Source organism: Streptomyces sp. NPDC091292, assembly GCF_044757265.1.
Taxonomy (GTDB): Bacteria; Actinomycetota; Actinomycetes; order Streptomycetales; family Streptomycetaceae; genus Streptomyces.
Window position 1 is genome coordinate 396,306 of sequence record NZ_JBIVUQ010000005.1, and the last position, 55,862, is coordinate 452,167.

Consider the following 55,862-nt stretch of genomic DNA (forward strand, 5'->3'; position numbering starts at 1 on the left):
CCGCGGTCGCCCTGTGGATCCGCAGCGGCATCAGCGAGTCACCCGAGTTCAAGGCGGAGTCCGCGGACGGCGGGCCGGTCAAGTCGCCGCTGCGGGAACTGTTCCGCAAGCATCGGCGGGTGGCCCTGCTGGCAGGCGGTGTCGCCATTGCCGCCAACGGCACCAGCGGGCTCATCGCCTGGTTCTCCACCTACCTGGTCGGCACCCGTGACCTGCCGGAAGGCACCGTGTTCGCGGCGCTGGCGATCGGCTCGCTGATCGCCGCCCCGACCGTGCTGGTGTCCGGGCTGCTGACGGAACGTCACGGACAGCTCAGGGTGACCTCGGTGATCCTCGGGGCGCTGGTGCTCGGCGCGCTGCCGTTCCTGTGGCTGCTGGGTACGGCCACCGAACTCCCCGCACTGCTGGGCACCCTGGTCGTCTACAACATCCTGGGCGTCTGCCTGATGCCGCCCGCGTACACGCTGATCGCGCAGCTCTTCCCGGTCTCGGTGCGGTACACCGGCGCGACGTTCGGCCAGAACATCGGCAATGTCCTCGGTGCGGGTGTCGCCCCGTTCGTCGGCGCCCAGCTCGCGGTGGGCACCGGATCGGCTCTCGGGCCCGCGATCTGGATCGTCGGGGTGGCCGTGGTGGGCCTGGTAGCGCTCTCCGCCATCCGCACATCCGGTGCCTCGGCGCCTCAGGAGCGAGGTCCGGCGGCCCGGCAGGACAGCCGGGTCTGACGTCGCGGCTCCCTCCACTGATCCGCTGTTCATATCTGACTAAGATTGATACCTTGAGCGAAGGCTCCGGGTGAGCGAAAGGTGTTCCCATGCAGCTGCACGACTCATCGGTCCTGGTCACCGGCGGTGCCTCGGGCCTCGGGGCGGCCACAGCACGATTCCTCGCGGAGACCGAGCGCTGCCATGTCGTCGTGATGGACGTCCAGGACGACCTCGGCGAACAGGTGGCCAAGGAGATCGGCGCCACCTTCGTGCACACCGACATCACCGACCCCGACCAGGTCGTCCGCGCCGTCGAGACGGCCTTGTCACTGGCCCCGCTGCGCGCCGCGGTGAACTGCGCGGGCGGCGGCAGCAGCGCACGCACGATCGGACGCGACGGCGCGTACGACTCGGCCCATCCGCTCGACACCTTCGCCCGGATCATCACGCTGAACGTGGTCGGCACCTTCAACGTGACCCGCCTGGCCGCCACCGCCATGTCGCGCAACGAGCCCGGCGCGGACGGCGACCGCGGGGCCATCGTCAACACCGCGAGCGTGGCGGCGTTCGAGGGCCAGATCGGACAGGCGGCGTACGCGGCGGCCAAGGCCGGCATCGCGGGCATGACCCTGCCCATCGCACGGGACCTGTCGGCGGCCGGAATCCGGGTCAACACCATCGCCCCCGGCACCTTCGCCACCCCGCCCATGCTCGGCGTACCCGAGCAGGTGCTGACCTCGCTCGGCAAGAGCGTCCCCTTCCCGAAGCGGCTCGGCCGCCCCGCGGAGTTCGCCGCACTCGCCCACCACCTGCTGACCAATTCGTACGTGAACGGGGAGACCGTCCGCCTTGACGGCGGCATCCGGCTTCAGCCGAAGTAGCAGTGCGAGCCGCATCGGTGCGGCAGTGCGACCCGCACCGGTCAGGACGGTGCGGCACGACAGGAAGGACGGCGGCAGCCGATGAGCAACGACATGGACAGCCCCCAGGTACCCGGTGGCCCGGTCCAGCGCGACGAGACCGACGACGACTACGACCTCCTCACCTACAACGAGGCGGGCGCACGACTCGCGGAGGAGATCGAACGCGAGACACGGCGGCTCAAGGAGTACGAGAGCCGGCCCCCCGGCGAGGCCGACCCGCACGCCACCGAGACCAGCCGGTCCCGCGTGGCCGCGCTGCGCGAGGCCCAGCAGCGCATCGGCGCGCGCACGCTCAACGCGAGCAACTTCGAGCGCTTCTTCGGCTATCCGCCGCCCACCCCCGGCGACCGGCCCGCCTGACGGGACCGCGGCCCGGCAACGCGGACGGCATCGGAAGGAAAGGAGAATCCGATGACCGAGAGGATCATCAGCGGATTCCCGCCCACGGCGACCGCCGATGAGGTCATCGCCGGAATCGACATGACAGGCAGGAGAGTGGTGATCACCGGCGGTTCCTCCGGTATCGGACGCGAAACCGCGCGGGCACTCGCCGGTGCCGGAGCCGAGGTGACCCTCGCGGTGCGTCGGCGGGAATCCGGCCTGGCGGCGGCGGAAGAGATCGCTGCGAGCGTCGGGGGCGCCCGGGTGCACGTCGCCGACCTGGATCTGACGAAGATCGAGAGCGTCGAGGCGTTCGTGGGGGAGTGGCACGGGCCGCTCGACGTTCTCGTCAACAACGCGGGCATCATGGCGCCGCCGACCCGGCAGGTGACCGACCGCGGTGTCGAGTTGCAGTTCGCCACCAATCACCTCGGCCATTTCGCGCTGGCCCTCGGGCTGCACGACGCGCTGGCGGCCTCGGATGCCGCGCGGATCGTCGTGGTCTCCTCCGTCGCCCACCGGCGCGCCCCGGTCGACTTCGACGACGTCAACTTCGACCATCGCCCGTACGACCCGTGGGTTGCCTACGGACAGTCGAAGACCGCGACCATCCTCTTCGCCGTCGAGGCCGACCGGCGGTGGCACAGCGACGGCATCACCGCCAACGCCCTGCACCCCGGCGGTATCAACACCCGGCTGGACCGGTTCCAGGGCGACGACTACCACCGCCGACTCAACGCCCAGTTCGGGGGCGCCGCGCACGTGCCCTGGAAGACCGCCCGTCAGGGCGCCGCCACCTCCGTCCTCCTCGCGGCCTCGCCGCTGCTCGACGGCGTCGGCGGCCGGTACTTCGAGGACCTGAACGAATCAGCACCCACCAGTGAGCCGCTCTCCGCGCAGGGTGACAACTCCGGCGGTGTCGCACCGTACGCCGTCGACCCCGCCAACGCCTCCCGGCTGTGGGACCTTTCGCTGCGCCTCCTGTCGGTGGGCAGTTGTCCGGCGACCGGCGTGTCCACCGCTCCCGGCCGTGTGAAGTAGCCCCACGGGTCGTCTTCATGGGGCGGGTGGCGCGTCGGACGGCGCGCGGCGTTCGCGCGAAGGTGTGTCGGCGTTCGCGAGCGGCAGGACGACGCGGAAGGTGGCTCCCGCGCCGGGTGAGCTGTCCACGCTCACCGTGCCGCCGTGGGCGGCAGCCAGTGAAGCGACGATGGCGAGGCCGAGGCCGGAGCCGCCGGTGTTACGGGTGCGTGAGGTGTCTGTGCGGTAGAAGCGCTCGAAGACCCGCTCGGCCTGCTCCGGCGTGAGACCCGGACCCCGGTCCGCGACGTCCAGTACGAGGGCCGGCATCTCGCCGAGACGGCCGGGCCGGAGCGTGAGGGACACCGGGGTGCCGGGGGGTGTGTGGATGAGGGCATTGCCGGTGAGGTTGCTCAGTACCTGGCGCAGGCGGTCCTCGTCTCCGGTGACGACATGGACTGTGCGGTCGTCCGCAGTGAGCTGGATGTCACGGTCCGGGGCGAGCAGGCGGGCGTCGCGTGCCGCGTCGGCGGCCAGTGCGAGCATGTCGACCGGTCGCCGCCGCAACGGGCGTTGCTGGTCCAGCCGGGCGAGGAGCAGGAGGTCCTCCACGAGGGTGCCCATCCGGGTCGCCTCCGCTCCCACGACGGCCAGGATCCGCTCAAGTTCGGCGCGATCGGGGCGGGGGCCGCGACGGGAGTAGTCGGCCCAGGCGCGGATGACCGCCAGCGGCGTACGCAGGTCATGGCCGGCGTCCGACACGAACCTCCGCATGCGCTCCTCCGAGCGCCGGGCCGTCGACTCCGAGTCGGCCCGCGCCCGGAACGCTTCCTCGATCTGACCGAGCATCCCGTTCAGAGCGTGGCCGAGCCGGCCCAGCTCGGTGCGCGGCGGATGCTCCGGGACGCGCCGGGTCAGGTCCCCGGCGGCGATGGCGACCGCCGTCCTCTCCACCTTGGCGAGGGGACGCAGAGCCGCCCCTACGAGCACGACTCCGGCGGCGGCGACGGCGAGCAGGCCGAGTGCGCCCACGGTCACGTCGACGGTCACCAGTTCGGAAATGGTGGCGTCCTGGTCGCCGAGGGCCATCGCGATCAGGATCCACCCCGGTGACGACGTCTCCGGAAGCGGCCGGATCAGGATGCGCCAGCTGCCGTCACCCGGCTTCGACGCCATGGTCATCGGCCGGCCCGCGTGCTCCTTCAGCCAGGCCGCGTCCTCGGGGACGTCGAGAACCTGCGGTTGCGGCGACAACGAGTCCCTGGCCCCAGCCGCCGGCTCACGGGGGTCGTTCACCAACTTCCCGTCGGCGTCGTACTGCTGGACCCGGTAGAGCCCCACCGCCCCCACGGCATTCGTACGCGGTTTCTCGGGCACGTCACGGTCGGCCGCGTCGTCGCTGATCGGGGAGCCGGGATGCCCCAGGGCCGCGAGATCGAGCTGGGCGTCGGTCCGGTCCAGCAGTTGCCCGCGCAGGACCACCACCCCGGCGGTGCTGATGGCGGTGAGCGCAACGGCGACAAGCAGAAGGACCACGGTCACCAGCCGGAACCGCAGCGACAACCTTCCGAACACGCGCAGCGGCGACGGTCCGAACGCGCGCAGCGACAACTGTCCGAACGCGCGCCGGATCACGACGGGAGCCGCAGCACGTAGCCGACTCCGCGCACGGTGTGGATCAACCGGGCCTGCGGCTCGCCGATCTTGCGGCGCACGGAGTGGACGTACGTCTCGACGATGCCGCCATCCCCGCGGAAGTCGTAGTTCCACACGTGGTCGAGGATCTGTGCCTTGGACAGCACCCTGCCGGGGTTGGCCATGAAGTAGCGCAGCAGCTTGAACTCGGTGGGGGACAGGGCGATCCGCTCGCCGCCGCGCCGCACCTCGTACATCTCCTGATCCAGCTCCATGTCGGCGAAGGCCAGCCGGGTGGCCGGGAGATCGGGGGTCCGGCGCTGCCGGCGCATCACGGCATGGATCCGGGCGATCACCTCGTCCAGGCTGAACGGCTTCGTGATGTAGTCGTCGCCGCCGATCGTCAGACCGCGGACCTTGTCCTCGGTGGCGTCCCGGGCGGTGAGGAACAGCACCGGCACGGGCGTGTCCGCGCGCAACCGGCGCAGGACCTCGAAGCCGTCCATGTCGGGCAGCATCACATCGAGGACGACGACGTCGGGGCGATGCCGCCGAGCCGCGGCCAGCGCCTCCTGCCCGGTGGCCGCGGTGACCGGGTCGAATCCGGCGAAACGCAGACTGCCGGCCAGCACTTCGAGAAGGTTCGGCTCGTCCTCGACCAGCAGCAGCCGTGGCTTCGGCGCCGACCGGCGTTCCTCGTTCGCCTCATCCATCCGTGCCTCCCGTACCTGGAGTCGATGTGGCCGTGCCGGCATCGTGCCGCGCCGGTCTGAGAGCGGGCTGAGGATCCGCTGAGGATCAGCTCAGGGCCCGCTCAGGGATTGCTGAGACCCCCTCGGGCGGGCGTCGCTCCTTCAGGAAGCTCTGAGGTCGCGCTCAAGACCGGCTGATGCTGCCGCCCCACGATCAGTCCGTACGACCGATCGGCTCCGGAGCGGAAGCCGACGGGACGCAGGGACGAGGAGTGGCAACGATGGGACGAAAACTGAGTCGCACGCTGATGGCGGTCGCAGCGCCGGCGCTGGCCCTGGTGCTGGCCGGCTGCGGATCCGGCGGCGTGGGCGGCTCGGACAAGTCCGACTTCCAGAAGCAGGCACTGAAGCTCGCGAAGTGCCTGCGCGAGCAGGGGCTGGACGTGGAAGACCCGGTGAACGGCGCTCCCGCTCCGGTCAAGGACGTGGACCCGCAGAAGATGGACAAGGCCATGGAGGCGTGCCGCAAGTACCAACCGCCGAACACCGGTGACTCCGACGACCACAAGGAGGACGTGCAGAACGGGCTGACGATGGCCAAGTGCATGCGGGAGAACGGCGTGGAGGCTTGGCCCGACCCCAGGCCCGACGGCGGCTTCTCGCCCGTGCCGGAAGCCGTCGACGACCCCGACCGCGAGGCCGCGGAGAAGAAGTGCCAGGCCGAGCTGCCCAACCCGGAGGAGCAGTGAGGGGCGGGCCGGACGCCATGGGGCCGGCGGAGGAGACACCGTCCGAGCCTTCCGAGCCCTCCGAGCCGTCCGCATCGCCCCGGCGCCGTAGTGCGCGACGGGGCAGGAAGGTGCTGGTCACCGGCGTTGTCCTCGCTGCCGGCGGCGCACTCACCGCCGCCTGGTTCACGGTGGGAGGCGAGAGTTCGCAGGGTTCGCAGACAGGCGAGCTGCCGCCGAAGACCACCACGGTCACGAAGCAGACGCTCAAGGCCACGCGCACCGAGGACGGCGAGCTGGGCTACGGCCCGTCCACCACCGTGACCGGCCGACTGGCCGGCACCCTCACCGCGCTGTCCGCCGAGGGCAAGCCGATCGGCCGGGGCCAGATGCTCTACGAGCTGGACAACCAGCCGGTGGTGCTGATGTACGGCGCGAAACCCGCCTTCCGCGACCTGGCGACGGGGACCGAAGGGCCGGACGTCAAGCAGTTGGAGGCCAACCTGGCCGCGCTCGGGTACACCGGATTCACCGTTGACGAGGAATACAGCGACCTGACCGCCCAAGCGGTCGAGCAGTGGCAGGAGGACAGGGGCCTGACCGAGACCGGAAAGGTCGAGCTGGGACGGGTGGTGTTCACGGCCGGGCAGGTGCGCGTCGAGAGCCGCGAGGCCGCGAAGGGCGACCAGATCGGGCCGGGCGCCAAGATCCTGTCGTACACGGGCGTGGACAAGGCGGTCACCTTGGAACTGGACGCCGCCGACCGGCAACTGGCCAAGAAGGGCACCAAGGTCAGCGTCCGGCTCCCCGACGACAGCACGGTCACCGGCACGGTCACCGACGTCTCCACGAAGGTGCAGGCGGCCACCGAGAAGGAAGCCGCGAAGACGAAGCTCGACCTGGTCGTCGCACCCGACGGCAAGAAGGCGCCGAAGGCCGTGGCCGGTTACGAGCAGGCGGCGGTGCAAGTGGACTTCACCACCGGCACCCGCAAGGACGTGCTCACCGTGCCGGTGGCAGCGCTACTGGTACTGCCTCAGGGCGGCTTCGGCGTGGAGGTCGTCGACGAAGGGGCAGCCACGACACGTTATGTCCCCATCCGGGTCGGCCTGTTCGCCGACGGTCAGGTGGAGATCTCCGGTGCCGGCATCACCGAGGGCACCAAGGTGGGGATGCCCGAATGATCACCCTGACCGACGTCAGCAAGACCTATTCCGGTGGAGTCACCGCGCTCGACACCGTCCGTCTCGACATCGCCCGCGGCGAACTCCTCGCCATCGTCGGCCCGTCCGGCTCGGGAAAGTCCACCATGCTGCACATCCTGGGCACCCTCGACAAGCCCACCACCGGCACCGTGCACCTCGACGGGTGGGACACAGGCGCCCTCCCCGATGCCAGGCTCTCCGCGCTGCGGGCCCGTACGGTCGGGTTCGTCTTCCAGCAGTTCCACCTCGCCCCCGGCACCTCGGCCCGGGACAACGTGGCCGACGGGCTGCTCTATACGGGCCTGCGTCCGGTCGAGCGGCGCCGCCGCGCGGCCGAGGTGCTCGGCCGTGTCGGCCTGGGCCACCGGCTGGACCACGAGCCGCACGAGCTGTCCGGAGGCGAACGGCAGCGCGTCGCCATCGCCCGCGCGGTGGCCGGCCGGCCGGCGCTGCTGCTCGCCGACGAGCCGACCGGCGCACTGGACTCCGCCGCCGGCGCCGGAGTGATGCGGTTGCTGCGCGATCTGCACGCCGCCGGCACCACCGTCGTGATCATCACGCACGACCGGGAGCTGGCCGCCGGCCTGCCCCGCCAGGTACGGATGCGCGACGGCCGCATCGTCGAGGACACCGGCAGCCGCTCCGGGACCGCCCTGCCGGGGGTGGTCCGATGACCGCCGGCACGCACCGGCCGCCGACGGACGCCGATGACCTCCGCCCGGCCCGCCTACGACCACGCGATGTGGTCCGGGTCGGACTGGTCGGCCTGCGCACCCGTCCGATGCGCGCCTTCCTCTCCGCGCTCGGCATCGCGATCGGTATCGCCGCGATGGTCGCCGTGGTGGGAATCTCGTCGTCGTCGCGGGCCGAACTCGACCGCACCCTCGACGCACTGGGCACCAACCTGCTCACCGTCTCACCCGGCCAGACCCTGTCCGGAGGGAACGCCGCGCTGCCCGACACGGCGGAGAGGATGATCGGCCGCATCCGCCAGGTGGAATCGGTGTCCGCGATCGGCGAGATCAAGGACGCCGACGTCTACCGCAACGACAAGACGCCCAGGATCGAGACGAACGGACTCGCCGCCTACGCCGCCCGTACCGACCTGCGTGCCACCGTCGGCGTCAAGCTCCGCAGCGGCACCTGGCTCAACGACGCCGTGGGGAGATACCCGGCCACGGTGCTGGGCACGACCGCGGCCGAACGCCTCGGCATCGGACACGCCAAGATCGGTACCCAAGTACTCATCGGCAAGGGCTGGTTCACCGTGGTCGGCATTCTCGACGAGGCCCCGCTCGCCCCCGAGCTGGATTCCGGGGCCCTCGTCGGCTGGTCGGCCGCCCGGACCCAACTGGGTTTCGACGGCCGCCCGACCACCATCTTCAGCCGCACCCAGGACGCGCACGTCGAACAGGTCAGCGAGATGCTGGGCGCCACCGCCAACCCCGAGGCGCCCGGTGAGGTCCAGGTCTCCCGCCCCTCCGACGCGCTGGCCGCCAAGCAGGCCGCCGGGCAGGCCTTCACGGGCCTGCTGCTGGGCGTCGGCGCGGTCGCCCTGCTGGTCGGCGGGGTCGGCGTCGCCAACACCATGGTGATCTCGGTGCTGGAACGGCGGGCGGAGATCGGCCTGCGCCGCTCACTGGGCGCCACTCGTGGCCAGATCCGCACCCAGTTCCTCGCCGAGTCGCTGCTCCTGTCCGCACTCGGCGGCCTGGGCGGCGCCGTCCTCGGCGGCGCGGCGACCGCCGCCTTCGCCCGCTACCAGGGCTGGCCCATGGTCGTACCGGCATGGGCGGTGGCGGGCGGTATCACCGCCACACTGGCGATAGGAGCCCTGGCCGGCCTCTACCCCGCCATCCGCGCCGCCCGCCTCTCCCCAACGGAAGCGCTGGCCGCACCATGAGCCGGGCATCGAACCGATGCCGTAAGGAAGGCCCGTTTATCGATCTTCCAGTGATCGTTTACACCCCGGACCTACGTTCTTCGACAGCGGGAGCGAACGCCACCGCGAACCACCTCCCACCATTGAAGAAAGCACGGTCCACCATGAAACGCCGCCTCGCCGCCGCAGGTCTCGCCGCCGCCACCATGGCCGCCACCAGCATCATGCTCGGCCTGGCCACGAGCCCCGCTTACGCTTCCGGAGGAGCGCCCGGCGAGATCAAGATCGGCGGACTCTGCCTCGACGCCCAGAACAGCGGTCCGTACGACGGGGCGCCGGTCCAGCTCTACTCCTGCAACGGCACCAAGGCGCAGTACTGGTACGAGGAGATGTGGGGCACCGGCCTGAACACCAAGGTCCACCTCGTCAACAAGGCGTCCGGACGCTGTCTCGACATCCCGAACAACAACGCCCGCAGCGGCCAGGAACTTCAGGTGTGGACCTGCAACAAGTCCGACGCCCAGAGGTTCCGGTTCGAGGGCGGCAACCCCGACCTCTCGGGCGGCTGGAGAACCCTGGTCAACGACACCTCCGATCTCGTCCTCGACGCCCCCGGCGCCCTCTGGCACTCCGGCGCCCGCCCCTACCTGCACCCGCGCAACGGCACGGGCGCGCAGCGGTGGTGGTTCACGCCGGGGGAGGAGTACGGCAGCGGCGGCGACCCGTGCGGCCCCATGCCTTCCGTTTGCTGACTTCGGCCTCTCACGGTGAACGAGGACGGCGTCGATTCGGGTGGCGTCGATTCCGATGGCGATGCCGGGCAGGCCGGCCCGGCATCGCACACGGGACCTGGCGGCGTAGACAGCTGTAGGAGGAGTGCGTGTGAGCCGGCGGTGGGGGCGACGTCGTGGGGGCGACGTCGCCGGAGGTTTCGATTCACCCGGGGCCGAACCCCTGCTCCAGGGAAGGAGTTGCCAGGCTGTGTCGTGGTGGAGCACGTACAGGATGCCCTCAAGGCACAGCCGCTCTGTTACCGGCCGAGCCCCAGGTGAGCACTCCGGCCATTGCGGCAGCAGTAGCTTGATCAGCCTCCACAAGCCGGCATCCACGATCCACGGCCCAGCACTCACACCTCCTTCCCGAACGGCCGATCGTCATCAGGGTCGGCCAAGGCGTCGACCCAGTCGGCCCGTACCGCTTTCAGCGAATGCCGTTCTTGGCCAACTGGCCGAGCAGAGCGTCCACCAGAGGGGGCTTCAGGCCCATCGCCAGGAACGCCAGAGGCCTGAGGCCGCGCCGTGCGATCTCGATCCGGTGGAAGGTCATGAAGACCGACGCGCCGCTGAGCCGGTTCAGCAGGGTCACCTCGCTCCACGCCACCGCGTCCTGCACGCCGCCGAACAGATTGGTGACGACCAGGCCTTCCGTATAGAGGTAGCACCGCCTGAGTCCGAACCTGGCGGACATACGACGCCATGCGAGCATGAGGCCGAACAGGACGAACACCACCGCTGTCATGACGGCGCCCTTGGCGAACGCCGCTGGGGGCGCGATGGCCAGCAAGCAGACGATCAAGATGACGTACAGAACCACGCCGACCCGCCGCGCCATCTGCGTCAGGCCGCCTCCCACTCCCGCGATGGGATAACTACCGAGCTTCTTGCCGAGGCCGAGGCCAAGCCCGTCCACGCCACGTCGCATGATGAATCGTCTCCCCTGGAGAAAGTCCGAGCCGCGTTTCACGCAGAGCCATGCCGGTCACGGTCGGGCCGGTGCTGTGTCCGCATGATGAGTTGAGCGAGCAGACGGGTGCGGGGGACCATCCGCTCGACCTTGACGTGGTGCGGCGGGACAGTTCCCCCCGGCGAAGCCCCGCCGCGTGAACGACGTTAGGGCGGGCCAAAGCATTCCACCAGCGACTGGATTGCATAGAGCCCATGCATCTGGAGAATGGGTTGTGGGAGGACGGGCGATGTCCGGAGGATCGTGAAGGGGGAGGCGCATGTTCGAGGTCGACGCGCTGCGGCTGCTCGTGGCCGTGGCAGAGACCGGATCGTTCACCAAGGCGGCGGCCCGGCTCAACTACACACAGTCCGCGGTATCCCGGCGGATCGCCGCGCTGGAACAGCAGGCGGGCGGACCGCTGTTCGAACGGCTCCCTCGGGGCGTACGGCTCAATCCCGCCGGCCGTACACTGCACCGGCACGCCATGGATGTGCTCGACCGGCTGGCGCGGGCGGCGCGGGAACTGGCCGTGCTGAACGCGGGGAACGGCGGACTGCTGCACACGGGGGCCTTCGCCACCGCCAACATCTCGCTCGTGCCCACCGCCCTGCGGGCACTCCAGCACGCCAAGCCTGATGTCGAGGTCATCGCGGTCGAGGGCTCGACCGACACGCTGATGGAGCGCCTCGCGGACGGGGCGTTGGACCTTGCTGTCGTCAGCGACTACCCGTCCGGTCTGCCGTCGGCCGACGGTGTCACGACGACCGTGCTGTGCGAGGACGAACTGTTCGTGGCTCTCCCGCGCGCGCACCGCCTGGCCGGCGCCCAAACGGTCGACCTGCGTGAACTGCGGGACGAGGCATGGCTTCACAGCGCGTACGGTGACCGTCCTACGATGCTCGCCGATGCCTGCGCACGGGCGGGCTTCACCCCCAGGAAAGTCATCCGGATCGCTGAATGGACCGGGAAGTTCGGCTACGCGGCAGCCGGACTGGGGGTGGCGCTGGTCCCCTCGCTGGCCGCCCGCGCGGTCCCCGACGAACTCGCCCTGTGCCGCCTCACCGACCCGGCCCTGCGCCGGACCGTCCATGTGGCGCTGCCAGCAGCCCCGCTACCAGCGGCACTGACACTGAGGGATCTGCTGCAAGACGCCGTTGACTGAACCAACGGACGAAGTGCACTGGCGCCAGGCGAACTTGCTGAGACCCACGCCTCGGTCACGAGTGGAAGGTGATGTTCACCAGCACGGCGTTCGGGGACAATTGGTCGATGTACGTGTTGAAGAACTCGATGTATTCCCCGTACTCCTCGTACGCCAGGGACTCCGGGGTAATCCACTTGCCGTCGAGAGTCAGAAGGGCGTCACGGGTAAGGCTTTCGCATGACTTGCGGCGCAGGAAACGTTCCCGTCCGACACCGAATTCCCCCACCGCTCGCTGTCCGAAGCGGTCACACAGGACGTGGTCGGCTCCAGGGTGGCAGACAGACGGTCAGTGCTTCGCGGGCCAAGAGAACTCCCTTTCATTACGCGCTCCGATTACTCCGAAACACCACGGCTACATCTCACGGGGGAGGTCCGCAGCCACCGGCCGCCAACGGCACGCAGGCACCGTTGACGACCATATTCCAGTCTCTGGAGAACTGGTAAGGAGTTTCGCTCCGCCGCCGCTGCTCCGGGGCGTGCTGGGCGGAAAGGAATCGGCCCGAGGTGTGGTCGTACTCGCGAGCGCGCAAATGGACGAGGCTGGTGGCCGCGTCGTCGAGGCCGGAACCGTGTACGGCACCCTGGTCCCCACCCGCGACCACAAGGTCCCCGAGCAGTCGAAGAACTACCGGAATTCGACCCACCGCAGGTCGTCATCGGCACCGACACCCGGCTGGCCGTCGCGGGGCCGGCCGACCGCTGCCGGGCAACCGTATCGACAGCACACCCTGGCCCGGCCGAGCGCCCACACCGTTGCTGGCCTCGCGGTCCGGGTGGCTGCCTTGTCGGCCACCATCCGTCGTGTGGCCGGTGCGGTGTACCCGGGCGCTCTCGGAGACGGCAGCGGCCCGTCGCGCGGTATCTGTCAGGACACCAGGCCCCGTCCGTCCCGCAGCCTCCCGGCGAACGCCCGCGCGGCGGCCAGGTCCCCGATGTTCGGCCGCTGTTTGTTGATTCCGCCCACGAGCTTGAAGGGCGTCCAGGTGTCGAACGCCCGGCACGAGAAGCTCCCGTCCACCTCGAATCCCTTGCCTTCGAGGAGCTGGACCAGAGGGCGGGTGAAAGGCAGCAGCGGAATCTCGGGAAACCCGCTGGTGGCGAACACGAACGCCCGGCCCCGCCCGCTGGGAAGCGCCTTGACCAACTCGGTCAGGCGGGGGTGGAGCCTGCTGTAGAAGACGCCCGAGCCGAATCCCACGAGATCGGACTCGGCCAGCTCCGTCAGGTCGGCCTGTTCGGGCGAGACGACCTTCGCGCCCAGTACCTGGGCCATGCTGTCGGCGACACGACGCGTATTGCCGTGCGACACGGAGACGCACACGATGACGGCCTTCATCCTCACGATCCTTTCTCTCGCTTCCGTAGTCAGGACCACACAGCGGCGTCGGACGTGACACCACCCGAGCGTGATGGCCGCCACACCACATGGGGGTGCCACGCGTCCTGAACGCTGATGCTGTACGTGACGACGCGCGAGTACGTCGTCAAACCTCCCGGCTCCAGGGGAGAGTTCAGTCGTGGAAGTCACCTCGTAGGTGAATCCTCGTCAGGTCATCAGTAGGTATCGACGAAGAACGCATCCTTTTCGATGATGCGCTCAGTTCTGTAGAAGGAGCCCAGCTCGGACCCGCCCCGGCTGTTCTCTGTGGCATCGATCATGCACACGCTGTAGCCGACGGGCCCTGTTCCGCTGGGCTCGGTGATGTTGCACCAGCCGAAGGTGCGGGCAACGCCCACAGGGTTTGCGGTGCTGGCCCCTTGCCATGTGGAGGCAAAGGGATACTCGTCGCAACTCTTCCCGTCAGGCCGAGGGTACCTACTGGGGCACGACCGATTACGGTTGTCGTCCCGTTTATCAGTGTCCGTCAGCCTTTCCAGGGCGGTGTCCCCAGGTGCTCCCGGGAGTCCCGAATTCTGTGCGTCCCTGATATGCCCGGCGAGCTGCGGATAGAGGGCAAGGCTGTAGTTCAGGGTGGGGGTGTACTCAGGGAACACCACTCCGGGCCGGTAGACGCCCGGTAGGGCGTTGTCCCCCCGACTCGCCGGAGACTCCACTTCCATTTCATTGCTCAAACCGGCGTAAGTGCTGAGGATCCGGTACTCCCACGTCGTCCTGGCGAAACCAACCTGGCCGGACCCAGTGGCCGTAGTGGCGAAGAATGATTCCCCGTCCACATCCTCGCGATCATTCATACGGCCGCCGAGCACTCCGGCGTTCCTGACGGCGCAGTCGCCGGAGCAGCGTGCACTGCCCACTACGAAGAGCGTTCCCGTGCTCCCCCAAGTGGAGTAGCGGTAGAGCTCGATCTGATGCGCCCACTGCTCGGAGGCGGTGTCGCTGTAGGAGTAGTTGAACTCCAGGAAGCTCACACCCCCGACGGGGACGCCGTTCCTGGTGAAAACGCCTTGGACATCACGGGTCATGCATGCGTCGGTGCGCGTCTGCCACCATCCGTCAAAAACATGGTCGTTGCACCAGTCGGGCCTGTCTTCCGCCTGAAGTGCGGGACTCTTCTCTGTCGCCTGTTTGAGCTGCGGGGCATCGGCCCGGGGAGTCGTCTCGACGCACAGCGACAGCCCGTCGGGGACCTTCGAGCGCTTTGACTTGAGGCGCTTGTCGAGCGCGTCGCACGAGATGTGCTCACCGGCCGAGCGTGCGGCCTTCGCGGGGGCAGGGTGCTCCCCGGCCTGGGAGACGTCCCGGGCCCCGGCGACGCCCGGGGCCTCGGCGACATCCGTGGGCGACTGCGCGGATGCCACCGACTGTAAGGGCAGCAGCGCGAACAGCAGCGCCAGGACAGGCGCGAGGCGTTTGGTTCTCTTCCGCATGTTTCCTCCATCTGTCACCACGAGCAACCATGACGCGGGCATGCCAAACATGTGCAGTCGAGCATGTGCGGTCGAACAGGCCCTCGTGGCATGGGACATAGATAAGTGGACAAGGCCAGGCAGCGTGCTGGACCTGAGCCGGAGGCGGTACCTGACGACGCGCCGGCCTCAACCACTGTGGCGGAGGCCGGCGCCGATCCAAGCTCAGCTGTCGGTCCACCAGTAGCGCTTCTGGCCGTCGGAGGCGTTGGTGTTGCTCTTGTTGCCGATGTCGGCACACCAGGTGTAGCCCGAGGTCTTGGCGCAGGCCCGCATGTAGCGGTTCTTCACGTCGTCGCTGCTGTGTATGTACCGCTTGCTGGTGATCGTGTCCCCGTTCTTGCCCGAGGTCTCGGAGCCGCAGGTCTTCCAGGTCTTGCCCTTGTCGTGGCTGATGTTGACCCAGACCCTGTCGCCCTTCTTGGACTTCTCCAGCCGCCCGGCAGAGCGGTCGTAGAACTTCCCGGTCATCAGCTTGAGAACCCGGCCGTGCTTCTTGGTCACGCCGTCGTTGTACTTGTCGGTGTCCTTGCCCTTGTAGCTGACGATCTCGCCGACGCCGAAGGTCGAGTACGAGTTGTACGTGCACGACGACGCGGCGGCCATGGACGTCAGGCCGGCGGTGTCCGCGGCCCTGACCTCCTGCTGAACGGCCTTCGGCTTGCTGTCCTTCGCACCATCCGTCCCTGATGACGACGAACAGGCGGACAGCACCATGACGGACGCCACCGCCCCCGTGGTGAGCATGGGCAGGCGAAGCTTCATTCCCGATCCCCCGATGTGTGTGGCGGGCGCACCCTGTGCAGGTGAGTTCGGCAGGGCGCGGACCTGTGTGATGCCGACGTGTCATGTCGGCGAGACCAACTGTGCTGTTCCGCCCCGGTCGAGGGCCAGCGATCTCGCGTTCCACGTCGGCGTGGGACGCCCGCCGCCCCGCTGGCCTGGTGTGTTGCAGACGGATTGGGACACGCGTGGAATGCTGGGACGGGACTCGGAGGCAGGCGTCACGGGGGTGGAGGGCTTGGACGGGCCAGAGGGAGCCCAGGAGTTGGCCGGCGTTCTGGCGGGGCTGAGGGAGCGCAGTGGCCTCAGCTACCAGGAGCTGGGGCGGCGAGTTTTCGCGAGCAGTTCCACCCTTCACCGGTACTGCAACGGCAAGGGCACGCCGGGGGAGTACGACGTCGTCGTCCGCATCGCCAAGGAGTGCGGAGCCGACGCGGACGAACTCAACACACTCCTGCGATGCTGGAGGGCTGCGACAGGGCAAGGGCAAGATCCCGGTTCAGCGTCTGCCACGGTGGATCTCGACCCGTCTCCCGTCGTCAGTACCGCCGTCGCCCGGGTGCCCGTCAGCGCCGCTCCGGAAGATCCGGCGACGAGGCGGCGACCCCTGGTCGTGAGGTACGTTCTCGCCGCCGTCATGGCCCTCGCCGTTCTCTGCACCGCCGTCGCAAGCGCCCCGTACGAGGCCGCGACGGCGGCCATGGCGGCGCCGCTCGGGTCGACGAGCTGGGCGAAGACACCCACGCCCGTCGATCCGGAACTGTTCGGGGTGACCATGAACAGCTCCAGCGGGGCCATGCCTTCCTTCCGGACCGGCGCGCTGAGGCTGTGGGACAGCGAGACCCGCTGGGCCCAAGTGGAACCCACACGCGGGCAGTACGACTGGTCCACACTCGACCGGCTCCTCAACGGCGCCGAACGGGCGGGACTACCCACGTTGTTCGTCTTCGGTGGTACGCCTGCCTGGGCTGCGCCGAACGGCCGAAAGGCCGCGTATCCGGACGGTTCCCGGGCGGCGCCGCCGGACGATCTCGACGACTGGGACGCCTTCGTGCGCGCTCTGGTACGGCGTGCGGGTGCCCGTATCGACGCGTACGAACTATGGGTCATGGCGAACCACGACCACCACTACAACGGCAGCGTCACGACACTTGTCGAGATGACCCGGCGGGCAAGCCGCATCATCCGGGAGGAAGACACCGACGCGACCGTGGTGTGCCCCTCGATCACCGAGCTGTGGACGACCGAGGCGCACGAATACCTGCTGCGGTTCGCCGAATTGGGCGGCTACCAGTACTGCGATGCGGCGGGAATCAAGCTGTACCAGCGTCGGGTCACCGATCCACCGGAGACGATGCTCGAAGCAGTGCGCAATGTCGACCGGACGTTCCACCTGGCGGGGTATCACCTGCCACTGTGGAGCACCGGCACCACGCAGAACCTGCCACTGAACGATCCACTGGACGAAGAAACAGCAGCCGACCACGCGGTCCGCTTCTACCTGACGGGTCTGTACGCCCGGAACCGGGACCTGGAGCGTATGTACTTCTACGCATGGGGCAACGGCAAGATACCCCTCGTCCTCCAGGCCGAGGGCCAACCACCCACCAAGGCCGCCCTGTTCGTCGCCCGCCTCCAACAGTGGTTGGCCGACGCGGACCTCCGCTCCTGCGGCCACGGCCCCGAGATCGCCCTGCCCGAGAACGTCTGGCAATGCGAATTCCTCATCCCTGACGAACGAGACACCCCCCGCACGGCACGCATCCGCTGGACCCACACAGGCAACGCCGACACCCGCGCCGGCGCGGGCGCTGAGAGGGCCGAGTACCTGGACAGCAGCGCGCGGGACATCGGCAACCGGGACATGGTGCGTGTCACGGAGCGACCGGTACTGATCCGGTACAGCGGACGGGGCTGACCGAGTTCAAGACCCCAGCGGCATCCCGACCGCCCACCCAGCACACCGATTGGCAGGCACCAGGGTCGAGGCTCTGGGCGAGGTGGCCGGTTCCACCGCGAGAGCGGACGGTGACCTCTCCGGCGTCCGGCGAGTCCGAGGCGCACGCGGTGCCGTGGCCCCACGCGGGCGGCGAAGGCGGCGTCCACCAGCCTGGTGCAGAGTGATCGTGCCTCCCTGAGTCCTCACGCCTCCTCCGTCGCTCCGGTGGTCAGCAGTCGGCAGTTCTCGAAGTTCATGCATCCGCAGGCCAGGCACTCGGCTACGGCGTTCCGCAGTGCCTGGGCCTCTTCGATGAACCGGTCGAGTTCGGGCAGCTTGCGTTCGGCGAGAGCGCGCCACTGCCGGGTGGCACCCCGCTCGGCACCGGAGTCGAGGAGGCCACGGATCTCGGAGAGGGTGAAACCGGCCCGCTGTGCCATCTTGATCAGCGCGATCCGCCGCTGGGCGCCCGCGGGGTAGACGCGCCGGCCCGCGACGCGACCGGCGGGCGACAGCAGACCGAGGTCCTCGTAGTAGCGCAGGGCCGAGGGCCGCATGCCGACGCTTCGTGCCAGTTCTCCGATGCCTATGTCCCGCACTGAACCTCCTTGACTTCAAGCGTGCTTGAACCAGGAGTCTGAGCTGGTGAAGCCCGCACGGACAACCCGGCTGCTGCCGTTGACCTATCGGTCCCTGTTCGCGTACCGCCAGCTCCGGCGGCTCCTGCCGGCCCTGGCGGTCTCCGATCTCGGCGACGGGATGAGCGTCGTCGCCGTGGCCTGGCTGGCCGTACAGACCGCGCCTCCCGGCCGGTCCGGCCTCTACGTCGGAGCTGCGATAGCCGCGTACGCCCTGCCCGGGGCCGTCGGTGCGCTGGTCTTCGGGCGATGGCTGCGCCATCTGCCGGCCCGGCGGCTGCTCGCCGTGGACTGCTGGCTTCGCGCGCTGTGTCTCGGCGGTGTGCCCTTGGCCTGGGCGACTGGGGTACTGCACCCGATCCTGTACGTCGTCCTCCTCGCGGGTTCGTCGGTGCTGCACGCCTGGGGGAGCGCGGGAAAGTACTCCCTCATCGCACAGATCCTGCCCCCGGAACGGCGGCTGCCTGCCAACGCCCTGGTCAGCTCCAGTGCTTCGGCGTCCATCATCATCGGCCCCGCGCTGGCCGGATTCCTGGCGACGGCCGTGAACCCGGCCTGGATCATCGCCATCAACGCCCTGTCCTTCGTCGTCCTGGCGGTGCAGGTAGGCAGACTGGGCGGTGAGGTGAAGGCGGCGCCGACGTCCGCGCCCGTCGATACCACCCGGTCGGCATCGGGTCTGCGTGTGCTGCGCGGACAGCCCGAACTGCTCGGGATCCTCGCCCTGACCTGGTTCTTCAACTTCCTCTACGGACCGGTCGAGGTCGCCCTCCCGCTGCACGTCACCGAAGACCTCAACGCCGAGTCCAGCGTTCTCGGGCTGTACTGGACGGTCTTCGGGGTGGGTGCGGTACTCGGCAGCCTGACGGTCGGGGGCCTGCGCAGACTCCCGATCTGGCCCGTCACCCTGGTCATCGTCGCCGGATGGGGACTGACACTCGTGCCCTTCGGGCTCGGCGCCCCGACGGCCGCCACCCTCGTGTGCTTCGCCCTGGGCGGCGTGATCTACGGCCCCTTCACCGCCTTGTCCTTCACCCTCTTCCAGGACCGCACACCCGCCGCCTGGCTGACCACCGTCCTGGCCGCCCGCGGCGCCGCCCTGCTCACCGCCGCACCCCTGGGCACCGCGCTCGGCGGCCCGCTCGTCGCCACGCTCGGCCCCCGGCGCACCCTCGCCGTCTCGGGCATCGCGACACTTGTGCTGGCCTTCGCCGCTGCCGGAGTCCGGGCGAGGACCCGCTACGCGACAACCCGTGCCGGCGTCCCTCCGGAAGAGGGCCGACCCGGTTGATCGCAGTGTCCCGGGATCGGGCACGGAGTCTCCCTCCGTGGGTGGTCTGGCGCGGATCAGGTGTGGGTGATGAGGTAGGCCGGGCCTTCGTCGCGCCGGGCTCGTTCGACGGAGTCGAGACGGGCGTAATCCCGCGGTGCCATCAACTCCTGCCAGTCGGCGAGTTCGTGGACGGCCCACATGTCGTGCTCCGCGGGATCGAGGCGGATCCGGCGGAGCTGGTCCGCGCTGAGCTGACCTCCGTCGAAGATGAGACCCACCCTGTTCAAGGGCGCGCGGGGCCCGGCGTGCAGGAAGTGCGTCAGGAGCAGCTTCGGTGTCTCCAGGCCGAGTTCGAGGCCGGTCTCCTCGATCGCCTCGCGCTGGGCGGTCTGGAGTGGATCCTCCCCTTGCGCGTCGAGGTTGCCGCCGGGGAACTGCCAGGACCGGGATCCGTAGACCGAGCGGAGCTGGACCGGTCTGTCGTGCACGTCGCGGATGTACAGGCAGCCGTACACCGTGTGGTGGGGGATGGTCTGCGCGTACTGCGACGGGGTCATCGGCATGGCATGTCCGGGCCGTGCGGGACGGTGATCGAACTCGAAGACGAGGGCGCCAAGCGCCTCCTTGGCAGTCGGGTAGGCGGTGCGGAGGTTGACGAGCACGTCCTCGCGTCGGCAGTCCGGGTCGATGCGAGCGGGGTCCTCCGCAGTCCGCAGGTCCTCGAATGAGGAGTACCGGGTGATCCGCTTCACGATGACGTCGAGTTCCCGGTCGCTGTCCCGGTCGTGGAAAACGATGGCGTCCCCGACTTCGACGGCCGCGTTCTCCGGCGTGGCGACGCGCACCTCGATGGTCTTGTGGCCCGACTCCACCTGCGCGTACGAGCGCCCCAGCAGGTGGAAGTGGTGCGGGCGCCGGGAGTCACGTTCCGCGTCGTGGGCTTTCGACGGTGCGCGCTGCGCCGCGACGTGCGGTGCGGCCTCGTCCTGGTGTGGCCTACGGAGGACGAGGAGGGCCAGCCCGTCGACATCGTGTCGCTCGGCGGCGGCCCAATGGTTCTGCAGGTGGGCGAGTTCGTCCTCGTCCAGGGTGAGGTCGCGCCTTTCGGCTGATGTGTTGGCGGCGAGTGGTGTGATGAGCACGAGGGCGCCGTCCGGCCGCAGTCGGCGGCCCAGCGCATCCAGGTTTCGGTTGCGGGAGCTGAGGAACGGGGCGACGCATCGCAGGGTGATCAGGTCATAGCTGTCGTCGTTCAGCGATGCCCCGTCGTCCTTCTCGATGTCGAGTCGAAGCCAGCGGGCCGCGTCGCCGTGGCGGGTGCGGGCCTCGGCGAGGGCGGTCTCGGACCGGTCGACGGCGTCCACGGTGTACCCGGCCGAGGCCAGGTGTGCGGCCAGTTCACCGGTCCCGCACCCCACGTCGAGCGCCCGTCCCTCGGCGGCGGGCAGCAGGTCGGCGAGCAGCGAGAGTTCGGCGTCGGTGAGCGGCCGGGGAGGGCGCCCTTCGGCGTAGTCGCGGTCCCATGCTTCCTGCGTGGTGAACATGTGCGGAGAGCCCCTTCTATGTTGCTGTGCGGGGATGGGTACGGGGATGGCGGCGCGGGGGAGCCGCGGGATGCCGGATGCCGGTGGCGGAATGTGCCGTCACGTCGGCCCCTGCGAGCGGTCGGATCGTGCGGGATCCGTGAGGGTGGGGGCGGCGGGACGCGGGATGCCGGCGTTGGGTGCGTACTGGGCGGCCTGCGCGGCGAACATCGCGGCGTACCTCCCCTGTGCGGCGATGAGTTCGTCGTGTGTGCCGTGTTCGGCGAGATGCCCCTCGTTGAGGACATAGATGCGGTCGGCGTGGCGGACCCCGGACATACGGTGGGTGACCAGGACGACGGCCCGGTTCGGGGCGGCGAGCCGGCGGATGCGGTCGAACGCTTCGATCTCGGCTTCGGGATCGAGGGCGGAGGTGGGCTCGTCGACGATGAGGACGCTGTCCGCCTGCGAGGTCGAACTGCGCCAGTGGGTGCGGGCGAGACCGATCTTCTGCCATTCCCCGCCGGAGAGTTCGATGGCTCCGCGGAATATGCGGGCCAGCAGGCTGTGCAGGCCGTTGGGGAGTTTGGCCACGACCGGGCCCGCCCCGGCATAGTCGACGGATGGCTGGAGGTCCTGGGACGCGGCGGCGTGGGCGGGGCGGCCGAGGCGAATGTTCATCGCGGCGGTCACGGGCCAGCGCTCGAAATCCTGAGTCAGCAGGGAAACCCGTTCGAAGAGCTGCGGGCGGTCCAGGCCGATGATGTCCGCCTCGCCCCAGCGCAGCGTGCCGGCCTGGGGCAGCAGCAAGCCCGACAGGAGTTTCATGAGGGTGCTCTTGCCGGAGCCGTTCTCACCGACCACGGCGGTCACCGACCCCATCGGCAAGGTGAGCGACACCCCGTCCAGGGCAGCCGTGTCACGGTCGGGGTAGCGGTACGTGACGTGGTCGAGGACGACCTCCTTGATCCGCTCGGGTACCGGATCGCCGCCCTCGGGGATGGTGCGCTGTGCCGCCTGCGCCAGGAATCGGCCGTGGTCGCGGACGTAAAGGGACTCCTCGTGCAGTTGGTTGACGTTCATCACCAGCACGCCCAGGCTCGCCGACCCGGTCCGCACCGCGATCACGGTGGTACCGGCGATGGCGAGACTCATGTGCCCGGCCGTGATCAGCCCGAACATCGCCCCGTACGTCGCTGCCATGGCCAGGCCGGACAGAGCGGAGGCGACCCATTCGGTGAGGGCCTTGCTGGAGGCGAGGCGTTCCTGTTCGGCTTCGGCGCTCTCGGCCATCCGCTGATAACGGCTGAGGAGGAAGGCGCCGACGGCGTGCAGGCGGACCTCCTGGGCGGCGGTGCGCTCCGTGAGCAGATTGCCGATGAGCCTGCTGGCCCGCGCATGCTCGATCCAGCCCATCACCGACACGTACCGCTCCTGCGCCACGCGCATGGCGCCCCAGCCGCGCGGCGCGGCGATGAGGAGCAACATGGGCAGCAGGACAGGGTGAAGCACGGCGAGGACACCGGCCGTCGTGATCAGGGAGATGAAGCCGTTCAATGCGGCCACACAGGCGCCGATCATGCGCCGGGCGGGGGCAGGGCCGTACTGGGCGATGTCCACGAGCCGCCGGAAGTCGGGGTCGTCGATGGCTTCCAGCTCGACGGCGGCGGCAGCGGCCAGATACTGGGTGGTGGCGATCCGCTCGACCATCGGCTCCAGGCGCCCGGCCCGGTAGGTGGACCACGCGGACAGGGCGGAGTTGACGACACCGACGGCCGCGGCGGCCAACAACCCGGGCAGCAGGGCGTGCATCCGCTCGGCAGCGTCGCCGGTTCCGGCGAGCAGGGCGTGCATGACGGCGTTGATGGCCAGGAGCCCGACAGCGGCAGCGATGCCCTGGCCGATCTCGCTGACCCCCACGACGAGCAGCGCCCGCCGATCGGCGCTCCACGCCAGACGCAGCGTGGTGCCGACGAGCGCGGGCATGGAACGCAGCGCGGACATCATGGTCAGGTCCAGGCCCGCGTGTTCGTGACGGGACCAGCCCATGTCGTAGCGCAGCGGCCCCCCGAACAACTCCTCCTCGGCATCCGACACCTTGGGCTCGGCCATCCGTACAGGACCGAAGAACCTCTTCACCGACACCCTCCCGCGACAGAGTCCGTCATGCCGGGCACCCCGCATCCGATCGTGTCCCGACGGTCAGGAACGCGGGGCGGCGGGCGGCGCGGCGGGCGGTCGTGTCCGAGGGGACCGCGGTGTTTTCGAACGCAGGGTGAACGAGTTCGGGGCGGTGTAAGGGATGCATGAAGGCTCCTCGGGGTGGGCGGGATGCGGACAGGTGATCGGATAACGGGGGTTCACCTGTCACCGTCACGGGTGCGCGGGGGCGAAATCCAGAACCCTATTCCGCATACCGGGCGCTCTCCTTGCATGGCCGGGTGCGGCTTGCTGTGATGCTGTGTTCGATCACTCATGTGGGTTGCGGTACCTCTCCCGGGGGATTGCACGTCCCGGGGCGGCAGTGAGCGGCGAGCCGACGTCGGCGAGTTCGACGGAAACGAGTGCGCGGAGGCGGCGAGGTGGTCCTTTACGCCTACGGGCCGCCCGGACGCCGACGCACTCTTCGCAGTCATGGCACCCGTCTCCCACACCGGGGTGGGGGGCGCCCGTGTCCCAGAGGTAAGGGGGAACACGGGCGCCCCTGAGGTGTGTCAGCCGAGCCGGTCGGCTACCTGCTTGCGCAGGGCGGGGAGCATTTCGTAGAGCTTGCCGCCTGGGCAGGCGGTCACGTTCACGTCCCTGTGGCTGGAGATGACGGGTACGTCGAGCACGGTGCCCGCCGGGTGCGGGTTGGTGCCGCCTCCGCCGGCCGAGACGAGCTGTGTGGAGCCTTCCGGCTGCAGTTGGTACTGGCCGCCCTTCCAGGCGAGCAGGTCGGCCAGGCTCCTGACCATGGCTTTGCTCGGCTCCGGGTCGGGGCCTGTGTCTTCGCCGCCTTCACTGTTGTTGGGTTCGAAGTTGCCGAGCGCGGCGACGCCGAAGGTGTTGGTGTTGAATCCGGACGCGTGGCCGCCGAGGATGCCGGGGATCGCGGTGCCGGGCCGCATCTCGATGGAGCCCTTGCGGCCTTCCCAGATGCCGCCGAAGCGGTCGACGACGAAGTGGTAGGGGAAGTCGCCGTAGCCGAGGACCAGAATGTGCTGGACGTAGATGCCGTTGATGATCTGCGGCACCTGCTCGGGGGTGTAGGAGTTGTTGCCCGTCACGGTGTGGTGGACGAGGGCCGCCTTGATCGAGGGCTGGGTCTTGTACCCGGGATCGGCCAGCTTCTCGTCCGCGCCCCAGTCCTTGCGCAGCTTCACGTCGGGCTGTTCGGCGGCCTGCGCGGTCTGCAGGGCCTGCGCGGTCTGCGGCAGGCGGTCCGGGGAAGCGAGGGCCGGGCTCTGGAGCGGGTCGATGAACGACAGCCGCAGGTCCTGCGGCAGGCTGCCCTTCGGGGACGTGAAGCGGACCTCCGCCCCGTCCGCGTCGTCGGTGTAGAAGGCGGGCGCGCCGGCCCGCTTCGCCTCCTCGGCCACACCTTCCTCAAGCTCCAGAGGTACGTCCTGCCACGGCTCCCAGGAACCGTTGCGGTGGATGCGTGTCTGGGCGGTCAGTCCGCTGTCGACGGCGGACTCCTTCTTCCAGCTGAGGCCGATCGACGAGAAGTGCTCCCCGATGATCTCACCGGTGGAGAACACCTTCCCGGTCAGTGATGTGGCGACTTTCGCCGACAGGGCGCCGGAGGGTGTGCCGTTGCTGTCGGTGAGGGTGGTCTCTTCGACCGGAGTGGAGTCCGGTGCCGCCGCTTCAACTGTCGCTGGTCCCGCGGCGGCGGCCCCTGCGGCGGCGAGGGGCGCCGTCAGTGACACCACACCGAGAGCGACGGCCGGCATTGTCTTACGTAAACGCATGAACTTCCCTGTGTTGTCATCCTGCCTCAGTCCGCGGCACGAGGGGCGCGACGTGGCAACCGGCCGGTGTCGCACGGGACTTGCACGTCTGAGGGCCTCGGCTCATCCTACGAGCGGAGATTCCGTCGACCGCTCAGAGGCTCCGCCGACATAAGGATCGGACGTGTGTCCCGCCCACCCCACCCCTCGTCACGTCAGTCTCGCTGAAGTCCCTGGTCGACTGCGCCTTCCGGGGTCGACTGCACCTTCCGGGTAGCCGAAACGTTCGCAGAGTGCCACCAGCGCTGCTCGGCACGGGCCGTCCAGCCGCAGCGCGTGGCGTTTGACCGCGCGCAGGAAGAGCCGGAAACCGAGGTCGGCGCACGCCCCGGTGATCACCTGCTCCAGCGCCGGCACCAGAGGGGCGGGCAGCGGTAGCGGGTTGAACACCTCCCCTTCCTCGTGCGCCCGCGTCAGCGCGGCGGCCACCGGGGCCATCGCTCTGTGCACCGCCGTGCACAGCGACGTGTCTGTCACGGGGTCGGCCGGGGGCGGGGTGAAGCCGGGGTCACGGTGGTATTCCGCCGCGAGCCAGGCTGATTCGATCCGCTCCAGCCACTCCCGCGCTCCGACCTGCTGCTTGGCCGGGTCGAACGCGTGGTCGGTTGAGCCGACCCAGGCTGTGCGGATCGTGTCGTCCGTGAGGCCGGAGTCCAGTAGCCGGCGTACGTCACGGCCGAGTTGCAGGGACGCCGGGTGGCCGAACTCCCTGACCGACCGTTCGGTGATCAGGAGCATGGCCGGGAGCGGCCCCCGCTCGATGAGGCAGTCCATTTCCGCAGGAGGCAGATCCGCCAGCTCATCGCACTGCTCGGAGAGCAAGGTGAGGCCGGTCTCGTATGTCATGTCTGCTCCTGGAGTGTGGCGGCGGAGCCGGTGAGCAAGTAGCTGAGTTCGGGACAGTCACCGCTCCCGGACCGTGTAGGTCAGGTGCGTCACCCTTGGGGAGCGCTCCGCGCGGACCTGCTCCAGGGCCACACGGCTCGCGTCCACGCCCTCGAACAGGCGGATTCCGGAGCCGAACAGCACGGGCGCCAGCGCGATCGAGAACTCGTCGATCAGGCCCGCGTTCACGTACTCCAGAATCGTCGCGCCGCCACCCGCGATGCGGACGTCCCGGTCGCCGGCCGCCTGGCGGGCCTGGTCGAGCGCGGGCTCGATGCCGTCGTTGACGAAGTGGAAGGTGGTTCCACCCGGCCGCTCCCAGGGGTCACGCTTCTCGTGCGTCACGACGAAGACCGGCGTATGGAACGGCGCATCCTCCGGCCACGCCTGCTCGCCGAGGTCGAACATGCGCTTGCCCATCACGCTCGCGCCGGTGCGCTCGAACGTCTCCCGCGCGATGTCGTTGTCGCGACCTTCCTCGCCTCCCGCGCCGAGCTTCAGGTTCTCCTGGAAGAACCGCTGCGGGAAAATCCACTGCTGCAACTCCATCCACTGCGCCGTCCAGCGCCGCCGGTCCGGGTCATCGACGCGTTCCTCGGGCGCGATGAACCCGTCCAGCGACATCGTCGCGCTGAAGAACACTTTTCCGGCCATCAGTCCTCCGCTCCCTTCCGGACGATCTCGGTGACGTAGGCAGCCAGGTTGCTCAGGGTCTGCCGGCCGCCCTCGATCGCGTGGTACTTCTCCACGGCCTCGTCGCGCAGTTCCTTGGTGGGGAACACCGTCCGCATCTCGATCCGGGTCGCCGCGCCGTCGGGCGCGAACGTGAGGACCGACTCGAACGTGTTCGGGTCGTCGTGGGACTCACCGTGGAGCAACGCGATCCGCTCCGGTGGGGCGATCTCGGTCCAGGAGATCCACTCCTGGTAGTCCGTCCCGTCCGGTCCGTGCATCACGAAGTCCCACGCCCCGCCGACGCGGAACGCGAACGCCCGCGTGGTGGTGGTGAACCCCTCCGGTCCCCACCACTGCGACAGGTGCCGCACTTCGGTGAACGCCTCGAAGACCAGCTCCCGTGGCGCACTGATCGCCCGGGAGATCACGATCTCGCGGTCGGCCGTCGCTGACTGCGCCGACGCGTTCCGTCCTGTCGTTGCCATCGGTCACTCCTCCTGTTTTGCCTGCTTGAGGTCCTGCACGTACTCGTCGAGCCGGTCGAAGCTCTCGTTCCAGAACCGCTCGAACCCGCCCGTCCACTCGTGGACCGGTCGCAGCCCGCGGGCGTCAAGGCCGTACAGGCGCTGCTTGCCTGCCTTGCGGTCCCGCACCAGCCCGACCTCCCGGAGGACCCGAAGGTGTTTGGACGCCCCCGGCTGGGTCATCCCCAGTTCCTGGGCCAACTCGGTCACCGGCCGCTCACCCGCCCGCAGCAGTAGCAGGATCTCCCGCCGCTGCGGCTCGGCGATCGCGTTGAAGACGTCCGACGTCGTCGCTGCTCGTGCCATGAATCCATCGTATGCCGATATCGGCATACGTCAAGCCGGGGAGATCGGGAGGAGAGATCGGCCGGGGAAGTCAGGCGGGCTGCGGTGCCCTGAGGTGGCATTGACAGCCGACGGGATCAGGGTCACGGTGAGGGTTCTCCTGTGACCCGAGGCCGGAGGTTGTCCCTTGCCCGGTTCGTCTGCACCTCGTTCTGACACCGACTTCGTCGATCGCGTACGGGGGCTCCAACCGCTCATCCGCTCGCACGCGGCGCGTGCGGAGCAGCAGCGGCGGGTGTCGGGTGAGGTCGTCGAGGCGCTCACGGGCGCCGGGATCCATCGCATGAACATCCCTCGCCACTACGGCGGTTACCAGACCTCGCTGCGGACTCAGGTCGACGCGCTGAGCACGGTCTCCGCGGCGTGCGGGTCCGCCGGGTTCATGGCGTTGATCCAGGCCGGGTGCGCGTTCATCGCGGCCCTGTTCCCCGACGAGGCCCAGGACGAGATCTTCACCCGTGCGGAGGTACGGGTCGGTGGCACGCTCATCCCGAGTTCGAAGGCCGTTCTGGTGGACGGCGGCTACCGCGTGAGCGGAAAGTCGCCCTTCGCGACGGGCTGTCAGGACGCCGACTGGCATCTGCTGACCGCGATGGCCGACACCGGGGAAGGCCCGCCGGAGGCGCTGTGGCTGGCGATCCCCATGACCGAACTCCAAGTGCTGGACGACTGGAACGTGTCCGGTCTGGCCGGGAGTGGCAGCAACACCGTCGTCGCCAAGGATGTCCACGTACCCGCCCGTCGCGTGCTGCGGGTGGGGCCGTTGCTGGAAGGCGTGTCTCCGTCGCAGCGCAACAGCACCGACCCCTTCTACAGCATGCCGGTACTGCTGCTCTTCTGTGCCTGGGCGGCGGCGAACGCCCTCGGTCTGGCGCGGGCGGCCCTGACGGAGTTCGGGGAGCGCATCCATCAGCGGGGCATCACGTACACCTTCTACGAGCGCCAGCACGAGGCCCCGGTGACGCATCTCCAGTTCGCCGAGGCCGAGATGAAGGTCTCCTCGGCGGAGTTGCTCGCCGCCGACGTCGTGGGGTCGATGGAGTCCAAGGCGGCCAATGGAGAGCCGTACACGACGGAGGAGAGGGCCCGGATCAGAGGGCAGTGCGGCTATCTGGCGCGGTTGTGCAAGGAGGCCGGCGACCTGATCGGCTCCGCTTCGGGTGCCTCGTCCCTGCACCGGGACGTGCCGATCCAGCGGATCGTGCGTGACCTCAACGCCCTGAACCTGCACTCCTTCGTCAACCCCGCCGCCAACCTGGAGCTGTACGGCAGAGTGCTGTCGGGCCTCGACGCCGGTACGCCGTTCCTCTAGGAGTGCTTCAGAGTTACGGGGGCGGGCCCAGGAGCGTCGAAGGCATCACCTCTACCTCAGGCTGCGTCGGGCGGGTTGGTGGGGCCGAGGGCGATCGGAACCCTTCAGCGGGCCAGTCGAGAAGGCGTGGCGCGCCCGCACCGTCCGCCCAACGAGCCTCACTGTCAGCGCTCTGTGTCATGATGCCGACGCGTCACAGGGGAGTGGGCCGCGGTCCACTGATTGCCGGGGGTAGGGGATGGGTGCGGGTACGGAGCCGGATGGCTCGTCCAGGTCCGACGAGGAGTGGGAGCGGTTTCTGCGCGAGTCGGTGGCGGGTGCCGCCGACGCGCCCAAGGAGCCGTCGGCGCGGGCCCGCGACGTGGCCAAACGGCTGCGCGCGGAGCCGGGCCGCGGCCGGGAGGGCTGGCGCAGTTACACGCCCGCGCGGCCCAAGCGGCGCACGGGCTGGTACGTGGTCGGGCTGCTGGCCTCGCTGGTGCTGCTGGTGGTGGCGCTCGCGCCGGGGCGGATAGTGGATCTGTTCGCCGGCGCCGACTCCCCGCCTCTGTCGGCCGAGACCACCCGCCCGAGCCAGGCACCCTCGGCGGAGGCGGCCCAACGCCCCACCATGGACGAGCCGTTCCGCGGTTCACCCGCGGCGCGCTGGGCGACCGGAGCGGCGGGGATCGCCGTGCCGAAGGCCGGGGCGGTCGGCTGGATGAGCGCGGCCGAGGTCGAGCGGGCCCTCGCCCGCAGTCGGGACTTCCTCGTCGCGTCCGGCCTGGACGGCGGGGTACTGCGGGGCGAGCGCCCCGAGGAGGCGATCGCACTGATCAACCCGCACCAGAAGGACGTCCAAGGCCTCCTGAAAACCGCTTTCCGAACCCCGAGCGAGAAGAACGACCCCCTCCTCCTCTTCAGCCGCTTCCAGACCTCCCGCACTCACCTGGTCGGCGACGTCGTGAAGACCCGGGGCCGGCTCACTTACCAGGAGGGCGAGCGCGGCGCCCTCCAGGTGACCGCCGACGTCACCTTCGTCTACCCGGTCACCCGCGCGGAAGCGGGCGCCGACGACGAAATCGTGCGCACGATCGTCCGGCGCGAACTGGTCCTGAGCTGGGACGACCCCGAGAAGGTGATCACCGAGCCGGGCACGTTCTCGATCGTGTCGTACAAGTACGACATGACCAACGGCGGCTGCGGCGCCCCCACGGGCTACTTCACCCCGCCCTTCGACACGGACCACCGGACAGACGAGGCCGGCACGGAGGTCGACCCGTACGACCGCAGCGCGCCGGTCGGGGAGGGCGGGTCCTCCGGTGCCGAGTGCGGGAGGGCGACGCGGTCCTAGGCCGTCGTGGACAAGGGGAGGGCGATACGCGGCGCCGGGGGAGGGCGAGCGGCTCGCGGTCCGCCGCTGCGGTTACCCCACGTTCGCCCCCGTCCGACGAGTTGTCAGAACCCGATCGCCTCGCGCAGCAGCAGGACGGTGCAGCGTCCCGGGTACGGCTCCGCATTGAGGACGAGCAGCTTGTTGATCGCGCTCGGCTGTCCGTAGGCGGCCAGGGAGCGCTTGTTCTCCAGCGGGAGCGAGTGCTCCTCGACGCGGCGCAGTGCGGCGCGCAGGTCGGGCACCACCTTCTGTGCCCCGATGATCCAGATCGCGTGCCCCGCGCCGCCGGACGAGGCCGGCAGTTGGCTGCCGCTGCCGGAAGCGATGACCAGCGAGCCGGTCTCGGTAACGGCCGCGACGCTGGCGACGCAGACGTCAGGTGTGGCCACGAGTCGGCGTATCTCGTCGAACTCGGTGGCGCGGTCCATCGTCAGCACACGCGGCCGGATGGCCTCGTAGTGGTCGCCCGCCTCGATGTCCTGCGCGATGCCGGAGAGCCGAAGCGTCTCGCTGGCCCCGGTGAACACGCTCGCGCCCTCCGGGATCAGTTCCTTGATACGGGTGCGGGCGGCGCTCGCGTGGTCGAGCAGTTCGGCGGTGAAGCCGTTCGCCCGCAGTGCCGTGATCGCCCGGTCGAGCCGCTCGGCGGACGCCGGCGCGGCGAACTCGTCCGTCGCCGTCGCCGTCCCCGTAGCAGTCTCGCCCGCCTGACCGCCGCTGTGCACGGGGCCGTTCACGCCGGGCGCCGAACCTCCCAGCGGGGTCGTGTCGATATACCTGATCTCGTAGACCCGCTCGGCGAACCTCCAGCCCTCTGCGGTGCGCCGGTAGGTGTCGTGGTAGATGGCGAAGTTCATGCCCTCGATGCCGTCGAGGGTGCGTGCGATCTCCTGCATATAGGTGCGCCCGGTGGCGGTGTCGCCTTCGATCCGGATCGTGCCGGGGTGGCTGTTCTGCACGAAGAAGTCCCACCGGCTCTGCAGGCGTTCCGCCCCGGTCCGGATCTCCTCCCGACCGACCAGCTCGATCGGGATGTCGGGCATGCGCAGTACCCCATCAGCGGTGAACAGTGCGGCGAGACGCGGGCGGTCGCGCATCATCACCGCGTCGGTGAACTCACCGCGCAACGCCTCGATCTCGACGCGGTCGGCGACTTCCTGAAAGTCGTTCATGCTGCACTCCCTGCCCGGTGAACGGTGTACTCGTCTTCACCGGTCCGACAATCCAGCTCTGCGGAATGTGAGGCGAGGCACCGACCTCACATTCCGCCACGCTGATTTGTCGTATCGGAGAGGGCACGTGAACGAGGGAACCGGAGAGCGCATGACCACCCCATCCGAGCAGGCGGGCGAGCAGGCGGTAGGGCCGGCAGACGACCGGACCGCCGAGCACCAGGACCCTGGTCTGAGCGCGATCATGAGTGAGCGGCGGCAACTGCTCAATCTCGCCTACCGCATGCTCGGGTCGCTGGCCGACGCCGAGGACATCGTCCAGGAGGCCTACACCCGCTGGTACGCGATGTCCCGGGCGGAACAGGAGGCCATTGCGTCCCCGGGCGCCTGGCTGGCGAAAGTGGCCAGCCGTATCTGTCTGAACGTGCTCGGTTCGGCGCGCGCCCGCCGGGTGACCTACGTCGGCGAATGGGTCCCGGAGCCGTTGCCCGACATGACCGAGTGGATCGCCGGTGCGGCGGGTGGTGCGGGCGTGGACCCGGCCGACCGGATCACCCTCGACGAGTCGGTGTCCATGGCCTTCCTGGTCGTGTTCGAGTCGATGACCCCGGCCGAACGGGTCGCGTTCGTGCTGCACGATGTGTTCCGCTTCCCGTTCGCCGAGGTGGCCGAGATCGTCGGCCGAAGCCCGGCTGCCTGCCGCCAGCTCGCCTCATCGGCGCGTCGGCGCATCGCCGGCGCGCGGGCCGTGGCGAGACCGGACGCGGCCGGTCAAGCCGACGTCGTGCGCCGGTTCAAGGCGGCCTTCGAGGCGCAGGACTTCACGGCGATGATCGGTCTGCTCGATCCGGAGGCCACGGCGATCTCCGACGGCGGCGGGCGCGCCATCGCCCATCTGCTGCCGATCGAGGGCGCCGAACACATCGCGCGCCTCTACCTGACGGTCGCCCGGTTGGCGCCGCCCCGGAACATGCTGGAACGCTCGGTCAACGGGCTGCCCGGCCTGGTGATCGAGTCCGGGGGCGAGATCGAGACGGTGTTCGCGTTCGAGGTCGCCGACGACCGGATCAGGCGCATCTGGGCGGTGCGCAACCCCGAGAAGCTCCGCCGGTGGCGGGTGGCCTAGGGCCTCTCGTTTGGATCAGGCCGGGCTCGCGGGCCCTGGCACCGCACCTCGCCGCGTTGTCGTCGGTCGCCAGGGCGCCGCCCTGACTCCCTCCTCCGCCTTGCGATGCACGGCACCAGACCCCGCTCCCTGATCCGGCCTGATCCAAACGAAAGACCCTAGCTCGACTCCGTCGGGGATCTTGAGGGTGCCGGTCAGCCGGCGAGGATGGTGGAGGTCGGTCGGCGAGGGCAGGACGGCTCTGGTGAACACGGTCCACCTGGCCGGCGGAACACGTCCACCTGCCCGGCCAGGTGGCGCGAGGCCAGGACACTGGCAGATCGTCCTGTGCCTACGCCGTCGCCCTCACCTCCGTGCCCAGTTCGCGTCGGGCGCGGGCGGCGGCGCCGACCGGGACGGCGTCGGAGGCCAGCGATGCCTGGACCAGGCGGACCGGGTGGCCGCTGACCGGGGGGTCGACCGCGAGGGCGGACAGGATGGCGGGCTCCAGCAGGGACCAGGCGCGGCTGACGCCGCCGCCGACGACCACGGTGGTGAGGTCGACGATGCCCGCCGTGACGACGATCGCGTGGGCGATGCCCGCTCCCGCGGCGCGGAACACCGCGAGAGCGTTCTCGTCGCCATGGGCGGCGGCCTCGGCGACTTCACGGGCGGTGAGGTGGCGGCCGGTGCGGTCGGCGTAACGCGCCCCGATGGAGCGGCCGGAGGCCAATGTCTCCAGGTGGCCCCGGCCGCCGCAGGAGCAGGGCAGGTCACCGAAGCCGGGGATGTGCCCGATCTCGCCGGCCGCGCCGTGCGGACCCGTGTACAGGGCGCCGTTCGTCCACAGGGCGCCGCCGACGCCGGTCCCCAGGGTCATGCCGAGGACATCCGCCTCGCCGCGCACCGCTCCGCCGTAGACCTCACCGTAGAGAAAGGCGTTGACGTCGTTGTCCAGGAAGGCCGGAACACCGAGGGCCTCCTCGACGGCGGCGGTGACCGCGAAGCCGGCCCAGCCGCGGAAGGAGTCGCTGGCGACCAGGATGCGGCCGTTCGCGGAGTCCACCACCCCGGCGGCGCCGATTCCGGCGCCCACCAGGCGGCCCGGGGTGCGGGCCAGTAGCGGGGCGAGCGCGGCGAGCGCGGCGCCGACCATGGCCCGGCCGCCCTCAAGCGCCGGGGTGGCGGTCTCCGCGCTGTCGAGGACGGTCAGGTCGTCCGAGCAGACCACCACCTGGGTGGTGGTGCCGCCGATGTCGATGCCGGCGAACAGCGGCCGGAGGGTGGTGGGAATGACCGGGTCCTGTGGGGTGTGGGGGGAGGGAAGAGGCCGGGTCACGCCTGGGCCTCCGTACGGCCGGCCGCGAGGGTGGCCAGGCGTTCGGCCCTGCGGCCCCGCTGCACCACCGGGTCGGGCACCGGCACCGCGGCCAGCAAGCGGCGTGTGTAGTCGGTCTCCGGACGCAGCAGGGTCGTCCCGGTGGGGCCCTGCTCCTCGATGCGGCCGGCGCGCATCACGACGACGCGCTGCGCGAAGTGCTGCACGACGGCGAGGTCATGGGAGACGAACAGGCAGGCGAAGCCGAGTTCGCCCTGGAGTTCGGTGATGACCTCCAGGACTGCTTCCTGCACACTCACGTCGAGCGCGCTGGTGGGCTCGTCGGCGACCAGCAGCCGGGGCTCCAGGATCAAGGCTCGGGCCAGGCTGACCCGCTGGCGCTGTCCGCCGGAGAGTTCGCGGGGCGCGCGCCGGGCGAGTTCGCGGGGCAGCCGGACCCGGTCGAGGACGGCGGCGACCTTTGCCTGCCGGTCTTTGGCGGACAGGTCGCGACGGTGCACGCGGAGGGGTTCGGCGACGCATTCGCCGACGGTCATCCGGGCGTCGAGGGAGGCCACCGGGTCCTGGAGGACGACACCGATGCCGGCCCGCAGGGCGCGGCGGGCCCTGGCGCGGGTGCGGCCGAAGTCGGTACCGAACAGGGAGACGGCGCCGGAGGTGGGCGGGATCAGGCCGAGCGCGACCCGGGCGGCGGTGGACTTGCCGGAGCCGGACTCGCCGACCAGTCCGAGCGTCTCCGCCGGGCCGACCTGGAACGACACGCCGTCGAGGGCGCGTACGGCGGCCTTGCCCCGGCCGAACACCACGTCGATGTCACGTAGTTCGACCACTGCCTCGCCCTCGGGGCGGCCGGGCCCGGCAGGCGAGGCCGACGGCTCGGCCACGGAACGGTCCGTCCGGGCCGGCACGGACGCGGCAAGCCGCCCTGTGCCTTCCGCGGCCTCGGCGACGGACAGCCGGGGCACGGCGGCCAGCAGACGCCGGGTGTAGTCGTGGGACGGGCGCAGCAGGACGTCCTCGACCGATCCGGTCTCCACGATCTCGCCGTGGTACATGACGGCGACCCGGTCCGCGAAGTCGGCGACGACGCCCATGTTGTGGGTGACGAGCAGCACGCCGGTGCCGGTCTCGACGGCGAGCCGGCGCAGCAGGTCGAGTATCTCGGCCTGCACGGTCACGTCGAGGGCGGTGGTCGGCTCGTCGGCGATGAGCAGGCCGGGCTTGTTGGCGATGGCCATGGCGATGACGACCCGCTGGCGCTGTCCGCCGGAGAGCTGGAACGGGTAGGCGTGGGCGCGCTTCTCCGGTTCGGGGATGCCGACCCTGCGCAGCAGTTCGACGGCCTCGGCGGTGGCGTCCTTGGCGGACACCTCGCGGTGGTTGCGGATCACCTCGCTGATCTGCTTCCCGATCCGGGTGAGCGGGTCGAGCGCGGTGGCCGGCTCCTGGAACACCATGGAGACGGTCCTGCCGCGCAGCGCCGCGAGGCCGTTCTCCGGGGCGCCGACGATCTGGGTGCCGGCGATGACGGCGCTGCCGGTGACGCGGGCGTTCCCGGCGAGCAGGCCCATGGCGGCCAGCGCGATCGTCGACTTGCCGGAGCCGGACTCGCCGACCAGGGCCAGTGTCTCGCCCGGCCGGACCTGCAGCGACACGCCCTTGACGGCGGGTACGTCGCCGGTCTCGGTGGTGAAGACGACGCCGAGGTCGTGGAGTTCGAGGATCGGGCCGGATGCCGCGGTGCGGGCGGCGGAGCCCTTGGTGGTGGCGGTCATCCGCGTCCCCTCACATCGAAAGCGTCGCGGAGTCCGTCCCCGATCGCGTTGAACGCCCACACCACGAGGATGATGGCGAGGCCGGGCGGCAGGATGAGCCACCAGTAGCCGGAGTAGGCGGCGGTGAGACCGGCGGAGAGCATGCCGCCCCAGTCGGTCTGCGGTGGCCGGACTCCCATGCCCAGATAGGACACATAGGCGACCAGCAGGATGGCGTCGGCGATCTGGAAGGTCGCCGCGACGATGATGGTGGAGACGGAGTTCGGCAGGACGTGACGCAGGATCGCGCGGGCGTGCGTGCCGCCGGTGGCGCGCAGAGTCAGCACGTAGTCCCGGTTCTTCAGGGTCAGCGTCTCGGCGCGGACCAGCCGGGACGGCACCAGCCAGGACACCAGGCCCAGGATGACGACGAGACCCGACAGACCCGGCGTGGTGATGGCGGAGACCACCAGCAGGATGAACAGCGCGGGGATGGCGATGCCGGCGTCGACGATCCGCATCATCACGGCGTCGATCCAGCCGCCCGCGTAACCGGCGGCGGCGCCCCACAGAGTGCCGATGACGGTGGCGAGGACGCCCGCGGCGAGGCCGACGATCAGGGAGACCTTGCCGCCGTACATCAACCGGCCCAGCTCGTCGTGGCCGACGGCGTCGGTGCCGAGCCAGTGCGCGCCGCTGGGGGCGAGGTTGACCTGCTGGAGCATGGTGTGGGTCTGGTCGGTGGAGTACACCAGCGGACCGGCGAAGCAGAACAGGAAGAAGAAGACCACGACGGCGAGTCCGACGACGGCCAGCTTGTTGCGCAGGAAGCGGCGGACGGCGAGCCGTGTGCCGGAGGCCTCACGCGGCGGGACGGCCTTCGCCGGCGCCGTGTCCGGCTGGATGGCGGCGCTCATGCCCGACCTGCCTTCACTCGGGGGTCGATGATCCGCTGGACGATGTCCGCGAGCAGGGTGCCGACGACAGTCGCGACGGCGATCACCAGGACACAGCCCAGCAGGACCGGGTAGTCGGAGGACTGCGCCGCGGTCCAGAACAGCAGCCCCATGCCGGGGTAGTTGAAGAGCTGCTCGACGACCAGGGCACCGCCGAAGAGCACCGGCACGTAGTAGCCGAGCATGGCGACCACAGGCGTGAGCGAGTTGCGGAACACATGCCGCCACAGGATCGCGCGGGCACGGGAGCCGCCCGCCCTGGCGGTGCGGACATAGTCCTCGGAGAGGTTCTCCAGGGTGGCCGCCCGCATGTAGCGGCTGAACACCGCGACCATGGAGGCCGCGCCCGCGGCCACCGGCAGTACCAGGGCCTGCGGTTCGGACAGCACCTGGCCCAGTGTCTCGCCCTGCGGAGCCTGCGACGGGAACCATGCCAGCCCCTGGCTGAAGACCAGTACCAGGATCAGCCCGAGGAAGTACACGGGCGTGGAGTAGGCGATGAAGCTCAGCGTGGTGATGACGTAGTCCACCGGCTTGTTGCGGCGCACGGCCTGCCACATGCCCATCGGGATGGCGAGGGCGAGGCCGACGAGAGCCGACAGCACGGTGAGGACCAAGGTCTTCGGCAGCCGCTCGGTGATGAGCTGGGAGACCGGCTCATTGAGGGTGTACGAGGTCCCGAGGTCCCCGTGCAGCAGTTGGCCGAGGTAGTAGAAGTACTGCACGGGCAGAGGCTTGTCGAGGCCCTGTTCCTGGTTGAAGTGGGCGATCTGCTGTGCGGTGGCCTGCGGCCCGAGGATCCCGCGCGCGGGGCCTCCGGGCAGGGCGTGCAGCAGACCGAAGACGACGATCGTCACGATGACGATCACCGCGACGGCCTGCAGCACGCGCCTGATCAGATACGAGGAAGTGGTCATGTGTTTTCCGGTCGCTTCGGTGTGGACGGACGACTCCGCAGGCCCGCGCGGGCACCGACCGGGCCTACTTGGTCCACTTCCACATGGCGGGGTGGAAGTTGGCGAGGGAGTCCTGGGCGAAGCCGCCGAGGCCGTCCTTGACCACGGAGATCTGGTAGTCGGGCTCCGGCAGCCAGATCACGGGGAGGTCCTTGGCGAGCGCGGCGCTGTACTTCTGCACCGCCTCGTTCGAGGAGGACGTGGTGGTCTCGGTGATCAGCTTGTCGACCTCGGCATTGGAGTAGTTGCCGAAGTTGGAGCCGCCGCCGGTGGCGAAGAGCGAGTCACCGCTCGGGTAGGCGGGGAAGTACCAACTGCCGGCGGTGCCGAAGAAGGAAAGCTGCCACTTGCAGGACTCGTCGGGGGTGCACTGACCGGACTGCGACAGGACGGAGTTGACCGGGGCGGTCTTGATGCCGAACTTGATGCCGGTCTTCGCGAACGACGACTGCAGCGCGCTCATCATGTTGTCGGTCACGGTCGAGCCGGACTGGGACAGCACCTGCATCTCGAACTTGGTGCCCTTGTCGACGCCCGCGCCGCACTGGTTGTCGCCGGTGCCGGGGTCGGCGCACACCATGGTGCCGCCCTGCTCGGTCCAACCGTGGTCGGTGAGCAGCTTCTTCGCCTTGGCCGTGTCGAACGGGTACGGATTGTTCTTCTGCTCCGGGGAGACGAAGGACGATTCCTGGCCCTGCGGGACGGGGCCGTAGGTGGGGATGGCCGTGCCGTTGAAGACGACCTTGGAGAGGGTGGTCTGGTCCACCGACATCTGGATCGCCTGGCGGGCGTACAACTGCTTGAACACCGGGCCCATGGCGGGGTTGTTGAAGTTGTACGGCATGTAGGTGATCGCCCAGCCGGTCCACGGCTTCACCGAGTAGCCCTTGGCCTTGAAGGACGACTCCTGGCTCAGGTCGGTGGCGTTGATGTAGCCGTAGTCGACGGTGCCGGCGCGGAGGGCGTTCTTCTCGGCGTCGGCCGTGGTGAACGGCAGCAGATTGACGTTCTTGATGTTGGCCTTGCCGCCGCCGTCGTACTTCGCGTTGGCGGTCAGCTCGACCTTGCCCGCGGTGGAGAACGACTTGATGGTGTACGGGCCGCTGACCGTCTTCCACAACGGATCGGTCGCGTAGCCGGAGATCTTCTTGGCGGCGTTGTTCAGGTACGTCCAGACCTTCTTGGCACCGGCTGCGGTGCGGTCCAGGTCGGAGACGGCGCCGGAGTCGCTGGTCTTGTCCCAGACGTGCTGCGGCATCGTGCGGATCATGCTCAGCTCGTTGGCGAGCATCCACTCCTGGTTGTACGCCTTGTCGAACGTGATCGTGAAGTGCGTGGCGTCGGTCGTCTTGAAGGAGGTCCAGTTGTCCGGCGCCTTACCCGGGCTATAGCTTGCCCAGTCCGCCTTGTTGGCCTTGACCAGGTTGAACCAGAACTCCACGTCCCGTGAGGTGATCTGCTTGCCGTCGCTCCAGTGACGATCGCCGAGGGTGATCGTCACGCTCTTGCTGTCAGCGGCGAACTTCGCGTCGGTGGCCAGCGAGTTGTTCTTGTTCCATCCGACCTTGCCGGTGGAACCGTCGTACGCGATCAGCGGCTCCCAGACGGCCTGGGATATGGAGGAGTTGTTGGTGTTCAGGTGCGAGGCGGTGCCGACCGGGAGGATCCAGTTCGGCGTGAAGTTCGCCGGGAGGGCGTAGTTGATGGTGTCCGACGACGCCGAGCCGGACGAGGTACCCCCGCCGGAACAGCCGGTGAGCAGCGCGCCGGTGGTGACAGCGGCACCCGCGACGAGGGCCCAGCGGCGGCCGGCCGCCGTGTGAGCAAGGAACATGACTCTCCTCAGAGTGAAAGGACCCGCATACGTCCCGGGAGACCGGGTCGGCGCCGCGAGGTCGGTGCTGCGTACGGCGACAGTCAACGACGGACGTGGCGAACAAACAAACAAGAATTAGTAAAAAGTAAGGTTCTGTGATCTCGAAAAAGTCACAACCCTCCACTCCAGGCGCCTAGGAAGGTGTCTATGTGTCAGTTTGGGGTGATTTTGTCTGCGTCGACACTCTCCAATTTCTCCATGAAGCTGTTCCCCGCCCGTCCGGACGGGCGTACTGTCTCCGTCACACCCACCGTTGCGGAAGTTACTTCGTACATGACTGAAATAAGTGCACGGGACCGCAAGACCGCCAAGGGCGTGTCCCCGAAGGGCTCGACCACCCTCGCCATGCGGGTCCTCGAACTCGTCGCCTCGGGCCAGGCGTCGTCGCGCGCCGAACTCGCGGAACTCCTTGGCACGGCCGCCTCGACCATCTCCCTCACCGTGGCTCAGTTGGTCGAGCGCGGACTCATCGCCGAGGAGGGCACCCAGTCCTCCACCGGCGGTCGCCCCCGCAGGGTCCTCAGGGCGGGCAGCAACGACGAGTACGCCGTCGCCGCCGACGTCGGCGGTCGCCACGCCCGGATCGGTGTGGTCCTCCCGGGCGGCGGCGTCCGTGACGTGTCCAACGTCCCGTTCGAGGTCGCCGACGGTCCCGAAGCCGCCCTGCCGAGGCTCGTCGAACACCTGGAGACCCTCGCCGAGCAGCATGGACGCGACCGCCTCCGCGGCGTCGGGCTCTCCCTGCCCGGACCGGTGGACGTCGCCGCCGGCGCCGTCGTCCTGCCGTCCCGGATGCAGGGGTGGAACCGCTTCCCGGTGGCCGCTTGGCTGGAGGAGCGCTTCGGGGTTCCGGTCGCCGTCGACAACGACGCCAACTGCATGGTGGTCGGTGAACAGAGCGTCAGGCCCGCCGAGCACCGGCAGTCGATCATGGTGAAGATCGGCTCGGCGATCGGTGCCGGCGTCATCGCCGACGGCCGCCTCCACCGGGGCGCCACCGGAGCCGCCGGCGACATCACCCACATCCGCATCGACGGCGGCGCCGACATCCCCTGCTCCTGCGGCAACACCGGCTGCCTGGAGACGGTGGCGTCCGGCGCCGCGCTCGTCCGCATCCTGCGCGAACGCGGTCTCGACGTCGCCAGCCCCGAGGACGTGGTACGGCTCGCCACCGACGCCGACCCCGAAGCCACCCGCGCCGTCCGCAGGGCCGGCGACCACCTGGGCCAGGTGCTCGCCGCGAACGTCAACTTCTTCAACCCGGACGCCGTCTACCTCGGCGGCATCCTCTCCACCCTCGAACCGTTCGTCGCCGCGGTGCGCAGCAAGCTCTACGAGAGCTGCCACCCGCTGGTGACCGAACACCTCATCATCGAGCGGGCCAGCCTCGGCGCCGACGCCGGACTGGTCGGCGCCGGACTCTTCGCCCTGCAACGAGCCCTGACCCGTGCCCTCGGCGACATCGGCCACGCCACCCCCGGCGCCGACCGGCAGCACACCGCCACAGGCCGCGGAAGGCTCTGACGCCACTGCAAAAAGCCTGCCAGCCGCAGAAATTACTCCGTGCGCGCACGGCGCATCAGCCAACGAAGTCCGCGGCACGCCCCCCGTGGCGTGCCGCGGAACGAGCCTCACGTACCACACACCGTCCGAGGAGCCATGTCGCACACCCGTACCCCCGCCGCCAGCCCCGTCATCGCCGTGGCCGGGCTCGGCATCGAGTCCTCCACCTTCTCCCCGGCCCGCACCGAAGCCCCCGCCTTCCACCCCTCGCGGGGCGCCGAGATCTTCGACCGGTACCCCTTCCTCGCCCCCGGCGAGGAACTGCGCGAGGCCGCCGAATGGCACGGCGCTCTGGTCGGCAAGTCGCTGCCCGGCGGCACCGTCACCGCCGCCGCCTGGACCGCGCTCACCGACGAACTCATCGAACGCCTCGCCGCGCTGCCCGAGTTGGACGGCCTCTGGTACGACATCCACGGGGCCATGACCGTGGAGGGGATCGACGACGCCGAGGCCGTGCTGCTGGAGCGGATCCGCGCCACCGTCGGCCCCGACGTGATCGTCTCCACCTCGATGGACCTGCACGGCAACGTCTCCCGCGAACTCGCCCACCGCAGCGACCTGATCACCTGCTACCGGATGGCCCCGCACGAGGACCACATGGAGACCAAGGAGCGCGCCGTCCGCAACCTGGTCGACCTGTTGGCGTCCGGCGCCCCCCGCCCGGTCAAGGCGTGGGTGCCGGTCCCGGTGCTGCTCGCCGGCGAGCAGACCTCCACCCGGATCGAACCCGCGAAGAGCGTGTACGCGGCGGTCGACGAAGTTGAGGCCGCCGACGGCGTGACGGACGCCGCCATCTGGGTGGGTTACGCCTGGGCCGACGAACCCCGCAACCGCGCGGTCGTCGTCGTCACCGGCGACGACACGGCGGCGGTCTCGGCCGGTGCCGAACGACTCGCCCGGGGCTTCTGGAACGCCCGCCACGACTTCGAGTTCGTCGCCCCGACCGGTACCTACGACGAACTCCTCGACGAGGCCCTCGCCTCCGACCGGCGGCCATACTTCATCAGCGACACCGGCGACAACCCCACCGCGGGCGGCGCCGGTGACGTCACCTGGGGTCTGACCCGGCTGCTGGAGCGCCCCGAATTCCAGAAGGAGGACGGACCGACCGTCATCTACGCCTCGGTACCCGGCCCCGCCGCGATCGAGACCGCCGTCGCCGCCGGAGTCGGCGCCACCGTCACCGTCACCGCCGGCGCCGAGGTCGACGACCGGCACGCCGGCCCCGTCACCCTCACCGGCGTGGTCCACGCGATCCGGCACGGCGACCGGGACGCCGAGACCGAGGTCGTCATCCGGGTCGGCAGCGTGTACGCGATCCTCACCAGGCTGCGCAAGCCGTACCACCACGAGCACGACTTCACCGACCTCGACCTCGCCCCGCGCTCCGCCGACCTCGTGATCGTCAAGATCGGCTACCTGGAGCCCGAACTGTTCGACATGTCTGTCGGCTGGAAGATGGCCCTCACCCCCGGCGGTGTCGACCAGGACCTGGTGCGCCTCGGCCACCGCCGCGTCCGCCGGCCGATGTTCCCCTTCGACCGCGACATGGCCGCCCCGGACCTGACAGCCCGTATCATCCCGGCCTCCCACCAGCCGCTCACCGGGGACGACGAATGACCGACCACACCACCCGGCCCCCCGGCCCGGCCGAACCGGGCCGCCGGCCCGCACTGGAGATCGCCGTCACGTCGCCGGCCGGCGCCCGTGTCGCCCTCGACCACGGAGCCGATCGCGTCGAACTCTGCACCGGCCTGGAACTGGGCGGTCTGACCCCGTCCGCCGCCCTCGTCGAGGCGGTCGCCGCCGTGGGCCTCCCGGTGCAGGTCCTGGTCCGCTGTCGGCCGGGCGACTTCGTCCACGACGCCGACGAGATCGCCCTGATGGTCGCCGAGGTGCGGTCCGTGATCGCCTCCGGCGCCTCCGGCGTCGTGGTCGGCGCGCTCACCGCCGACGGCGGCCTCGACACCGACGCGGTCACCCGCCTCGCGGCGGCGGCCCATGACGCGGGGCGCCCCGTCGACGTGACCCTGCACCGCGCGATCGACTTGTCCGCGGACCCGGTCGCCACCGCCGCGCTGTTGCCCGCCCTGGGGCTCACCCGGGTGCTCACCTCCGGCGGCGCTCCGACAGCCGGAGAGGGAATCGCCGCACTCGCCGCCATGGTCGAGGCCGCGCCCGGCGTGCAGGTGATGGCGGGCGGCGGGGTGCGCACCGCGGACATCCCGGCCCTGACCGCCGCCGGTGTCGCCGCCGTCCACCTCTCCGCGAAGCGCCGCGCCGCACCCCGGCGCGGGGGTGCATGGATCCCCCTCGGTGCGTCCAGCGCCTCCGCCGAGCAGGACACGCACTTCGTCACCGACCCGGCGGTGGTCGCCGAAGCCAGGAGAATGCTGGAACTACGAGCAACCGGCTCAACCCTCTCAACCCTTTCAACCGGCTCAACCATCTCAACCGGCTGACCGGCCTCGCACGAAGCGGTGCGGTCATGTGTCGTCCCTGGTGACGGGGCGTCAATTGGCCGATGGGTGGTTGCGGCCTGTGGCGGAGACCAAGCCCGTCTCATAGGCGAAGACGACCAACTGGGCCCGGTCATGGGCGTGGAGCTTGGCCAACAGCCGTCCCACATGCGTCTTGACGGTCGCGACGCTCAGCCCGAGATGTTCGGCGATCATGCGGTTGGGCAGGCCCCGGGCCACCAGGCGGAGCACTTCCCGCTCTCTTGGTGTCACGCCCGACAACTCCTGGGCGAGTCGCGGGCGTGGCTCGTGGCGTCCGGCGAACTCACGGATCAGACGTCGGGTGACCGTGGGCGCGAGCAGCGCGTCGCCGGAGGCTACCACCCGCAGAGCAGTCAGCAGATCGGCGGGGAGGATGTCCTTCAGGAGGAATCCACTGGCCCCGCCACGGAGCGCCGCGTACACGTACTCGTCCAGATCGAACGTGGTCAGCACCAGCACACGGGTGCCGGCGGCGGCCGGGTCCGCGCAGATGCGCCGGGTGGCCTCCAGGCCGTCCGTGCTCGGCATCCGGATGTCCATCAGCACGACGTCGGGCCGCAGTCGCAGCGCGAGATCCACGGCCTCGTCGCCGCTGACGGCCTCGCCCGCCACCGTGAGGTCCGGCACGCTCTCGATGAGCAGCCGGAAGCCCGTCCGCAACAGCGCCTGGTCATCGGCGAGAAGGACCCGGATCGGCTGGTTCACCGGACTGTCTCCGGTTCGCAGGACAGCCGGGCGTGCACCCGGAAGCCGCCCGTCGCAAGAGGACCGGCGGACAGGACCCCACCGCACATGGCCGCCCGTTCCCGCATCCCGATGAGCCCGTGTCCGCCGCCGGGCCGCCGTCCGGGGAGCCGGGGCGGCGCGTCGTTGACGATCTCGATCTCGACGGCTTCGGGGCCCGTCCGGGACAGGGTCACCCGGCAGTCCGCCGATCCCGCGTGCTTGACCACATTGGTGAGGGCCTCCTGAACGATCCGGTAGACCGTCAGTTCCACACCCGGGGGGAGCGGCGGATCCGGGTCGACGGACAGTTCCACGCGCGGGCCCGCGCCGCCCGCGAGCGCGAACAGGTCCGCCAGACCGGGCGCGGTTCCCAATTCGGTGCCGTCCCAGGGGGTGCGCAGGACTTCGAGCATGCGTCGCATCTCGGTGAGCGCTGTCCGCCCCGCGGTCCCGACGAGTGCGAGCGTCCGCTCGGCTTCCTGCGGGTTGGTGGAGGTCACCGCGCGGGCGATCTCGGCCCGTACCGTGATGACGGTCAGATGGTGGGCCACGACGTCGTGGAGTTCCCGGGCGATCCGCAGGCGCTCGTCCGCCACGGCCTGCCGGGCCGCGAGTTCCGCGTACGACCGCTGCTCTCTCAGCGCGGTGCCGACCAGCCACGGCAGGGTCATCAGCAGCGACGCGAAGGCGATGCCCGACGCGACCTCGGGCGCCGGGACGGGCCGTGGGACGAGGATCAGGGCCGCCGCGACGGCGCCCAGCGAACAGCCCAGCGCCGTCGCGGAACGGCGCCGCGGTTCCTTCGCCGCCACCGTGTACAGGGCGACCCCGACGGGGAGCCACGACTCCTCCCAGCCGGTCAGCGCCAGGGCGCAGACCGCTCCGGCCAGGACGGTGTACAGCACCGGGACGGGCCACCGGCGCCGCACCGCGACCGGCAGCCAGACCGCCGCCGCCACGGCCACCGCGTCCCAGCCGCCCCGCATCTCGCTCACGCCGAACGCCAGGGCGAGCAGCACGGCCGCGACCGTGTCCACGCCGTGCCAGTGGCCCCTCCGCAGACGCCCGGCCAGCAGCGGCCGTGACTCACCGTCGTCCATGACGGCGACGCTATCGATGCGGGGGGCCGGGACAGGTCAGCCCGGAGGACGTCATCTCAGGGGCTGAGTCATCCGCGCGGTTGATACCCGTCGTACCCTCCTGGGCTGACCCCCGATTCCTGCCCGCGGACGAAGCCGCCCGGCCCACCGGCCGGAACAGTGGAGCGCATGAACCGCAGAACACTTCTGACCTCGTACGCCGGGCTGATCACCGCCGCCGCCATCCCGGGCCCGCTCGCTTCGGCGGCCGTCGCGAGACCACGGACGGGTGTCGCGACACCACGGACGGCCGTCGCGACACCACAGGGGGAGGAACCCGTGCGGTTCCAACTGCCCTCCCCGAGCGGCCCGTACCCGCTGGGCACGGTCTCGTTCCACCTGGCCGACACCACACGGTCGGACCCCTGGATGCCCTCCCGCCCCTGCCGCGAGTTGATGATCAGCATCTGGTACCCCGCTCGCGGCGGGCCGGACCGTCCCGCCGTTCCCTGGATGCCGCCGGCGGCTGCCGACCGGTATCTGAGCTTCCTCGGTGTGCCTCCCGGCCGGGTGCGGCTGGGACGCACCCATGCGCACGAGGGCGCTCCCGTCGGCGGGCCGCCGGGCCCCCTGCCCGTCGTGCTCTACTCTCCCGGCGCGAACGCGTCACGCTCGTTCGGCACCGGCATCGTGGAAGACCTCGCCGGCCACGGCTATCTGGTGGTCACCGTCGACCACACCTACGACGCGGCAGTGGTCGAATTCCCCGGTGGCCGGGTCGAAATGAATCCGGCGGGCGGAATCAGCGACTACGCCAAGGCCCTCTCGGTCCGCACCGCCGACATCCGGTTCGTCCTCGACCGGCTCGCCGTGCTCCGGTCGGGCGGGCGCCCCGGCGTCTGCCGCACCCCACTGCCCAGGGGCCTGCCCGGAGCGCTCGACCTGCGGCGCGTCGGAATGCTCGGCCACTCCCTGGGCGGAGCCACCACCGCTGCCACGATGCTCACCGACGGGCGGATCACGGCGGGAGCGAGCCTGGACGGAGGCGCGGCGGGCCCCGTGGTGGACACCGGGCTCGACCGCCCGTTCCTGGTCGTGGACGCCCCGGGGAAGGGCGGCATGGAGAACAATCCCGCCCTGCGCGCGTTCTGGTCGCGTCTGCGCGGCTGGCGGCTCTGCCTCACCGTGCGGGGAGCCGCGCACCAGTCGTTCGGCGACGACGTACTGATCCTCCCGCTGCTCGCCCCTCTCCTGGGCATGTCCCCGCACGACCTGGAGGGAGACGTCGGGACCATTCCCCGGCACCGCGCGCAGGCGTTCCAACGCGCCTACCCACGGGCCTTCTTCGACCTGCACCTGCGCGACCGGGGGCGACTGCTCGACGGGCCTTCCCCCGACTTCCCGGAGGTCACCCACACCAGGTGAAGGACTGACGAGCGCACCGGAGGCGGGCGGCTGTCGACCATGTGCGAAGGGCGGTCCGCCGTCCGGCGCAGCCGTTCGGCCCGATCGGCGACTCCCTCACTTCGCGTCGTAATACAGCCGGAGGAAGTCCTCCATCGCCGCGTCGACGCCCTCGCGGTCACCGGTGGCGAGCAGATCGAGGAGCAGACCGCGGACGGTGGCGAGCCCCAGTCTGGCGCGGTTGCGGGCCACGGTGGGGTCCGTCCCCGTGGCGACCTCGGCGGCCACGAGCGGCTCCAGCCAGTCGTACACGAGCCCTTCGAGGACCGGGGTGGCCTCGGGACGGCCCCGCAGCGCCTGCCCGTAGATTTCGAAGAAGAGCCGCTCGTGACCGGCCAGCCGAGGGTCCGTCAGCTGCTGCCAGAGGAGACGCGCGGCATCGACGGGGGAGAGACCGGGCTCCAGCCGCAGCCGGGACAGCACATCGCGCTGGCGCTGCTCCGACGTCCGGACGATCTCGGCGAGCAGGTGTTCCTTGGAGCCGAAATAGTGGATCAGCATGCGGTGACTGACGCCGATCGCGGCGCCCAGGCCACGCAGGCTCAGGTCTGCGATGCCGTGTGCCACGACGTGGTCGACGGCCGCGTTCACCAATTGAGCGCGCCGACCCCCGTCCCTGCCGGGCCCTGCCTCGCCGTCAGTCTCCGAGCCGACCATGTTCACCACCTCACGAGCGTACCAACTGGTACATGCTGTGTGTACCGTGTGGTACATGAAGCCTGTCACCGTGTCGATCGACGTACCGCAGACGCCCGAGCGGGTCTACGACTTCCTTGATGTCATGGCTCACCATGAGCGATTCACCAACCACTACCTGACCAACTGGCGCTACGGCGGCCCCGGCCGCGGCATCGGATCGTGTGCCACCGTCACAGCCGCGCTGGGCGGCACGACGACCGACGTCACCATCGAGGTCGTCGAGGCAGACCCACCGCAGCGCATCGTCGAACGGAACGTCAGCGCGGCCGGCCGACGCCTGGCCCACGGCACCTACACCATCGAGCCCCTGCCAACTGGCGGGAGTCACGTCTCGTTCACGTACGCCTGGTCCCACACCCCGCTCGCCGACCGCCTGCTGACACCCGTCGTCCGCGCCACGATACGACGCGCCAACCGGACGGTCATGCGGCGCCTTGCCACCGAACTGGCTCGGAACTGACCTGCCGGCGACGGCTGCGGGACTCAACTGATCCCGCTGAACCAGGCAGACCATCCCGCCGATCCGCGCACACGTGGCAGTCGGGCCCGCGCAGCCTCACATCCGGGATCTCAGCACGTCGACCTCACAGCCCGGCGCGAACGGGTCGAAGCCGTGCTCGTTCAGCCACCGAATCGCCAGCAGGCTGCGCAACGACCACCACGCGTGGATCACGTCGAGGTCGACATCGGTGCCATAGCCGGCGAGGACGTCGTCGAGGTGCTCCTCGTGTCCGAGCGTGAAGGTGGCGAGGTCGGACAGGGCATCACCCTGGCCCGCCTCGGACCAGTCGATGATGCCCGTGACCTCGTCGCCCTCGACGAAGACGTGCGCGATCTGCAGGTCGCCGTGTGTGAACGCCGGAGTCCATGGCCGGAGTGCCGTCTCGGCGATTTGGCGGTTGCGGGTGACCAGGTCGGCGGGCAGGAGGCCGTTCGTCACGAGCAACTCGCACTCGTCGTCGAGTTCTGCTGTCAGCGCGGCGATGCTCCGGCCGGACCGGCCCCGCAGGGGCGGCAGGGGCGCGTCGTGCAGTTTCCGGATGGTGGCGCCCGCCGCGGCCCACGCCGCGGGCGATCCGGTCGACGGTCCGCCGAGGCTCCCGAGTGTCGTCCCCGGGACCGCGGCGAGCGCGAGGACGGGCGGCTTGCGCCACAGGACTTCCGGGGTCGGGACCGGTGCGAGGGTCATCACTTCGACCTCGACGTCGATGCGCGCCTGATCGGTGTCCACTTTCAAGAACACGTCACCGACGCGCAGTGTCGCGCGTTCGGAATGGGCGACGACAACTTCGACCTCATCCATGGGCGACCAGTATCCCGGGGATGATCGCCGACGTCACCGGATTTAACAGCGTGCGATCACGCGGCCGACCGCGCCCCGGCACCCGGCACCCGGCGGCGTCGCGCTCGACACCGACCGCTGTTCTCACCGGACAGTGACGCTTCTGAATGGGGAAGCGGTCCGCGTACGTCGTCTACCGCACGGCGACGTAGTCTCCGGCCGACGACTTCGCCCCGGAGGTGGAGTTCCCGTAGTACGACCACCGCCATGTCCCCGACCCGGCGGCCTTCACCGTGGTTTTGAGTGCCCCCGTACTGTTCGTCGTCGCTTTCTTGACCGTCGTGTACGACGAGGCGCCTGCCGCTTTGAACTGCAGGCTGACCGTTCGGCCCGCGTAACCCTGGTACGTGTGGGTGTCCCAGTTCGCGCGAGTGACCCGCCCGGTCACGGTGATCGTCTTCCCTTTCGCGACCGGCTCCGGCGAGGCGTTGACAGTGACGCGTGTGGCCCGCTTGACCTGCAACGGGAGGTTCTCGTCGTCAGTGTCGTGGGCGTCGCCGGCGAGAAAGACCCGAGCGGCGGTTCGCCACGTGCCGGCGTCCTTGTTCCCGAAGTCGATGTGCCGCGGGTCGATGTACAGCCATTCCTGGAAGTCGCAGATTCCTTTGGCCTTGTCCACGACCTTGCAGTCGCTGGTGATGACGGTGCTGTGCAGGGTGTCCCCGCTGTCGGGATGTCCCCGGTAGGGGAACACCATGGGCCCGTAGTCGTATCTGAGTTTGGTCGTCATGCGGAAGGACGCGCGCACTTCGACCTCCTCCTTGACCCCGATCACGATCGGCTTTCCGCCGTTCACCGAGACCCGGGTGAAGGCGACCCCGCCCTCAGCCGCCCCGGCCGGCACCGCCGCCACCCCTGTGAACACGACCGCCGCTCCACCGGCCACCGCCGCTTTCCACATTGTCTTCCTCATCTTCGCGTTCTCCCTTTCCTCTGCGGCCTGGACCGGACGCGCAGGCACTCTGGCCGGAGTTTGGTCCTCGCGGATCCTCGCGGCTGACTGTGGGACAGGGGAGGGCTGCACGCGGTTGTACGCGGTGCGGCAACGATTTGATCACCACGCCCTCGCTCGGGCCCGCTTCCCGGGAGGGACCCCGACGGCTGCGAGTGGTCGGGGCGGGGCCTGGTGGCCTCGGGGCCCGCTGCCTGACGAGCGACGGAAGTCGGTAGAGGGCTCGCGGTCTGCTCTGTTACGGTCCTGTGGCCGGCTGCGGGACTCCGGTGCGACTTCCGGAACCTGCCTATGAAGCAATGATTCGCAGCTCGTGCCCCCATTCCCCAGCCGGTATCCACACTCATGGGGAAAGAGCCGGATGGATTCGTACGGGGACCTCATCGCAGCGGACGACGTGCTGCTCTTCGTCAATGCGGCGATCACCTCCACGGGGCAGCGTGAATTTCACAGCGACGCGGGCGAGCAGCGGCTGTCCTTGGACTTTCTCCACGCATACATGCTGGGGAACTACCGTGACCTGTATGCCGGGGTCCTCGCGCTCGACATCAACGACTACAACGCGGCCCTCATCATTCGACGGCTGCTGGAGACCACCGGTGAGGCCACCGCCGGCCGGCGTCGCAGCGAGGGCCGGCTGATCGCGTGCCGTCTGGCGACGCTGCCGCCACCACGCGTGTACGGCCTGTTCGATGCCCTGCGCCGGGCCCGGGTGAACAACCGCCGCACCCGGGCGATCATGCGGGACTGGCTGTCCGCCCGCCCGGATTTGGCGTTCGATGCCGTGAAGTACCGCAGCGGCCTCAAACGAGCCCTACGCCACGCACACCTGGCCCCCGCCACCGAAGAGCTGGGGGCGTTCCTGTTCGCGCCGCTGACCCGCAAGCACTACGCGACACCTCTCCTGGAGACGTGGCGCCGCGCGCACTACGAGCAGTCCGCCGTGTATGAGCTGCCCTATACGGCTGCCGAAGGGTTCGCCGCCAAACACGGCATCCCCCGGGATGTGTTCCTGAAGCGCATAGCCCCACGGATGACCCGCCTGGAAACCTTGCGACTCCAGGAGACCGCGCACAGGCTCGGGACCACAGGGGCACAGGCGGACCTGGCCAGGATGCCGCTGACCCGGTTGGCGACCTATGTGCTTTCGCTGCCGGTCAAGGACCGCCTACGCCGACGAGCCGAGCTGACCAGCGCCCTGGAATCGGCCGCCGGACGGGTGGCCGGCTCCCACCGGGGGAGTTGGGGCAAGGTCACCGCCGTCCTGGACGACAGCTTCTCCGCGTCCGGGTCGGCTCACAAGCGCCGCCGACCGCTGGCCGTGGCCCTGGCCTGCCACTATCTCCTCGCGGCCCTTGCCGGCGACTACACCGGGCTGTGGACGTCGGGGAGGATCGATGCCCTGCTGACGTATCCGTACGGGCCGACGCCATTGGGCCGACGGATCCTCGACGCGCTGGACACCGCACCGTCCAGGCTGGTGATCGTCTCCGACGGGTGGGACAACGCACCTCCCGGCCTGGCCGCCGAGGTGCTGCGGATCTGGCGAACCCGGCTCGACCCGGAGCGCCGCACCAGCATCGTGCATGTCAACCCGGTCTACGACGCGGCCGATTTCGACGTGCGCCGCCTGTCCGCGACGGTGCCCACGGCGGGTATCCGTGACGCCGAGGACCTTCCCGCACTGGTGGAACTCGCCCAGTTCGCGGAAGGCCGGACCGGTCTGGCGGAACTGATCACCTACATGGACACCCGTGCGGCCCGCATGACGAGCGGCCCCGGCCCGGATCTGGCGCGATGACCACACTGGACATGACCGGCCTGACCACCCGCCCCTCACAGGTCTGGGGTGCCGTCCGCTTGGTGCCTCTCGTGCGTGACGAACCCTTCGACGATCTGCGTCTGAGTTCGCGGCTCTACGGTGATGCGGCCGGTCTGGTCGAAGTCGGCGCGCGCCAGGCGTACATGTCCTACATCCCGCACGGGTTCGTCGCCGCGTGGAGCGGTGACGGCACACCGGCAGCCGCCTACGGCACCCAGCTTTCCGCCGGCGACGACTCACCTCCTGCCGCCACCATGGGCCTGCGCTTCCACCGCGGGATGGCCCGTCGTCAGGCCAAGGGCCGCCTCCGGTTCCTGCCCATGCACCTGGCGATGGAGGGCTACTTGGCACTCCACTTCGGCGGTCCTTCGCTTGCCTGGGAGGAGTGGTCGCAGCGGGCGATCCGCCAGGGACTCTCCCCCCGTGTCGAAGAGGCCTACGTGGGTGCCGACGTGCGCGGACTCGCCGACGCGCTGCGAATCTTCGAGATCCACCCCCGTCAATGCGGCGTGATGGTCTACGTCGCCGACGCACTCGCAGCCGCGTTCGCGGTCCCGCACCCCGACGACTACCGTGCACTCCACCCGACACTCGTGCAGGACCTGTACGGCGAACTGATCCACCACTACGCCACACTGATGCCGCCGGTGCGGGACTTCCGGGCCCGGATCCCCGACGCGGGGATCCGCTCCCTGGCCCATCTGCGTATGGCAGTTGCCGAACAGGAGCACACCTGGGCGCGCTTCCACGATACGACCATGTCGGCCGGTCTCCTGGACCACCCGTACGCCTGGCAGACGGTCTACCGGATGGGGCGTTTCACGCTCTCCCGGTTCCTGCCGGCGTTCCGTCCCCGGCAGGAGAACCACATCGGCGAGGCCATCACCGACGACAAGGGCAGGATCGCCTACCTCAAGACCTTCCGCCTGTCGGAGAACCAGGTCCGCCGCGGCCACCTCCTCAGCAGACTCGCCGCCAACGACTGGCACCTGGCGGACACCGCAGCCGGTCTCGGCATCGACGAAGCCCAGTTGGGGCTGCGACTGGAGTCCGCCGGCTTCGGCTACCTGCTCCGCCAGGACGTCATGGATGCCTACCGCAAGCAGCGACGGACCCGAACCGGATGAGGGCAGCGCCCGGTCGTCCGTTGTGCCGTAGCGGCGTCGGCCGCTAGGCAGCGGTTCCGTGTCCTGCTGGTGGGCCGTGTCAGGAGGTGCCGCTCGGGATGACGCAGTTCTTCGGCTGTTGCTTGCCGGTGGGCCAGCCCAGACCGACGAACTTCAGGTTTCCGCGTACGCCCTGGCCGGGGTTGAGTTCGACCACCGCGACTGGTTTGTCGTATGGATTCCCGCCGTTGGTGAGGCAGATCAGGCCACTCGTGCCCCTTACTCGGTGCACCGACTGGAGCTTCGACCACTCCTGGCGGACGTCTGTGAGGCTGGGTGCCTGCTCGGCGTCGTTGCCCTGTACCTCGTGCAGGGCCGTGCCGATGGTGACGAGGCCGTCGTGGACGAGCATGGTGCGGGAGTCCTCCATGTCCGGGGTGGAGCCGAGGTCCGTGCCTGCCGTGCTCGTGCTCTTGATGAGGTCGTTGAGGGTGTCCAGGGCTGCTTTGGGCTCCGTGAGGTATTGGGGGAGTTCGTTCGCGGTGGGTTCGCGGTGGTGGGTCGTCTCCCACTGCTTGGTCCAGGCGGCGAGTTCGGTGTCCCAGGCGGCCGGGTGTGCGGGGGCGGCGTACTGGACCGTCACCTTCGTCCTGCCGTCCTTGCCGCGCAGTCGTGCCCAGTCCTTTTCGGACATGGCCTGCCGCAGTGAGGCGGCGTCGGAGCCGCTGACGAGGGTGAAGTGGCGGTCCGCGCAGGTCTGCTGGGCGAGCGTGAGCGCGAAGATCCGCAGGTGCAGGGTGCGTCCCGCGAAGTAGACGGTGTCGGCCGCGGAGCCGCAGATGTTGTTGGCGATCTGCTCGAACTGGCTGCCCGTCGAGCCGGCTTCGTCGATTCCCGGGGATTCGAAGGACATGTCGGCGGGGCCGTCCGGACCCGTCTCCTCGATCCCCCGGAACGCGGTTGCCAGCGACTCGTCGTAGGCGTCCGGGCGGGTGTCGTAGACCAGCACGGTCCTGGCGTTCTCCCGGCCCCGAGCGCCGTTGAAGTTGGCCAGTGCCTGGGCCGCGTCGCCGTTGGTGGGGATGATCCGGGCCAGGCCGGGGAAGCGCTGCTTCTCCCCGTCGATGTTCGCGATGCCGTCCCCGCTGATCCGGGAGGCGAGCACCGGGACGCCGTTCGCCGTCAGACGTTCCACGGCTTTCTCGGTGGTGTCGAGGGTGAGATTGAAGCCCGTGACCGCTCGGAGTTTGTCCCTGTCGGAACCGGCCATGCCGAGCAGTGTGCTCACGATCTTGTCCTGATGACTGTAGTTCCGCCCGGGGTTGGCCAGTACCAGGCGGATCTTGGGTACTTGGCCCTCGCCCGAGTTGGCCTGCCGCTGCCCGAGATATGCGCCCTGGAGGTCGCTGCGCATCTGCCGCCGCAGTCCCGCCGTGTTCGGGTGGAGGGGTGGCATCATCGCCACGTTGATGTGGGGTTGGTTGGTGATCCTCTTGTTCTCCTGTGGGATGGCTTTGGTTACGGTGCTGATTTCCGGTGTGTCGAAGTTGTAGCCTGTGGCGTCGACGGCGGTGCATTCGCTGTCGGTTTTCTCGATGTCGGCGTGGCGGGTGTCCGGGTTGAGGTGGGTGGGGACGCCGTACTCACCGGTGGCTGTGAGTGCCGCCGCGCCGGCCGGCGTGTAGAGGATCTTTCCCTGTCTGGGTAGTCTGTTCCATCTGGGTATCCAGCCGGGTATCCCTGCTGTCTCCTTCGGCTGGGCTGATGGGTGCAGTCGCAGCGGAGCAGCGGCTGCTTGTTCGCTGCCGGGTGGCTCCACTTTGTGGCTGTCGGGCCGAGTTCTGCGGTGCTGTCGAAGTCCGTGGTCGTCAGTTGTCTCAGCAACTGTTCCGGTGTGGGGGCCATTTCGCGCCTGGTCGGTCTGGTGGGCTCCTCGCTCAGCCATACGGCGTGCAGCAGTTGGTCGGCGGTGCGGCGTGGCGCCGTTCCGTCGACGCGTAGCAGGCCCTGAGCGTGCTTGCGGCGCTCGTCCGGCCTGCCCGGGTAGGGCGCCTGGGCGGTCTCCAGCGACTCCTCGCACCATTGGCGGGGGTGGCCGGGGAGGGTGGCGGTGAGGTGGCGGACCGCGTCGTCGACGCCGCCGGAGACGAGGTGGTGGTTCATCCGGTGGGTCGTCACGGAGTGGAACGCACCACTGCTCGCGTCACTGACGGTGTGGTGGTCGCGCAGCAGGTGGTGGTCGGCGTGCCAGGCGGCGCCGTCGCGTTCCAGCCCGTACAGGCGGTGCACCAGTAACTGGCGCAGGCCGAAGTCCCCGGTGAAGTGGCGTTCGCAGCTGGGCCGCCCGGTGTCGTCGAGCAGCCGCGTGACCTCATGTGCCGTCAGGCGCGGGACGCGGCCTGCCTGGTGATGGCGCAGCAGGACCTCGGCGCACTCCAGGTCGTGTGCCACCGACAGGTGGGTGAGGTGGTCGGGCCACTGGTCGTGGTGCTCGTCCGGCAGCCGTACCGGTAGCTGGTCGAGGACCAGTTCCTGGAGCAGTACGTCTGTCACACGCCGCTCGGGGGGCGCCGTCCGGGTGGTGCAGTGTGGCGTCCAGGATGGCCCGGTCGTTGGTGTCCGTCTCCATCCGGTGGTCGGCGGCAGCGGTGGCCGGCCGGATGACCGTGTGCGGCCGTCCGCCGCTGAGCTGGGCCACGGCGGCGGTGATACGGCGGCGGTGCACGCCGCCCTCCCGCTCCGCGCCCAGTTGTATTCGCTCGGTCGCCCGGCGGAGCTGGTCACCGGCGAGGAAAGGCATCCGCAGCATGAGCACCCCGGCGGACAGCGGGCCCCGGTCGTCCTCCGGGTCCCTGCGGCGGGACCAGGTGGCCGGCACTCCGTCGGCGGGCCGGAATGCCGCCGCCTCCCTCGGCGGCAGACCCCCGTGCAGGAAGTCACCGCCGTCCGCCCGGCGGGCCGTGCCCACGACCACCACCCGGTCGCGCTGCCCGTCCCGGCGGTCGGTGAGTACGGCACGCAGCAGCCGCTCGCCCAGCGGTTCCTCGGCGTGGTCCAGCAGCAGTCCCGGGCGGCCGACCCGGCCCAGCCAGCCCCCGAGCCCGCCGTAGGCCGCCTCCAGGTCCTCGCGCAGCGCCTGGAACAGGAAGCGCTCCGCGTCCTCCCGCCGCTCGCCGCCCGCCCGGAAGTCGGCGGCGAGCCTGCGCAGCCCGT

The 55,862-nt window shown here is 69.7% G+C and carries 51 protein-coding genes and 1 pseudogene (2 of these 52 cut by a window edge); 23 read left to right on the forward strand and 29 right to left on the reverse strand.

Annotated features, from left to right (window positions below; genetic code table 11):
- The 4 genes from ACIQNU_RS18165 to ACIQNU_RS18180 form a co-directional block, all read left to right on the forward strand.
- Window positions 1-725, forward strand: the 3' portion of a protein-coding gene (locus ACIQNU_RS18165) for an MFS transporter (RefSeq protein WP_401367018.1). It extends 637 nt beyond the left edge of the window; 725 of the gene's 1,362 nt are visible here — the last part of the coding sequence; its start codon lies off the left edge, out of view; the stop codon is at window positions 723-725.
- Between the two features lie 89 nt (window positions 726-814).
- A complete protein-coding gene (locus ACIQNU_RS18170) occupies window positions 815-1,588 on the forward strand; it encodes an SDR family NAD(P)-dependent oxidoreductase (RefSeq protein WP_401367019.1) in 774 nt (257 codons plus the stop codon).
- A gap of 81 nt (window positions 1,589-1,669) precedes the next feature.
- Window positions 1,670-1,990, forward strand: a complete 321-nt coding sequence (locus ACIQNU_RS18175) for a hypothetical protein (RefSeq protein WP_401367021.1) — start codon at window positions 1,670-1,672, stop codon at window positions 1,988-1,990.
- A gap of 51 nt (window positions 1,991-2,041) precedes the next feature.
- Complete coding sequence (locus tag ACIQNU_RS18180; protein ID WP_401367023.1) at window positions 2,042-3,052, forward strand: SDR family NAD(P)-dependent oxidoreductase; 1,011 nt, start codon at window positions 2,042-2,044, stop codon at window positions 3,050-3,052.
- A gap of 15 nt (window positions 3,053-3,067) precedes the next feature.
- Here ACIQNU_RS18180 and ACIQNU_RS18185 read toward each other — a convergent pair whose 3' ends face one another.
- Window positions 3,068-4,666: a sensor histidine kinase gene (locus tag ACIQNU_RS18185; protein WP_401367025.1), complete on the reverse strand. Its 1,599-nt coding sequence runs from the start codon at window positions 4,664-4,666 to the stop codon at window positions 3,068-3,070.
- Window positions 4,663-5,379 (reverse strand): response regulator transcription factor, encoded by a 717-nt coding sequence (locus ACIQNU_RS18190; RefSeq protein WP_401367027.1) that lies wholly within the window; start codon window positions 5,377-5,379, stop codon window positions 4,663-4,665. Before ACIQNU_RS18190 ends, ACIQNU_RS18185 begins: the two co-directional genes overlap by 4 nt.
- A gap of 260 nt (window positions 5,380-5,639) precedes the next feature.
- On the opposite strand from ACIQNU_RS18190, the gene ACIQNU_RS18195 reads away from it, so the two are divergent.
- The 5 genes from ACIQNU_RS18195 (at window position 5,640) to ACIQNU_RS18215 (ending at window position 9,925) form a co-directional block, all read left to right on the forward strand.
- Window positions 5,640-6,107 (forward strand): hypothetical protein, encoded by a 468-nt coding sequence (locus tag ACIQNU_RS18195; protein ID WP_401367029.1) that lies wholly within the window; start codon window positions 5,640-5,642, stop codon window positions 6,105-6,107.
- A gap of 110 nt (window positions 6,108-6,217) precedes the next feature.
- On the forward strand, window positions 6,218-7,270 hold the full coding sequence (locus ACIQNU_RS18200) for a peptidoglycan-binding protein (protein WP_401367031.1): 1,053 nt from the start codon (window positions 6,218-6,220) through the stop codon (window positions 7,268-7,270).
- Window positions 7,267-7,965, forward strand: a complete 699-nt coding sequence (locus ACIQNU_RS18205; protein ID WP_401367033.1) for an ABC transporter ATP-binding protein — start codon at window positions 7,267-7,269, stop codon at window positions 7,963-7,965. Before ACIQNU_RS18200 ends, ACIQNU_RS18205 begins: the two co-directional genes overlap by 4 nt.
- A complete protein-coding gene (locus ACIQNU_RS18210) occupies window positions 7,962-9,194 on the forward strand; it encodes an ABC transporter permease (RefSeq protein WP_401367035.1) in 1,233 nt (410 codons plus the stop codon). Before ACIQNU_RS18205 ends, ACIQNU_RS18210 begins: the two co-directional genes overlap by 4 nt.
- Before the next feature lie 143 nt (window positions 9,195-9,337).
- The gene (locus tag ACIQNU_RS18215) at window positions 9,338-9,925 is read left to right on the forward strand and encodes an RICIN domain-containing protein (RefSeq protein ID WP_401367036.1); all 588 of its coding nucleotides are present in this window, start codon (window positions 9,338-9,340) and stop codon (window positions 9,923-9,925) included.
- 448 nt (window positions 9,926-10,373) lie between these two features.
- On the opposite strand, the gene ACIQNU_RS18220 is transcribed toward ACIQNU_RS18215, so the two are convergent.
- Entirely contained in the window at window positions 10,374-10,874 is a 501-nt protein-coding gene (locus ACIQNU_RS18220) for a hypothetical protein (protein WP_401367038.1), read from the reverse strand.
- Between the two features lie 301 nt (window positions 10,875-11,175).
- Between ACIQNU_RS18220 and ACIQNU_RS18225 the strand changes: the two genes are divergently transcribed.
- Window positions 11,176-12,060 carry a LysR family transcriptional regulator gene (locus tag ACIQNU_RS18225; protein ID WP_401367040.1) on the forward strand — a complete coding sequence of 295 codons (885 nt, stop codon included), beginning with the start codon at window positions 11,176-11,178 and terminating at the stop codon, window positions 12,058-12,060.
- 55 nt (window positions 12,061-12,115) lie between these two features.
- Here the strand turns inward: ACIQNU_RS18225 and ACIQNU_RS18230 are convergent, their stop codons facing one another.
- Window positions 12,116-12,328, reverse strand: a complete 213-nt coding sequence (locus ACIQNU_RS18230) for a hypothetical protein (protein ID WP_401367042.1) — start codon at window positions 12,326-12,328, stop codon at window positions 12,116-12,118.
- 343 nt (window positions 12,329-12,671) lie between these two features.
- Here ACIQNU_RS18230 and ACIQNU_RS18235 point away from each other — a divergent pair.
- A pseudogene (locus ACIQNU_RS18235) lies at window positions 12,672-12,834 on the forward strand (IS5/IS1182 family transposase); the annotation flags it as partial.
- A gap of 133 nt (window positions 12,835-12,967) precedes the next feature.
- Here ACIQNU_RS18235 and ACIQNU_RS18240 read toward each other — a convergent pair.
- The 3 genes from ACIQNU_RS18240 to ACIQNU_RS18250 form a co-directional block, all read right to left on the reverse strand.
- Window positions 12,968-13,438 (reverse strand): flavodoxin family protein, encoded by a 471-nt coding sequence (locus tag ACIQNU_RS18240; protein ID WP_401367044.1) that lies wholly within the window; start codon window positions 13,436-13,438, stop codon window positions 12,968-12,970.
- Window positions 13,439-13,656: 218 nt separating this feature from the next.
- Window positions 13,657-14,931, reverse strand: coding sequence for a hypothetical protein (locus tag ACIQNU_RS18245; RefSeq protein ID WP_401367045.1), 1,275 nt, complete (start codon window positions 14,929-14,931; stop codon window positions 13,657-13,659).
- Between the two features lie 204 nt (window positions 14,932-15,135).
- Window positions 15,136-15,735 (reverse strand): hypothetical protein, encoded by a 600-nt coding sequence (locus tag ACIQNU_RS18250; RefSeq protein WP_401367047.1) that lies wholly within the window; start codon window positions 15,733-15,735, stop codon window positions 15,136-15,138.
- 256 nt (window positions 15,736-15,991) lie between these two features.
- On the opposite strand from ACIQNU_RS18250, the gene ACIQNU_RS18255 reads away from it, so the two are divergent.
- Window positions 15,992-17,671 (forward strand): helix-turn-helix domain-containing protein, encoded by a 1,680-nt coding sequence (locus tag ACIQNU_RS18255; RefSeq protein WP_401367049.1) that lies wholly within the window; start codon window positions 15,992-15,994, stop codon window positions 17,669-17,671.
- Window positions 17,672-17,895: 224 nt separating this feature from the next.
- Here ACIQNU_RS18255 and ACIQNU_RS18260 read toward each other — a convergent pair whose 3' ends face one another.
- Complete coding sequence (locus ACIQNU_RS18260) at window positions 17,896-18,291, reverse strand: MerR family transcriptional regulator (RefSeq protein WP_401367051.1); 396 nt, start codon at window positions 18,289-18,291, stop codon at window positions 17,896-17,898.
- A 25-nt stretch (window positions 18,292-18,316) separates the two neighbouring features.
- Here ACIQNU_RS18260 and ACIQNU_RS18265 point away from each other — a divergent pair, with 25 nt between their 5' ends.
- Window positions 18,317-19,621, forward strand: a complete 1,305-nt coding sequence (locus ACIQNU_RS18265; protein WP_401367052.1) for an MFS transporter — start codon at window positions 18,317-18,319, stop codon at window positions 19,619-19,621.
- A 56-nt stretch (window positions 19,622-19,677) separates the two neighbouring features.
- Here the strand turns inward: ACIQNU_RS18265 and ACIQNU_RS18270 are convergent, their stop codons facing one another.
- From ACIQNU_RS18270 to ACIQNU_RS18300, 7 genes are all read right to left on the reverse strand, one after another.
- Window positions 19,678-21,147: a methyltransferase domain-containing protein gene (locus ACIQNU_RS18270; RefSeq protein ID WP_401367053.1), complete on the reverse strand. Its 1,470-nt coding sequence runs from the start codon at window positions 21,145-21,147 to the stop codon at window positions 19,678-19,680.
- Window positions 21,148-21,246: 99 nt separating this feature from the next.
- On the reverse strand, window positions 21,247-23,265 hold the full coding sequence (locus ACIQNU_RS18275) for an ATP-binding cassette domain-containing protein (protein WP_401367055.1): 2,019 nt from the start codon (window positions 23,263-23,265) through the stop codon (window positions 21,247-21,249).
- A 575-nt stretch (window positions 23,266-23,840) separates the two neighbouring features.
- Window positions 23,841-25,064, reverse strand: coding sequence for an N-acetylmuramoyl-L-alanine amidase (locus tag ACIQNU_RS18280; protein ID WP_401367057.1), 1,224 nt, complete (start codon window positions 25,062-25,064; stop codon window positions 23,841-23,843).
- Between the two features lie 207 nt (window positions 25,065-25,271).
- A complete protein-coding gene (locus ACIQNU_RS18285; protein WP_401367058.1) occupies window positions 25,272-25,967 on the reverse strand; it encodes a hypothetical protein in 696 nt (231 codons plus the stop codon).
- Between the two features lie 57 nt (window positions 25,968-26,024).
- Window positions 26,025-26,660 (reverse strand): dihydrofolate reductase family protein, encoded by a 636-nt coding sequence (locus ACIQNU_RS18290; RefSeq protein ID WP_401367060.1) that lies wholly within the window; start codon window positions 26,658-26,660, stop codon window positions 26,025-26,027.
- On the reverse strand, window positions 26,660-27,166 hold the full coding sequence (locus tag ACIQNU_RS18295; protein ID WP_401367062.1) for an SRPBCC family protein: 507 nt from the start codon (window positions 27,164-27,166) through the stop codon (window positions 26,660-26,662). The genes ACIQNU_RS18290 and ACIQNU_RS18295 overlap by 1 nt, the downstream gene beginning before the upstream one ends.
- Window positions 27,167-27,169: 3 nt before the next feature.
- Window positions 27,170-27,511, reverse strand: a complete 342-nt coding sequence (locus tag ACIQNU_RS18300; RefSeq protein WP_283521182.1) for a helix-turn-helix transcriptional regulator — start codon at window positions 27,509-27,511, stop codon at window positions 27,170-27,172.
- 166 nt (window positions 27,512-27,677) lie between these two features.
- Here ACIQNU_RS18300 and ACIQNU_RS18305 point away from each other — a divergent pair, with 166 nt between their 5' ends.
- Window positions 27,678-28,862, forward strand: a complete 1,185-nt coding sequence (locus ACIQNU_RS18305) for an acyl-CoA dehydrogenase family protein (protein WP_401367064.1) — start codon at window positions 27,678-27,680, stop codon at window positions 28,860-28,862.
- Window positions 28,863-29,100: 238 nt separating this feature from the next.
- Entirely contained in the window at window positions 29,101-30,195 is a 1,095-nt protein-coding gene (locus ACIQNU_RS18310) for a hypothetical protein (RefSeq protein ID WP_401367065.1), read from the forward strand.
- Between the two features lie 104 nt (window positions 30,196-30,299).
- On the opposite strand, the gene ACIQNU_RS18315 is transcribed toward ACIQNU_RS18310, so the two are convergent.
- Window positions 30,300-31,409 carry an LUD domain-containing protein gene (locus tag ACIQNU_RS18315; RefSeq protein ID WP_401367066.1) on the reverse strand — a complete coding sequence of 370 codons (1,110 nt, stop codon included), beginning with the start codon at window positions 31,407-31,409 and terminating at the stop codon, window positions 30,300-30,302.
- Between the two features lie 151 nt (window positions 31,410-31,560).
- Here ACIQNU_RS18315 and sigJ point away from each other — a divergent pair, with 151 nt between their 5' ends.
- Window positions 31,561-32,535: an RNA polymerase sigma factor SigJ gene (gene sigJ, locus ACIQNU_RS18320; RefSeq protein WP_401367068.1), complete on the forward strand. Its 975-nt coding sequence runs from the start codon at window positions 31,561-31,563 to the stop codon at window positions 32,533-32,535.
- Window positions 32,536-32,866: 331 nt separating this feature from the next.
- Here sigJ and ACIQNU_RS18325 read toward each other — a convergent pair whose 3' ends face one another.
- The 5 genes from ACIQNU_RS18325 to ACIQNU_RS18345 form a co-directional block, all read right to left on the reverse strand.
- Window positions 32,867-33,787, reverse strand: a complete 921-nt coding sequence (locus tag ACIQNU_RS18325) for an ROK family protein (RefSeq protein ID WP_401367128.1) — start codon at window positions 33,785-33,787, stop codon at window positions 32,867-32,869.
- A 62-nt stretch (window positions 33,788-33,849) separates the two neighbouring features.
- Window positions 33,850-35,628 (reverse strand): dipeptide ABC transporter ATP-binding protein, encoded by a 1,779-nt coding sequence (locus ACIQNU_RS18330; RefSeq protein ID WP_401367069.1) that lies wholly within the window; start codon window positions 35,626-35,628, stop codon window positions 33,850-33,852.
- Window positions 35,625-36,524 (reverse strand): ABC transporter permease, encoded by a 900-nt coding sequence (locus ACIQNU_RS18335; protein WP_401367070.1) that lies wholly within the window; start codon window positions 36,522-36,524, stop codon window positions 35,625-35,627. The genes ACIQNU_RS18330 and ACIQNU_RS18335 overlap by 4 nt, the downstream gene beginning before the upstream one ends.
- The gene (locus ACIQNU_RS18340; RefSeq protein WP_401367072.1) at window positions 36,521-37,480 is read right to left on the reverse strand and encodes an ABC transporter permease; all 960 of its coding nucleotides are present in this window, start codon (window positions 37,478-37,480) and stop codon (window positions 36,521-36,523) included. The genes ACIQNU_RS18335 and ACIQNU_RS18340 overlap by 4 nt, the downstream gene beginning before the upstream one ends.
- Window positions 37,481-37,544: 64 nt before the next feature.
- Window positions 37,545-39,353, reverse strand: a complete 1,809-nt coding sequence (locus tag ACIQNU_RS18345; protein ID WP_401367074.1) for a peptide ABC transporter substrate-binding protein — start codon at window positions 39,351-39,353, stop codon at window positions 37,545-37,547.
- A 315-nt stretch (window positions 39,354-39,668) separates the two neighbouring features.
- Here ACIQNU_RS18345 and ACIQNU_RS18350 point away from each other — a divergent pair, with 315 nt between their 5' ends.
- From ACIQNU_RS18350 to ACIQNU_RS18360, 3 genes are all read left to right on the forward strand, one after another.
- On the forward strand, window positions 39,669-40,919 hold the full coding sequence (locus tag ACIQNU_RS18350) for an ROK family protein (protein WP_401367076.1): 1,251 nt from the start codon (window positions 39,669-39,671) through the stop codon (window positions 40,917-40,919).
- A gap of 135 nt (window positions 40,920-41,054) precedes the next feature.
- Window positions 41,055-42,578, forward strand: coding sequence for a M81 family metallopeptidase (locus tag ACIQNU_RS18355; RefSeq protein ID WP_401367078.1), 1,524 nt, complete (start codon window positions 41,055-41,057; stop codon window positions 42,576-42,578).
- Window positions 42,575-43,420: a copper homeostasis protein CutC gene (locus tag ACIQNU_RS18360; RefSeq protein ID WP_401367079.1), complete on the forward strand. Its 846-nt coding sequence runs from the start codon at window positions 42,575-42,577 to the stop codon at window positions 43,418-43,420. The genes ACIQNU_RS18355 and ACIQNU_RS18360 overlap by 4 nt, the downstream gene beginning before the upstream one ends.
- A 51-nt stretch (window positions 43,421-43,471) precedes the next feature.
- On the opposite strand, the gene ACIQNU_RS18365 is transcribed toward ACIQNU_RS18360, so the two are convergent.
- Window positions 43,472-44,164, reverse strand: coding sequence for a response regulator (locus ACIQNU_RS18365; RefSeq protein ID WP_401367081.1), 693 nt, complete (start codon window positions 44,162-44,164; stop codon window positions 43,472-43,474).
- Entirely contained in the window at window positions 44,161-45,285 is a 1,125-nt protein-coding gene (locus ACIQNU_RS18370; protein WP_401367083.1) for a sensor histidine kinase, read from the reverse strand. The genes ACIQNU_RS18365 and ACIQNU_RS18370 overlap by 4 nt, the downstream gene beginning before the upstream one ends.
- A 168-nt stretch (window positions 45,286-45,453) precedes the next feature.
- Here ACIQNU_RS18370 and ACIQNU_RS18375 point away from each other — a divergent pair, with 168 nt between their 5' ends.
- Window positions 45,454-46,689: an alpha/beta hydrolase family protein gene (locus ACIQNU_RS18375; RefSeq protein WP_401367085.1), complete on the forward strand. Its 1,236-nt coding sequence runs from the start codon at window positions 45,454-45,456 to the stop codon at window positions 46,687-46,689.
- 96 nt (window positions 46,690-46,785) lie between these two features.
- Here the strand turns inward: ACIQNU_RS18375 and ACIQNU_RS18380 are convergent, their stop codons facing one another.
- The gene (locus ACIQNU_RS18380; protein ID WP_401367131.1) at window positions 46,786-47,385 is read right to left on the reverse strand and encodes a TetR/AcrR family transcriptional regulator; all 600 of its coding nucleotides are present in this window, start codon (window positions 47,383-47,385) and stop codon (window positions 46,786-46,788) included.
- Between the two features lie 55 nt (window positions 47,386-47,440).
- Here ACIQNU_RS18380 and ACIQNU_RS18385 point away from each other — a divergent pair, with 55 nt between their 5' ends.
- Window positions 47,441-47,887, forward strand: coding sequence for an SRPBCC family protein (locus tag ACIQNU_RS18385; RefSeq protein ID WP_401367087.1), 447 nt, complete (start codon window positions 47,441-47,443; stop codon window positions 47,885-47,887).
- A gap of 96 nt (window positions 47,888-47,983) precedes the next feature.
- On the opposite strand, the gene ACIQNU_RS18390 is transcribed toward ACIQNU_RS18385, so the two are convergent.
- Both ACIQNU_RS18390 and ACIQNU_RS18395 read right to left on the reverse strand, forming a co-directional pair.
- The gene (locus tag ACIQNU_RS18390; RefSeq protein ID WP_401367089.1) at window positions 47,984-48,730 is read right to left on the reverse strand and encodes a phosphotransferase family protein; all 747 of its coding nucleotides are present in this window, start codon (window positions 48,728-48,730) and stop codon (window positions 47,984-47,986) included.
- A gap of 172 nt (window positions 48,731-48,902) precedes the next feature.
- The gene (locus tag ACIQNU_RS18395) at window positions 48,903-49,682 is read right to left on the reverse strand and encodes a hypothetical protein (RefSeq protein WP_401367091.1); all 780 of its coding nucleotides are present in this window, start codon (window positions 49,680-49,682) and stop codon (window positions 48,903-48,905) included.
- Window positions 49,683-50,082: 400 nt separating this feature from the next.
- Here ACIQNU_RS18395 and ACIQNU_RS18400 point away from each other — a divergent pair, with 400 nt between their 5' ends.
- Window positions 50,083-51,522 carry a hypothetical protein gene (locus ACIQNU_RS18400; protein WP_401367092.1) on the forward strand — a complete coding sequence of 480 codons (1,440 nt, stop codon included), beginning with the start codon at window positions 50,083-50,085 and terminating at the stop codon, window positions 51,520-51,522.
- Window positions 51,519-52,670, forward strand: a complete 1,152-nt coding sequence (locus tag ACIQNU_RS18405) for an ARPP-2 domain-containing protein (protein WP_401367094.1) — start codon at window positions 51,519-51,521, stop codon at window positions 52,668-52,670. The genes ACIQNU_RS18400 and ACIQNU_RS18405 overlap by 4 nt, the downstream gene beginning before the upstream one ends.
- 79 nt (window positions 52,671-52,749) lie before the next feature.
- Here the strand turns inward: ACIQNU_RS18405 and ACIQNU_RS18410 are convergent, their stop codons facing one another.
- The 3 genes in view from ACIQNU_RS18410 to ACIQNU_RS18420 are tightly spaced (at most 59 nt apart) and all read right to left on the reverse strand, a layout consistent with a single transcriptional unit that may run on beyond the window.
- The gene (locus ACIQNU_RS18410) at window positions 52,750-54,108 is read right to left on the reverse strand and encodes an amino acid ABC transporter substrate-binding protein (RefSeq protein ID WP_401367096.1); all 1,359 of its coding nucleotides are present in this window, start codon (window positions 54,106-54,108) and stop codon (window positions 52,750-52,752) included.
- 59 nt (window positions 54,109-54,167) lie between these two features.
- The gene (locus tag ACIQNU_RS18415) at window positions 54,168-55,100 is read right to left on the reverse strand and encodes a hypothetical protein (protein WP_401367098.1); all 933 of its coding nucleotides are present in this window, start codon (window positions 55,098-55,100) and stop codon (window positions 54,168-54,170) included.
- A protein-coding gene (locus ACIQNU_RS18420) for a hypothetical protein (RefSeq protein WP_401367100.1) crosses the window boundary here: on the reverse strand, window positions 55,021-55,862 show its 3' portion. It continues 673 nt past the right edge of the window; the window shows 842 of its 1,515 coding nt (coding positions 674-1,515); the start codon falls outside the window, past its right edge — the gene reads right to left on this strand; the stop codon is at window positions 55,021-55,023. The genes ACIQNU_RS18415 and ACIQNU_RS18420 overlap by 80 nt, the downstream gene beginning before the upstream one ends.

What these genes read in the sequence shown, in the direction of transcription:
- ACIQNU_RS18175 (WP_401367021.1), top strand. Translation starts at nt 1,670, where the DNA reads ATGAGCAACGACATGGACAGCCCCCAGGTACCCGGTGGCCCGGTCCAG.
- ACIQNU_RS18410 (WP_401367096.1), bottom strand. Translation starts at nt 54,108, where the DNA reads ATGATGCCACCCCTCCACCCGAACACGGCGGGACTGCGGCGGCAGATG.
- ACIQNU_RS18395 (WP_401367091.1), bottom strand. Translation starts at nt 49,682, where the DNA reads ATGAGGAAGACAATGTGGAAAGCGGCGGTGGCCGGTGGAGCGGCGGTC.
- ACIQNU_RS18240 (WP_401367044.1), bottom strand. Translation starts at nt 13,438, where the DNA reads ATGAAGGCCGTCATCGTGTGCGTCTCCGTGTCGCACGGCAATACGCGT.
- sigJ (WP_401367068.1), top strand. Translation starts at nt 31,561, where the DNA reads ATGACCACCCCATCCGAGCAGGCGGGCGAGCAGGCGGTAGGGCCGGCA.
- ACIQNU_RS18295 (WP_401367062.1), bottom strand. Translation starts at nt 27,166, where the DNA reads ATGGCAACGACAGGACGGAACGCGTCGGCGCAGTCAGCGACGGCCGAC.
- ACIQNU_RS18170 (WP_401367019.1), top strand. Translation starts at nt 815, where the DNA reads ATGCAGCTGCACGACTCATCGGTCCTGGTCACCGGCGGTGCCTCGGGC.
- ACIQNU_RS18220 (WP_401367038.1), bottom strand. Translation starts at nt 10,874, where the DNA reads ATGCGACGTGGCGTGGACGGGCTTGGCCTCGGCCTCGGCAAGAAGCTC.
- ACIQNU_RS18280 (WP_401367057.1), bottom strand. Translation starts at nt 25,064, where the DNA reads ATGCCGGCCGTCGCTCTCGGTGTGGTGTCACTGACGGCGCCCCTCGCC.
- ACIQNU_RS18390 (WP_401367089.1), bottom strand. Translation starts at nt 48,730, where the DNA reads ATGGATGAGGTCGAAGTTGTCGTCGCCCATTCCGAACGCGCGACACTG.
- ACIQNU_RS18375 (WP_401367085.1), top strand. Translation starts at nt 45,454, where the DNA reads ATGAACCGCAGAACACTTCTGACCTCGTACGCCGGGCTGATCACCGCC.
- ACIQNU_RS18225 (WP_401367040.1), top strand. Translation starts at nt 11,176, where the DNA reads ATGTTCGAGGTCGACGCGCTGCGGCTGCTCGTGGCCGTGGCAGAGACC.
- ACIQNU_RS18205 (WP_401367033.1), top strand. Translation starts at nt 7,267, where the DNA reads ATGATCACCCTGACCGACGTCAGCAAGACCTATTCCGGTGGAGTCACC.
- ACIQNU_RS18315 (WP_401367066.1), bottom strand. Translation starts at nt 31,409, where the DNA reads ATGAACGACTTTCAGGAAGTCGCCGACCGCGTCGAGATCGAGGCGTTG.
- ACIQNU_RS18195 (WP_401367029.1), top strand. Translation starts at nt 5,640, where the DNA reads ATGGGACGAAAACTGAGTCGCACGCTGATGGCGGTCGCAGCGCCGGCG.
- ACIQNU_RS18405 (WP_401367094.1), top strand. Translation starts at nt 51,519, where the DNA reads ATGACCACACTGGACATGACCGGCCTGACCACCCGCCCCTCACAGGTC.
- ACIQNU_RS18250 (WP_401367047.1), bottom strand. Translation starts at nt 15,735, where the DNA reads ATGAAGCTTCGCCTGCCCATGCTCACCACGGGGGCGGTGGCGTCCGTC.
- ACIQNU_RS18210 (WP_401367035.1), top strand. Translation starts at nt 7,962, where the DNA reads ATGACCGCCGGCACGCACCGGCCGCCGACGGACGCCGATGACCTCCGC.
- ACIQNU_RS18385 (WP_401367087.1), top strand. Translation starts at nt 47,441, where the DNA reads ATGAAGCCTGTCACCGTGTCGATCGACGTACCGCAGACGCCCGAGCGG.
- ACIQNU_RS18310 (WP_401367065.1), top strand. Translation starts at nt 29,101, where the DNA reads ATGGGTGCGGGTACGGAGCCGGATGGCTCGTCCAGGTCCGACGAGGAG.
- ACIQNU_RS18355 (WP_401367078.1), top strand. Translation starts at nt 41,055, where the DNA reads ATGTCGCACACCCGTACCCCCGCCGCCAGCCCCGTCATCGCCGTGGCC.
- ACIQNU_RS18340 (WP_401367072.1), bottom strand. Translation starts at nt 37,480, where the DNA reads ATGACCACTTCCTCGTATCTGATCAGGCGCGTGCTGCAGGCCGTCGCG.
- ACIQNU_RS18190 (WP_401367027.1), bottom strand. Translation starts at nt 5,379, where the DNA reads ATGGATGAGGCGAACGAGGAACGCCGGTCGGCGCCGAAGCCACGGCTG.
- ACIQNU_RS18285 (WP_401367058.1), bottom strand. Translation starts at nt 25,967, where the DNA reads ATGACATACGAGACCGGCCTCACCTTGCTCTCCGAGCAGTGCGATGAG.
- ACIQNU_RS18360 (WP_401367079.1), top strand. Translation starts at nt 42,575, where the DNA reads ATGACCGACCACACCACCCGGCCCCCCGGCCCGGCCGAACCGGGCCGC.
- ACIQNU_RS18370 (WP_401367083.1), bottom strand. Translation starts at nt 45,285, where the DNA reads ATGGACGACGGTGAGTCACGGCCGCTGCTGGCCGGGCGTCTGCGGAGG.
- ACIQNU_RS18270 (WP_401367053.1), bottom strand. Translation starts at nt 21,147, where the DNA reads ATGTTCACCACGCAGGAAGCATGGGACCGCGACTACGCCGAAGGGCGC.
- ACIQNU_RS18245 (WP_401367045.1), bottom strand. Translation starts at nt 14,931, where the DNA reads ATGCGGAAGAGAACCAAACGCCTCGCGCCTGTCCTGGCGCTGCTGTTC.
- ACIQNU_RS18335 (WP_401367070.1), bottom strand. Translation starts at nt 36,524, where the DNA reads ATGAGCGCCGCCATCCAGCCGGACACGGCGCCGGCGAAGGCCGTCCCG.
- ACIQNU_RS18300 (WP_283521182.1), bottom strand. Translation starts at nt 27,511, where the DNA reads ATGGCACGAGCAGCGACGACGTCGGACGTCTTCAACGCGATCGCCGAG.
- ACIQNU_RS18290 (WP_401367060.1), bottom strand. Translation starts at nt 26,660, where the DNA reads ATGGCCGGAAAAGTGTTCTTCAGCGCGACGATGTCGCTGGACGGGTTC.
- ACIQNU_RS18330 (WP_401367069.1), bottom strand. Translation starts at nt 35,628, where the DNA reads ATGACCGCCACCACCAAGGGCTCCGCCGCCCGCACCGCGGCATCCGGC.
- ACIQNU_RS18400 (WP_401367092.1), top strand. Translation starts at nt 50,083, where the DNA reads ATGGATTCGTACGGGGACCTCATCGCAGCGGACGACGTGCTGCTCTTC.
- ACIQNU_RS18215 (WP_401367036.1), top strand. Translation starts at nt 9,338, where the DNA reads ATGAAACGCCGCCTCGCCGCCGCAGGTCTCGCCGCCGCCACCATGGCC.
- ACIQNU_RS18350 (WP_401367076.1), top strand. Translation starts at nt 39,669, where the DNA reads ATGACTGAAATAAGTGCACGGGACCGCAAGACCGCCAAGGGCGTGTCC.
- ACIQNU_RS18180 (WP_401367023.1), top strand. Translation starts at nt 2,042, where the DNA reads ATGACCGAGAGGATCATCAGCGGATTCCCGCCCACGGCGACCGCCGAT.
- ACIQNU_RS18380 (WP_401367131.1), bottom strand. Translation starts at nt 47,385, where the DNA reads ATGGTCGGCTCGGAGACTGACGGCGAGGCAGGGCCCGGCAGGGACGGG.
- ACIQNU_RS18345 (WP_401367074.1), bottom strand. Translation starts at nt 39,353, where the DNA reads ATGTTCCTTGCTCACACGGCGGCCGGCCGCCGCTGGGCCCTCGTCGCG.